Source organism: Candidatus Frankia alpina, assembly GCF_902806485.1.
In the GTDB taxonomy this organism is placed as follows: domain Bacteria; phylum Actinomycetota; class Actinomycetes; order Frankiales; family Frankiaceae; genus Frankia; species Frankia alpina.
This window is the reverse complement of record NZ_CADCWT010000001.1, coordinates 56503-105201: the sequence shown is the minus strand read 5'-3', so window position 1 is coordinate 105201 and position 48699 is coordinate 56503. Positions and strand designations below refer to the sequence as shown.

General features: G+C 72.0%; 40 protein-coding genes, 1 tRNA gene and 2 pseudogenes (1 of these 43 only partly in view). 14 read left to right on the top strand and 29 right to left on the bottom strand.

Annotated features, from left to right (window positions below; all coding sequences use genetic code 11):
• Positions 1–330: 330 nt before the first annotated feature.
• From G6R25_RS00435 to G6R25_RS00425, 3 genes are all read left to right on the top strand, one after another.
• On the top strand, positions 331–561 hold the full coding sequence (locus G6R25_RS00435) for a hypothetical protein (RefSeq protein ID WP_136448368.1): 231 nt from the start codon (positions 331–333) through the stop codon (positions 559–561).
• A gap of 84 nt (positions 562–645) precedes the next feature.
• Positions 646–1629 carry an NAD(P)H-quinone oxidoreductase gene (locus tag G6R25_RS00430; RefSeq protein ID WP_163551210.1) on the top strand — a complete coding sequence of 328 codons (984 nt, stop codon included), beginning with the start codon at positions 646–648 and terminating at the stop codon, positions 1627–1629.
• Between the two features lie 71 nt (positions 1630–1700).
• On the top strand, positions 1701–2252 hold the full coding sequence (locus G6R25_RS00425) for a bacterial proteasome activator family protein (protein ID WP_163551209.1): 552 nt from the start codon (positions 1701–1703) through the stop codon (positions 2250–2252).
• 18 nt (positions 2253–2270) lie between these two features.
• On the opposite strand, the gene G6R25_RS00420 is transcribed toward G6R25_RS00425, so the two are convergent.
• Positions 2271–3797: a metallopeptidase TldD-related protein gene (locus G6R25_RS00420; protein ID WP_163551208.1), complete on the bottom strand. Its 1527-nt coding sequence runs from the start codon at positions 3795–3797 to the stop codon at positions 2271–2273.
• On the bottom strand, positions 3794–5365 hold the full coding sequence (locus G6R25_RS00415) for a TldD/PmbA family protein (protein WP_163551207.1): 1572 nt from the start codon (positions 5363–5365) through the stop codon (positions 3794–3796). The genes G6R25_RS00420 and G6R25_RS00415 overlap by 4 nt, the downstream gene beginning before the upstream one ends.
• A gap of 1491 nt (positions 5366–6856) precedes the next feature.
• Between G6R25_RS00415 and G6R25_RS00410 the strand changes: the two genes are divergently transcribed.
• The 3 genes from G6R25_RS00410 to G6R25_RS00405 are packed head-to-tail and all read left to right on the top strand — an operon-like array spanning position 6857 to position 8090.
• The gene (locus G6R25_RS00410; protein WP_235947019.1) at positions 6857–7009 is read left to right on the top strand and encodes a hypothetical protein; all 153 of its coding nucleotides are present in this window, start codon (positions 6857–6859) and stop codon (positions 7007–7009) included.
• A gap of 26 nt (positions 7010–7035) precedes the next feature.
• The gene (locus G6R25_RS25875) at positions 7036–7392 is read left to right on the top strand and encodes a helix-turn-helix domain-containing protein (RefSeq protein ID WP_235947018.1); all 357 of its coding nucleotides are present in this window, start codon (positions 7036–7038) and stop codon (positions 7390–7392) included.
• Positions 7389–8090 (top strand): DUF5753 domain-containing protein, encoded by a 702-nt coding sequence (locus G6R25_RS00405; protein ID WP_235947017.1) that lies wholly within the window; start codon positions 7389–7391, stop codon positions 8088–8090. The genes G6R25_RS25875 and G6R25_RS00405 overlap by 4 nt, the downstream gene beginning before the upstream one ends.
• Here G6R25_RS00405 and G6R25_RS00400 read toward each other — a convergent pair.
• Entirely contained in the window at positions 8056–8871 is an 816-nt protein-coding gene (locus G6R25_RS00400) for an HAD family hydrolase (protein WP_235947020.1), read from the bottom strand. The two genes, G6R25_RS00405 and G6R25_RS00400, sit on opposite strands and share 35 nt — an antisense overlap.
• Positions 8872–8988: 117 nt before the next feature.
• On the opposite strand from G6R25_RS00400, the gene G6R25_RS25870 reads away from it, so the two are divergent.
• Both G6R25_RS25870 and hisG read left to right on the top strand, forming a co-directional pair.
• A complete protein-coding gene (locus G6R25_RS25870) occupies positions 8989–9459 on the top strand; it encodes a phosphoribosyl-ATP diphosphatase (RefSeq protein WP_235947016.1) in 471 nt (156 codons plus the stop codon).
• A gap of 40 nt (positions 9460–9499) precedes the next feature.
• Complete coding sequence (hisG, locus tag G6R25_RS00390; protein WP_163551206.1) at positions 9500–10348, top strand: ATP phosphoribosyltransferase; 849 nt, start codon at positions 9500–9502, stop codon at positions 10346–10348.
• Positions 10349–10401: 53 nt separating this feature from the next.
• Here hisG and folE read toward each other — a convergent pair whose 3' ends face one another.
• The 5 genes from folE to dacB all read right to left on the bottom strand — a co-directional run bounded on the left by folE (position 10402) and on the right by dacB (position 18091).
• The gene (gene folE / locus G6R25_RS00385; protein WP_163551205.1) at positions 10402–11157 is read right to left on the bottom strand and encodes a GTP cyclohydrolase I FolE; all 756 of its coding nucleotides are present in this window, start codon (positions 11155–11157) and stop codon (positions 10402–10404) included.
• Positions 11154–13358, bottom strand: coding sequence for an ATP-dependent zinc metalloprotease FtsH (gene ftsH, locus G6R25_RS00380; protein WP_163551204.1), 2205 nt, complete (start codon positions 13356–13358; stop codon positions 11154–11156). The genes folE and ftsH overlap by 4 nt, the downstream gene beginning before the upstream one ends.
• A 217-nt stretch (positions 13359–13575) precedes the next feature.
• On the bottom strand, positions 13576–15399 hold the full coding sequence (gene hpt / locus G6R25_RS00375) for a hypoxanthine phosphoribosyltransferase (protein WP_163551203.1): 1824 nt from the start codon (positions 15397–15399) through the stop codon (positions 13576–13578).
• Between the two features lie 52 nt (positions 15400–15451).
• Complete coding sequence (locus G6R25_RS00370; RefSeq protein ID WP_163551202.1) at positions 15452–16564, bottom strand: zinc-dependent metalloprotease; 1113 nt, start codon at positions 16562–16564, stop codon at positions 15452–15454.
• 105 nt (positions 16565–16669) lie between these two features.
• Positions 16670–18091, bottom strand: coding sequence for a D-alanyl-D-alanine carboxypeptidase/D-alanyl-D-alanine endopeptidase (dacB, locus tag G6R25_RS00365; RefSeq protein WP_163551201.1), 1422 nt, complete (start codon positions 18089–18091; stop codon positions 16670–16672).
• A gap of 528 nt (positions 18092–18619) precedes the next feature.
• Here dacB and G6R25_RS00360 point away from each other — a divergent pair.
• Positions 18620–19159, top strand: a complete 540-nt coding sequence (locus G6R25_RS00360; RefSeq protein WP_163551200.1) for an inorganic diphosphatase — start codon at positions 18620–18622, stop codon at positions 19157–19159.
• A 114-nt stretch (positions 19160–19273) separates the two neighbouring features.
• On the opposite strand, the gene G6R25_RS00355 is transcribed toward G6R25_RS00360, so the two are convergent.
• The 3 genes from G6R25_RS00355 to G6R25_RS00345 all read right to left on the bottom strand — a co-directional run bounded on the left by G6R25_RS00355 (position 19274) and on the right by G6R25_RS00345 (position 20045).
• Positions 19274–19525 (bottom strand): hypothetical protein, encoded by a 252-nt coding sequence (locus G6R25_RS00355; protein ID WP_163551199.1) that lies wholly within the window; start codon positions 19523–19525, stop codon positions 19274–19276.
• Positions 19525–19854 carry a DUF6247 family protein gene (locus G6R25_RS00350; RefSeq protein WP_163551198.1) on the bottom strand — a complete coding sequence of 110 codons (330 nt, stop codon included), beginning with the start codon at positions 19852–19854 and terminating at the stop codon, positions 19525–19527. The genes G6R25_RS00355 and G6R25_RS00350 overlap by 1 nt, the downstream gene beginning before the upstream one ends.
• 119 nt (positions 19855–19973) lie before the next feature.
• Positions 19974–20045 (bottom strand) — tRNA-Thr (locus G6R25_RS00345).
• Positions 20046–20461: 416 nt separating this feature from the next.
• Here G6R25_RS00345 and G6R25_RS00340 point away from each other — a divergent pair.
• Entirely contained in the window at positions 20462–21199 is a 738-nt protein-coding gene (locus tag G6R25_RS00340) for a response regulator transcription factor (RefSeq protein WP_009741721.1), read from the top strand.
• Positions 21200–21286: 87 nt separating this feature from the next.
• On the opposite strand, the gene G6R25_RS28565 is transcribed toward G6R25_RS00340, so the two are convergent.
• From G6R25_RS28565 to G6R25_RS00305, 7 genes are all read right to left on the bottom strand, one after another.
• Positions 21287–22135 (bottom strand): PSP1 domain-containing protein, encoded by an 849-nt coding sequence (locus G6R25_RS28565; protein WP_419469284.1) that lies wholly within the window; start codon positions 22133–22135, stop codon positions 21287–21289.
• A 340-nt stretch (positions 22136–22475) separates the two neighbouring features.
• Complete coding sequence (locus G6R25_RS00330) at positions 22476–23729, bottom strand: DNA polymerase III subunit delta' (protein ID WP_163551197.1); 1254 nt, start codon at positions 23727–23729, stop codon at positions 22476–22478.
• A 50-nt stretch (positions 23730–23779) separates the two neighbouring features.
• Positions 23780–26344 (bottom strand): dTMP kinase, encoded by a 2565-nt coding sequence (tmk, locus tag G6R25_RS00325; RefSeq protein ID WP_205446759.1) that lies wholly within the window; start codon positions 26342–26344, stop codon positions 23780–23782.
• On the bottom strand, positions 26344–29538 hold the full coding sequence (gene topA, locus G6R25_RS00320; protein WP_163551196.1) for a type I DNA topoisomerase: 3195 nt from the start codon (positions 29536–29538) through the stop codon (positions 26344–26346). Before topA ends, tmk begins: the two co-directional genes overlap by 1 nt.
• 410 nt (positions 29539–29948) lie before the next feature.
• The gene (locus G6R25_RS00315) at positions 29949–32288 is read right to left on the bottom strand and encodes a sodium-translocating pyrophosphatase (RefSeq protein WP_136446784.1); all 2340 of its coding nucleotides are present in this window, start codon (positions 32286–32288) and stop codon (positions 29949–29951) included.
• Between the two features lie 616 nt (positions 32289–32904).
• Complete coding sequence (locus G6R25_RS00310; protein ID WP_163551195.1) at positions 32905–33435, bottom strand: ATP-binding protein; 531 nt, start codon at positions 33433–33435, stop codon at positions 32905–32907.
• Positions 33436–33477: 42 nt separating this feature from the next.
• Complete coding sequence (locus G6R25_RS00305; RefSeq protein WP_163551194.1) at positions 33478–33819, bottom strand: STAS domain-containing protein; 342 nt, start codon at positions 33817–33819, stop codon at positions 33478–33480.
• Between the two features lie 293 nt (positions 33820–34112).
• On the opposite strand from G6R25_RS00305, the gene G6R25_RS00300 reads away from it, so the two are divergent.
• Together G6R25_RS00300 and G6R25_RS28560 are read left to right on the top strand one after the other, a co-directional pair.
• A complete protein-coding gene (locus G6R25_RS00300) occupies positions 34113–36464 on the top strand; it encodes a DEAD/DEAH box helicase (RefSeq protein ID WP_473246866.1) in 2352 nt (783 codons plus the stop codon).
• 88 nt (positions 36465–36552) lie between these two features.
• Positions 36553–37371 (top strand): hypothetical protein, encoded by an 819-nt coding sequence (locus G6R25_RS28560; RefSeq protein WP_163551192.1) that lies wholly within the window; start codon positions 36553–36555, stop codon positions 37369–37371.
• Positions 37372–37482: 111 nt separating this feature from the next.
• Here the strand turns inward: G6R25_RS28560 and G6R25_RS25855 are convergent.
• The 7 genes and pseudogenes from G6R25_RS25855 to G6R25_RS00265 all read right to left on the bottom strand — a co-directional run.
• Positions 37483–37731, bottom strand: a pseudogene (locus tag G6R25_RS25855) (Rv3654c family TadE-like protein); the annotation flags it as partial.
• 80 nt (positions 37732–37811) lie between these two features.
• Positions 37812–38276 carry a TadE family protein gene (locus G6R25_RS00285; protein ID WP_163551191.1) on the bottom strand — a complete coding sequence of 155 codons (465 nt, stop codon included), beginning with the start codon at positions 38274–38276 and terminating at the stop codon, positions 37812–37814.
• A gap of 9 nt (positions 38277–38285) precedes the next feature.
• Positions 38286–38558, bottom strand: a complete 273-nt coding sequence (locus G6R25_RS00280; protein WP_235947014.1) for a DUF4244 domain-containing protein — start codon at positions 38556–38558, stop codon at positions 38286–38288.
• A gap of 70 nt (positions 38559–38628) precedes the next feature.
• Positions 38629–38868 carry a hypothetical protein gene (locus tag G6R25_RS28555; protein ID WP_268904067.1) on the bottom strand — a complete coding sequence of 80 codons (240 nt, stop codon included), beginning with the start codon at positions 38866–38868 and terminating at the stop codon, positions 38629–38631.
• Positions 38869–38924: 56 nt separating this feature from the next.
• Positions 38925–39860: a type II secretion system F family protein gene (locus G6R25_RS00275; RefSeq protein WP_235947022.1), complete on the bottom strand. Its 936-nt coding sequence runs from the start codon at positions 39858–39860 to the stop codon at positions 38925–38927.
• A 92-nt stretch (positions 39861–39952) separates the two neighbouring features.
• Positions 39953–42358, bottom strand: coding sequence for a TadA family conjugal transfer-associated ATPase (locus G6R25_RS29360; RefSeq protein WP_163551190.1), 2406 nt, complete (start codon positions 42356–42358; stop codon positions 39953–39955).
• 377 nt (positions 42359–42735) lie between these two features.
• Entirely contained in the window at positions 42736–43758 is a 1023-nt protein-coding gene (locus G6R25_RS00265) for a hypothetical protein (RefSeq protein ID WP_163551189.1), read from the bottom strand.
• Positions 43759–44042: 284 nt separating this feature from the next.
• Between G6R25_RS00265 and G6R25_RS00260 the strand changes: the two genes are divergently transcribed.
• Both G6R25_RS00260 and G6R25_RS00255 read left to right on the top strand, forming a co-directional pair.
• Positions 44043–44609, top strand: coding sequence for a phage holin family protein (locus tag G6R25_RS00260; RefSeq protein WP_136448120.1), 567 nt, complete (start codon positions 44043–44045; stop codon positions 44607–44609).
• Between the two features lie 68 nt (positions 44610–44677).
• Positions 44678–45592 (top strand): alpha/beta fold hydrolase, encoded by a 915-nt coding sequence (locus tag G6R25_RS00255; RefSeq protein WP_163551188.1) that lies wholly within the window; start codon positions 44678–44680, stop codon positions 45590–45592.
• A 75-nt stretch (positions 45593–45667) separates the two neighbouring features.
• Here the strand turns inward: G6R25_RS00255 and G6R25_RS00250 are convergent.
• The 4 genes and pseudogenes from G6R25_RS00250 to nth form a co-directional block, all read right to left on the bottom strand.
• Positions 45668–46853 (bottom strand): annotated as a pseudogene (locus G6R25_RS00250) (MarP family serine protease).
• A gap of 18 nt (positions 46854–46871) precedes the next feature.
• Positions 46872–47327, bottom strand: a complete 456-nt coding sequence (locus tag G6R25_RS00245) for a cupredoxin domain-containing protein (protein WP_163551187.1) — start codon at positions 47325–47327, stop codon at positions 46872–46874.
• A 38-nt stretch (positions 47328–47365) separates the two neighbouring features.
• Complete coding sequence (locus G6R25_RS00240) at positions 47366–48226, bottom strand: NUDIX hydrolase (protein ID WP_235947010.1); 861 nt, start codon at positions 48224–48226, stop codon at positions 47366–47368.
• A 5-nt stretch (positions 48227–48231) separates the two neighbouring features.
• Positions 48232–48699 carry the 3' portion of an endonuclease III gene (nth, locus tag G6R25_RS00235; protein ID WP_163551186.1) on the bottom strand. Its footprint extends 267 nt past the window's final position, so the window shows 468 of its 735 coding nt (coding positions 268–735); its start codon lies beyond the right edge, outside the window; its stop codon occupies positions 48232–48234.

Here is a 48699-nt window from a genome sequence, read left to right as displayed (position 1 = left end):
AGCCGCACCTCGTTCGGGCCACCGTCGCCGTTGTGACCTATCCGCCATCCCGTTCGGGGGAGTGAGCGGGTCCGGTTGGGAGTTCCTCGAGACGGCCCGACGCCACCCGAACGAACATCTGTTGTCGATCAGTCGGGTTTTGTTGTTTTCTATATGTGCTATGTGACCATCTCCGTTGTCGCTATGGTTTTTTTGTTGTGTCTGTGGAGATGTTGGCGTGTCGGCCTGCCTGTTCGGCTCGGGAGGTGCGGCCTTGGCTGGGCGATCCGATGGCCGTGCGATGCGGGGGCGATGTTTCCGCGGCCCCGGCCAACGGGTACGGCGGGTCCTATGCCCAGCCCATTCATCTCGACCATCCCGCCGTGTCTGAGCGTGGTGTCCGTAGGCGTCCGCCCGTACCGTCCGGACACGCCGCCGCCGCTCGACCCGGACGCGCCGATCCCGGACGACCCGGGCCCGTTGCTGCCCGACACGCCGGACCTGCCGCCAGCGCCGCACGAACCCTCGCCTTACACCGAGCCGGCGCCGAACTCACCCGAACCCGAGCCCGAACCGGTCTGATCCTCAGACAGGGCGTGCTGCTTCCCGTGACCCCTCCTGGGGCGGCGGGCATCGGCGGCGTCGTAGCGTGTGAGCGTGCATGCGGTGACGGTGTCGGCCCCCGGCGGGCCCGAGGTCATGTCCTGGTCCAGCGTGGCGGACCCGCCCGCTCCCGGGCCGGGGGAGGTGACCCTGGACGTGGTCGCGACGGCGGTCAACCGGGCGGACCTGCTGCAACGGCAGGGTCTCTACCCGCCGCCGCCCGGCGACTCCGAGATTCTCGGGCTGGAGTGCTCCGGCCGGGTGGCCGCCGTCGGGCCCGAGGTGTCGGGGTTCGAGGTCGGCACCGAGGTGTGCGCCCTGCTCGGCGGCGGCGGGTACGCGAGCCGGGTGAACGTACCGGCCGGCCAGCTCCTGCCGATCCCGGCCGGAGTCGATCTGATCGAGGCCGCCGGCCTGCCCGAGGTCGCGGCCACCGTCTACTCGACCGTGTTCGGCATCGCCGACCTGCGTGACCGCGAGGTCTTCTGCGTGCACGGCGGCGCGTCGGGGATCGGCACGTTCGCAATCCAGGCGGTCCGTGCGCTGCTGCCGGGGGCGGTCATCGCCACCACCGCCGGCACCGCGGCGAAGCTGGCCAGGGTCCGCGAGCTCGGCGCCGACGTGGCCGTGTCCTACCGGGATTCCGACTTTGTCGAGGTGATCCGGGGAGCCACAGAGGGCCACGGGGCGGATGTGATCCTCGACAACATGGGCGCGGCCTACCTGCCGCGCAACGTGTCGCTGCTCGCCGTCGGCGGGCGGCTCGTCGTCATCGGCCTGCAGGGCGGGGTGACCGGCGAGCTCAATCTCGGAGCCCTGCTGGCCAAGCGGGCGGCGGTGCATGCCGCGTCCCTGCGTGCCCGGCCGTCGGCGGAGAAGGCCGAGATCATCGCCGGGGTTCGCGCCGAGTTCTGGCCGGCGGTCGAACGCGGCGCGATCAGGCCGGTGATCGACCGCGTGCTACCGATCACCGAGGTGGTGGCGGCGCACCAACATGTGGCCGATCTTGGGCATGTCGGCAAGGTGATCCTCACGATTGCGCCCTGACGGCCGTGGACGGGTCGCAGGTCGGCGCACTGGCGCCGTGTGGCGCCTTCGGACGGGGCAGGATAGGGGTCATGACGGATCAACAGGAACCCCGCGTCGTGATTGTCGGGCCCGATGGAGCCCTGCACGAGACCGCGCCGGACTCACTCGGCCGGTCGGTGTCCCCGAGCCCCGACCAGGATGGGGAATCAAGCGGCGCAAACCCGATAGCCGAGCTGGTCTCCCAGCCCGACAAGGTGATGCGCATCGGTACGATGATCAAGCAGCTGTTGGAGGAGGTGCGCGCCGCGCCGCTGGACGACGCCAGCCGGGTCCGCCTGCGGGAGATCCACCGCAGCTCCATCCGCGAGCTCTCCGATGGGCTGGCCCCGGAGCTGCAGGACGAGCTGGAGCGGCTGTCGCTGCCCTTCGACGAGCACCGCATCCCCTCGGATGGAGAGCTCGGGATCGCCCAGGTGCAGCTCGTCGGCTGGCTGGAGGGCCTGTTCCACGGCCTGCAGACGGCGCTGTTCGCCCAGCAGATGGCGGCCCGGGCGCAGCTCGAGGAGATGCGCCGCCGGGCGCTGCCGAGCGGGCAGCAGCAGCCCGGCGGTGAGACGTTCGGGCGCGGCGCCTACCTGTGACGGCGCCGGCGCCCGCGGTCAGCTCGCCGGGCTGACCGAGCTCATGTTGAAGTCCGGCACCCGCATCGGTGGCATTCGGGTGAACGTGAACCAGTCCGCCCACTCCCGGGCCATGGTGCGGGTGGTCGCGCCGAGCTCGGCCGTGCGGCCCAGCAGATCCACCGGCGACTCGTTGAACCGGAAGTTGTTCACCGCCCCGGTGACTTCGCCGTTCTCGACGAGGTAGACGCCGTCGCGAGTCAGCCCGGTCAGCAGCAGGACCTCCGGATCGACGGTGCGGATGTACCACAGGCTGGTCAGCAACAGGCCGCGCCGAGTCGAGGCGATCATCTCCTCGAGCGACGCGGAGCCCCCCGCGTCCAGGATCAGGTTGTCGATGATCGGAGTGACCGGGCTCTGCGTGGCGCGGGCCGAGGCGCGGGTCTGCACGAGCGCGGCGAGCGCGCCGTCGCGGATCCAGTCGGTCGCTCCGAGCGCCAGCCCGTTGTCGAACACGCTCGACATCGATGACGACGACGCGGCGGTGACGAACGGGGTCGTCGCCAGCTCCGGGTCCGCGGGGTCGCTGAACAGCCGCAGCCCCGCCGGCCCGATCGCCTCGCCGATCCGGGTTGCGCCGCCCGGCCGGCTGAACACCGTGCGGCCCTCGGCGGCGTCCCGGCCGGCGGCAGACCAGTACAGGTCGATCATCAGATCGGCGACCGCGGAGGGCGGCAGCAGCGTCTCGTAGCGGCCCGCGGGCAGCTCCACCGACCGCTCGCACCAGGCCAGCCGGGAGCGCAACGCCGCGTCCGTCGCGGCCACGTCCACGTCGGTGAAATCACGCGTGGACTGTCCGTGCCACACCGAGCCGTCGGGAACGCCGGACTTGGCGTTCCACTCGACGCTGCCCGTCGGCTGGCTGTGCCGCAGCCGCAGGCCGGTGGAGGTGCCCAGCCAGGTGGTGGTGACGTCGTGCTGGGCGAAACCGAACAGCCGTCTGCCCTGCGCCCGGGCGGACCCGAACGCCTCGGCGAGGTCGCGGGCGAAGGTGGCGAAGACAGCAGTGCCCGTGCGGGTTGCCGGGTCGGTGAAGGTCCCGCCGGCCGTGACCGGCCCCCCGCCCGTGCCTGGGCCGCCCGTGCTCAGGCCGGCTGTGGTGGGCCCGAGCAGGTCGGCGTAGTCCTCGGCGTCCTCCGCTTCGCGGGCGGCGTCCTCGGCGGCGCGGACGAGCTCGGCGAGGCCGTCGGCGTCGGTGGGATGCGCCACGTCGCCCGGCCGCGCCCCCCGACCGCCGGCCGGGGTGTCGATCGTGGAGGCGGTGCGCACCCCGAACGAGCGGCCGACGACGCTGACGACGGTGATCGATCGATCCCGGCTCGCCCCGTTGGTGGTCAGGGTGTTGGTGGCCCAGCGCAGGTTCACCGAGCTGGACTCGGTGGCGATCACCACGCAGCCGTCCGCCCGGGACAGCGCCAGGGCGCGCTCGACGATCTCGTGGGCCGCCTCGGGCACCGAGCCCGCCCGGTCGGCCCGGGTGGCGTCCGCTCCGGTCACCTGGCTCATCGGCCGGCCTCCCGCCGGGTGTTGAGGACGTTGACGCCGCGGAACAGCGCGGCCGGGCTGCCGTGGCTGACCGCCGCGACCTGGCCCGGCTGCCCCTTGCCGCAGTTGAACGCGCCGCCGAGCAGATACGTCTGCGGGCCGCCCACCGCCTCCAGCGAGCCCCAGAAGTCCGTCGTTGTCGCCTGGTAGGCGACGTCGCGGAGCTGGCCGACGATGTGCCCGGAGCGGATCTCGTAGAACCGCTGCCCGGTGAACTGGAAGTTGTACCGCTGCATGTCGATCGACCAGCTCTTGTCGCCGACGATGTAGATCCCGCGGTCGATCCGGCTGATCAGCTCCTCGGTCGACGGGCCGCCCGGCGCCGGCAGCAGTGACACGTTCGCCATCCGCTGGATTGGCACGTGGCCGGGGGAGTCGGCGAAGGCGCAGCCGTTGGAGCGCTCCACCCCGAGCACGCTTGCGTTGCGGGCCGCCATCGCCCGATCGAGCTGGTAGCCGACGAGGGTGCCGTCGCGCACGATGTCGAACCGGCGGGTCTGCACGCCCTCGTCGTCGTAGCCGATGGTGGCCAGCCCGTGCAGGGCGGTGCGGTCACCCGTGATCGTCATCGCCGGGGAGCCGTAACGCAGGGCGCCGAGCTGGTCCAGGGTTGCGAACGACGTGCCGGCGTAGGCCGCCTCGTAGCCGAGCGCGCGGTCGAGTTCGGTGGCGTGGCCGACGGACTCGTGGATCGTCAGCCACAGGTTCGACGGGTCGATCACCAGGTCATACCGGCCGGGCTCGACCGAGGACGCCTTGGCCTTCTCCGCCAGCAGGCCGGGGATGACGGCGATCTCGCCCTCCCAGTCCCAGCAGCCCGCCGCGGGTCCCGCCACCATCCACTCCCAGCCTCGGCCGACGGGCGGGGCGATGGTGCGCATGGTCTCGAAGCCGCCGCCCGGGTCGACCCGCGTCGCCTCGATCTGGCAGAGCACCCGCACCCGCTGCTGCGTCGTCGAGGTACCCGCGAGATCCGCGTAGTACTTGTTCTCCAACACGGCGTCGAACCGGCCCTCGACGTGGTCGACGGCCTGCGCCGCGAACAGGGCGCGGCACAGCCCCCCGACCCGTTCGACCCGCTCGCGCGCGTCGATGGCGAAGGGATCGGCGGCATACGCCGACACCCAGACCGCGTCGGTGTGCGCCGGTTCCAGGGCGAGCTCGACGGGCTCGGAGTTCAGCGGGGCCGCCACCCGCGCCATCTCGACGGCCTGGCGGGCCAGCCGGGCAGCCTCGTCCGGGGTGAGGTCGACGCCGGCCGCGAAGCCCCAGGTCCCCCCGTGCACGACCCGTACGGCGAGGCCCAGCGTGGCGCTCTCGTGCCGGCTCTCCAGAGCGGCGTCGCGAAACGACAGCGAGGAGTTTCGCAACCGTTCGATGCGGATGTCGGCATGAGTGGCGCCGAGGTCGCGCGCGGTCTGCAGGGCCGCGTCGGTAAGTGCGGAACGCGGCAGCGCGAGGAACTCTGCGTCGATCTCGTGCGCCGGCAGGCCAGATGAGGCCGGGTCCTGATAGACGGGTGTCGCCATGTTCCTATCCTGGCCCGCGCGGGCGACCGGCGGGGCGCCGGCCCGGGCGGGCGGTGTCGTGGCGGTGCCCACCGCCGGCGCCGTGTGGCCGATCGCCGCCAGGCGGGTTCACATCGGATGTGGGCCGTGATCAGTTACGTCCGGATTGTCTTGATCGCCCGACTTTGCTGGCGGTAGCGGCGGAGGAAGCGGCGGCGGGGGACTTCCGGCGGGTCTGGCCGTCTCGCGGGTCCACGTGTCGACCAGCCCCCACCGCCGTTCGGCCTCCCGCACGGCGGCGGCAAGAGTATCGGGGCGATCGGTCTGGCAGGTGCCGATGAGCAGGTCCGAGGCCGCGGTGAACGCATCGACGAACCAGGTCGTCGAGGGGGCGCGCAGGTCGATTCGGGCCGGCCGGCCCGGCCTGGGGACGGCGGCGGCGAGGACTGCCGGAGTGGCGGCCGGAAGACCGCCGGACGCGAACCCGGGCCGCGGGACCGGCGGCCGGCGGGATGCTCTAGTCCGAATCATGCGAGAGAATTGCTTGAATCTCAAGAGAATTTTTGAATATTCAGGGCGAGGCTGGAATCATTGCGGCTTGCGCGCGTCACCCGCTGCACGTAGAGCGAGCGGCGTGCTCTGCCGACCAGCTCCGACCAGCTCCGCCTGCGGCGGTGCCCCCTCGAGGGCGATGTCCGGGCCGCACTTGCCTGCGGTGGGGTCAGCCCGCCGGGTGGCCGGCCTGCTTGCATGCACGACCGCGGTGCGCTCTGCTCCGTTTCGGGACGTTTTGTTCGCTTTGGTCGAGGTCTGGGCTGAGGGACATCGCAGCAGGCGCCGGCAGAGTATGCCAGCGGTCACGACGGGAGTGGGGCCCGGGCGGGCTCAGGTAGGCCCCTCATGCGGTGGCTCGAAGGGGCGCCCCCGCCGCTGTCCGAGCCAGCCGGCGAGGGCCGGGGGTCGGATTTCGTCACCGGGCGTCGGCGGACGGGATTCGACTCGAGTCTCGCCCGGAGCCGACTATCTGGATCGGGGCTCAAAATATTCGCGGCACTGCACTGCGTGGTCGCGGGCGACTCGCTGTCGCCCTCGTTACCCTCACCTTCCGTTCCTGTGTCTCTCGAGCGGTAGCCTGATGGAGCTGCTAGTTCACGTGCTTCGATACTATTTGCGGTGGTCCAGCACGGCGCCACCTCTCGACGATTGGTGACTTTCGGTACCAATTGGATTGCTTGATGTTGCGGCGGCGTCGCCGCGAGATGGGAACAATCGGCTAGGCGGTAACGCTCGGTAGTCACCTTCGGTGCCGGATCGTCGGCCCAGAGTAACGCTATTCCACTAGCGGCCGGAATATCCGGGTCGTCACCATAGAAATGATGTTATTACTGTGCTACGTCGTGACTCGGGAGTGATCCCTAGGATGAAGCGCAGTGGTGCAGAGAGGTAGGAGCGATGCGACTCGTCCCGGTGGCCGGTGCGTCGTGTGCCAGCGCGAACTGCCCCACGGTGTATGTGAACGATGAGGATCAGGACATCTTCGTCCAGGGGTACGCGGTAGCGGATCAGCGGATCCCGACTGGCGAGGTGCCCCCCGGCGAAATGTTGGTGCGCATCCCCCGCAGCGTGTTCCTGGCGGCCGCGCGCGACCTGCCGGCACAGGCGTAACCGTCGGGGCGCACGCGGTGGCCGGCGTGGACGGACCAACCTCGGAGGTGGTCATGGAGGGCGGGGATGTGCCCCGGGCGGCGGCTGCATCCGACGCCACGCCGCCGGACCGGCTTGGGCTCGAGCTCGCGCAACTGCGCCACTCCCGTGGGATGATCGGCCAGGCGCTCGCCTCATCCGTGGGCATCAGCCAGAGCACGATCTCCAAGATTGAGAATGGCCTGCTGCGACCCAGCCCCGCCGACGTCGACCGGATCGCCCGTACGCTGCAGGCCCCGCCCGACCTCGTCCGCCATCTGGTCGACCTTGCCGAGCGGCTGCAGTCCACCGCCGCGGGCCCCGCCGCCGCGCGGCCGGGGTGGAGACGCGCAGGCAGGGCATGAGCCTCGACCAGGAGGAGATCCTGGACGCCGAGCGGGAGGCGACGCTCATCCGCGAGTTCGAGCCGATCCTGCTGCCCGGGCTGATCCAGATCAGCGAATACGCCCGCCGAGTCGTGAACGGCTACCACCGCATCACCACCGGTGGCGACGAGGGCGCGTGGTACCAGCGGACCGCGGAGAAGGTTAGCCTGCGGATCAAGCGGCAGAATCTGCTGTACGACGCGACCCGTCGGTTCGAGTTCATCCTGATGGAGTCGGTCCTCGGCAACCGTTTCGCGCCACCGGAATACATGATCGCCCAGATTAAGCGGATTGCCACGGTGGCAGAACTGGAGAACGTCACTGTACGGATCGTGCCGAGCTCCGCCGAGCTGGAGTACCCGCACGTGCAGGGCTTCACGATTCTGGATGACAGCCTTGTCGTGGTCGAGACGCTGGAAGCCACCGGATACAGCCATCCGGACCAGGTTCGGATCTACGCGAAGATCTTCGAGGAGTATGCGGAGCTGACCGCGTCCGACCTCCACGAGATTCTTGCGAGGTACACGCGCAACTACGCCGAACTCCTCGCACCCCGCCGCCCCGCCATCGCGGACCCCGCGACCACCCGAACCGCCGCGAACACCGCCCCGGCGGCGGCCGATCCCACCCCGGGCGACGATCTCACCCCACCGCGGGAAACAGCCGCTCCAGGATGACCGCCACCCCGTCCTCGTCGTTGGACGCGGTGACCTCGTCGGCGGCGGCGAGGACGTCCGGGTGGGCGTTCGCGACGGCGACCGAGTACCCGGCCCAGGCGAACATCGGCAGGTCATTCGGCATGTCGCCGAAGGCGATGACGTCGCGGGCGGTCATTCCCCGCTCGGCGGCGAGCTCCGCCAGCGCCACGGCCTTGGACACCCCCGGCCCGGCGATCTCGACGAGGTCTAGGCTCGACGTCGTGACCACGGCGTTCGTCCCGGCAAGATCGACGATCACGTCGTACACCCCGGTGAACGGCTGACCACCGCGGCGGACCAGCAGCTTCGTCGCCGGCAGGGTCAGCAGCAGCTCGGGGAACGCCGCGACCAGCTCCCCGGGATCCGGCCACATCGTCTCGAAGGCCGGTTCCCGGCCGAACCGGACGCCGCTTTCCACGGCGAACGCCGCGTCCGGTACCGCGGCGCGGATGGCGCGGGCCAGCCGCAGCGCGGTGGCCTGCTCCAGGTACCGGTGACTGACCGGCACGCCCGAGTCCAGGTCGAACACGAGCGCTCCGTTTGCGCAGATCGCGAGGCCGGAGGCCGACGTCTGCGCCACGACGCCCGCCATCACCCGGCTCGGCCGCCCGGTGACGAACACGACGGTCGCCCCGCACTGCTCCACCCGCCGCAGGGCCGCGCGGGTACGCGCCGAGACGGTGCCGTCGCTGCGGATCAGCGTCCCGTCCAGATCCGTGGCGACGAGGGCAGGCGGGAACACAATGACCCAGTCAACCAGCAACGCGTCGCGGGCACGGTGGAATCCGCCAGCATCGTCCCCGGCCGCTGGCCGGCGGCGAGGGAACTCCGGTCACGTCCGGTCACGTCCGGTCATGGCTGTCGGTGTCCGCGACCGATGCAGGTGTTCGGCGCGGATGTCGACGACCCGGTGACAGGTAGCATGCCGAGCATGGTTCCTGCCGATCGCCCCGGGTCGTCGCCGTCCGGTGGTCTCTCCCGACCCGGGGCGGACGGGGATCCGCTCAGTCTCGGCGGCGCCGCCGGCGATCCCGGCGCGGCGATCGGCAGCACGCCCACTGCCGCCGAGGCGAATACAGCCAGCGGAAAAACATTCGACGAACTCTTCGCCGAGGTTGCCGACAAATGGCAGCGCCGGGCGTCCGGCTCGGGAACGGTCGCCGCTCTCGACAAGGGCGTTCATCATCTCGGCAAGAAACTAGTCGAGGAGGCCGCCGAGGCTTGGATGGCGGCCGAGTACGAAGGTCGCGAACGGGCCGCAGAGGAGATCTCCCAGCTGCTCTACTGGAGTCAGCTCCTCATGGTTTCGCTGGGTCTTTCCCTCGACGACGTATACTCCCACCTGTGATCACTCCCCTGTCCTTCCCCGTAGACGCCGAGTAGTGACGATGCTTCGTATTGCGGTTCCGAATAAAGGGTCGCTTTCTGCGGCCTCCAGCCAGTTGCTCGCAGACGCCGGCTACAACGCCCGGCGTGAGTCCGCGGAGCTGGTTATCACCGATGTCGAGAACGACATCGAGTTCTTCTTCCTGCGGCCGCGCGACATTGCCGTATATGTCGGTTCGGGGCGTCTCGACCTCGGAATCACCGGTCGCGACCTGCTCCTGGACAGCAACGCCGCCGCGGCGGAGCTGCTGCCGCTCGGGTACGCGCACGCCACCTTCCGCTACGCCGCCCCGGAGGGCACGCTTGCGGAGGTGACGGAGCTGCAGGGCAAGCGGATCGCCACGTCGTTTCCGGCGCTGGTGCGGGCGGATCTCGCCGGCCGCGGCGTCACCCCGGCGAACATCGTGACCCTCGATGGCGCGGTGGAGACGGCGGTGCGGCTCGGGGTCGCGGACGCGGTCGCCGACGTGGTCGAGACCGGCCGCACGCTGCAGGCCGCCGGGCTGGAGCTACTCGGCGAGCCGGTCCTGCGGTCCGAAGCGATCATCATTGCCAAGCGGGGGGCGGAGCTGTCCACGGCGCACGAGCGGTTGCTGCGCCGTGTGCAGGGCGTCCTCGTCGCTCGGCGATACGTGATGATGGACTACGACGTGCCGAGCGCGGTGTTGGATAAGGCGTGTGACATCACGCCTGGCTACGAATCGCCGACGATATCGCCGCTACAGCGGGAGGAGTGGGTCGCCGTGCGGGCGATGGTGCCCCGTGCGGAGGTCAACCGCACTATGGACGACCTGTGGGACCTAGGCGCCCGCGGAATCCTCGTCTCCAGCATTCAGGCCTGCCGGCTGTAACGCCCGCTCCGCCGCCTTCGTTCGCCTCCACTTCCTCCCCGGGGGCGGGGGGATCAGCGGCGGCTGCCCAGGATCAGTGACATGCCCTCACTGCGCGTCGCGGTGCTGAGGAACTGGCCGCGCACCGCGGAGGTCACCGTGGTGGCGCCCGGCTTGCGCACCCCCCGCATCGACATGCACAGGTGCTCCGCCTCGACGACGATCATCACCCCGCGCGGTTCCAACACGTCGACGAGGGCGTCGGCGATCTGGGAGGTCAGCCGCTCCTGGACCTGCGGCCGGCGGGCGTAGAGATCCACCAAGCGGGCCAGCTTGGACAGGCCGGTGATCTGCCCCCTGTTGTTCGGGATGTAGGCGACGTGCGCCCGGCCGGAGAACACCACCAGGTGGTGCTCGCACAGCGACGAGAAGTCGATATCGCGCACCAGCACCATCTCGTCGTGGCCCTCGTCGAAGACGGTGGTCAGGACGTCGGACGGTTCCCGCCCCAGTCCCTCCACCGCCTCGCGGTAGGCCCGTGCGACGCGATCCGGCGTCTTTCGCAGACCCTCACGGTCCGGATCTTCACCGATTCCGATGAGCAGCTCGCGCACGGCGCGGGCCACCCGGTCGTGATCGAATGGGCGCACCTGCTGCGGCCGGCCCCGGTCCCGGATTGGCGAGGCCGGGGAGGCCTCAGCGTTCGCGCCGTTGCCAAGAGTGCTGGAACCGGCGAGGGCGAAGCCGTCCGATTCGGTGCCATTCAGCTCTGGCGACGCGCCGGAGTCCACCCGCTCGTCCGTGAACACCTCGGGGGAATCGGACGTCAACGGCGTCTCCTGTCGTCGTCGTTTGGCCAGCTCGGCGGGGCCCATGGGTTAGCGATCCGCGGGCCCTCGGGTGGACCCTCGCCGCCGGTGGGAGCCGGGGAACCCTGGCCCTGCGGGTAACCCGACCCTTGGGGATAACCATGCCCACCGGGGCCGCCATTCCCATTCCCATTCCCGCCCGGACCAGCCGGATTACCGTGCCCGGCCGGATCCGCCCCGGGCGCACCCGGCGCACCGTTGCCCGTGCGGCCGGTGGCTCCGTTGCCGTGGCCGGGGTCCTTCACCAGGTCGGCGACGTCGGAGGAGACCAGCCCCAGCTCGGCCGGAGTCTGCACCGGCGGGCGGTCCGAGGGGATACGCCGACCGACGCCGGTGTAGGTGCCGCGCACCGGCCGCTTCTGCACGGTTGCGAAGACCTCCGCGACGTCGTCCCTACTCAGCGTCTCGGTGTCCATCAGCCGCAGCACGAGATTGTCGAGCACGTCGCGGTAGGTGACCAGGATTTCCCAGGCCTCGTCGTGCGCGGCCTCGATGAGACGGCGGACTTCGACGTCGATCTCGCTGGCGACCTCCTCGGAGTAGTCGCGCTGGTGCCCGACTTCCTTGCCGAGGAAGACCTCGCTGTTCTCGCTGCCGAACTTGATTGCGCCGAGCTTGTCGCTCATCCCGTACTGGGTGATCATCGCCCGGGAGATCTGCGTCGCCTTCTCGATGTCGTCGCTGGCCCCGGTAGTGGGGTCGTGGAACACCAGCTCCTCGGCAGTGCGGCCGCCGAGGAGCACGGCGAGCCGATCCAGCATCTCCGAGCGGGTCGACAGGTACTTGTCCTCCAGCGGGAGCTGCATCGTGTAGCCGAGCGCACGGCCCCGCGGCAGAATCGTGATCTTGTGCACCGGGTCGGAGTTCGGGAGCGCGTGTGCCACGAGGGCATGCCCGCCCTCGTGATAGGCGATGCGCTTCTTCTCCTTGTCGCTCATCGCCCTGGTCTTGCGCTCCGGGCCGGCCATCACCCGGTCGATCGACTCCTCCAGCAGCGCCGAGGAGATGAACTTCAGGTTGGACCGGGCCGCGAGCAGGGCGGCCTCGTTGAGCACGTTGGCCAGGTCCGCACCGGTGAAGCCCGGGGTGCGCCGGGCGATGACCATCAGGTCGGCATCCGGGCTGATCAGCTTGCCCTTGGCGTGGACCCGCAGGATGGCCTCGCGACCCAGCAGGTCCGGGCGGTCGACGACGATCTGGCGGTCGAACCGGCCGGGCCGAAGCAGCGCCGGGTCGAGGATATCGGGCCGGTTCGTCGCCGCGATGAGAATGACGCCACCCTTGACGTCGAACCCGTCCATCTCGACGAGGAGCTGGTTGAGGGTCTGCTCGCGCTCGTCGTGTCCGCCGCCGAGCCCGGCACCGCGGTGGCGGCCGACGGCGTCGATCTCATCGACAAAAATGATCGCCGGCGCGTTCGCCTTGGCCTGCTCGAACAGGTCCCGGACCCGGCTGGCGCCGACACCGACGAACATCTCGACGAAGTCGGAACCCGAGATCGAGTAGAACGGCACGCCGGCCTCGCCGGCGACGGCCCTGGCCAGCAGGGTCTTACCGGTGCCCGGCGGGCCGTAGAGCAAAACGCCCTTGGGGATCTTTGCGCCGATCGCCTGGAACTTGCTCGGGTTCTCCAGGAACTCCTTGATCTCCTGGAGCTCCTCGATTGCCTCGTCCGCGCCGGCCACGTCCGTGAAGGTCGTCTTCGGCGTGTCCTTGCTCACCAGCTTGGCCTTGGACTTGCCGAAGTTCATCACCCGGTTGCCGCCGCCCTGCATCTGGTTCATGAAGAAGAACAGAAGCAGGACCACCAGCAGCACGGGCAGCAGGTTCAGCAGGAGGGAGACCAGGATGTTTCCGTGATCGACGGAGACGTCGTAGGCGACGCGCTTGTTCCGCAGCTCATTGGCGAGAACGACACCCTGTTCGGTGACATAGGACGACTCGAACTTCCGGCCGTCCTTCGTCTGGATCTGGATGAGCTGCTTCGAGTCCTCGATCTTGGCCTTCGTCACCCGGCCTTCGTCGATCTGTTGCTGGACGAAGTTCAGGTCTCGCTTGCCGTACTCACTGGGACCCGAGAGGACACCGGTCGTGAGAATGATCACGAACAGGACCAGGAGCAGCAGTGGCACCCAGCTGCGGAAGATTCTTCTTGGAGTCATCTGTCTGGAGCGCCGGACACGAGCGCTCCACCCTCCTGACGTGTGTACTGCCCTCGATCGGGATTCCCTTGTGTCGAGGGTACCGCCGGTACGTGCGTCTCACCGCGCGTACATCCGACCAACGGACCGGCGGGCCGCACTGTTCCGGGCTGGACGATCTGGTGGCGCACGGGGGCGCACCTGCGGCCTCGAGGCCGGGCTGCCCCGCCCGGATCGCTCAGGCCGGGGCCCTGCGTTCGATCGCCGCGGGCGTCAGGGTTCCGACGAAGGAGAGCGTTCGATAGTACTCGGAGTAATCAAGCCCGTACCCGACAACGAAGGCGCTGGGAATGTCGAAGCCGACATACCGGACGTCCACGTCGACCGTGATCGCTTCCGGCTTGCGGAACAGAGCCAGCACCTCCAGCGAGGCGGGCCCGCGCGAGCGCAGGTTCTTCAGCAGCCACGACAGGGTCAGGCCCGAGTCGATGATGTCCTCCACGACGAGCACGTCGCGGCCTTCGATCGAGCGGTCCAGGTCCTTGAGGATGCGCACCACCCCGGAGGAGGAGGTCGACGATCCGTAGGACGAGACGGCCATGAACTCCATGGTCAGCGGCACAGTAAGGGCCCGGGAGAGATCGGCCATCACCATCACGGCGCCCTTGAGCACGCCGACCAGGAGGATCTCTCGGCCGGCATAGTCGGCGTCCACCCGGGCCGCGAGCTCGGCGATCTTCGTGGCGATCTCGTCGGCGGTGACGAGGACCTCGTCGATGTCGGGGTGCGTCGCGGCCACCGGCGGGCCGTCCTGGGGGCTGCCGGCGTCGGGCGTCGCCGTCGTGGACTGACTCACCTGATCGTCCTCCTCGAGGTACGCCGCTGCGGCGGAATCCGGCCCACGGCCGGCGGGTCCGGCGGGTGGCCACGGCGGAGTCACTGGTCCGGTGAGTGTGATCCGGTCCGCCCAGCGCCGGGCGAGGACACCGCCCGGCAGGGGCACAGGTTTCTGGCCGCGCCAGCGCGTCACGAGTTCCTCCACCGCCCAGACGTGCTCGGCGCGCAACGCCGACGCCGAGGCGCCGACGTCGAGTGCGGCCCGGCGCAACACGCGTCCGCGGATCGCGGCGGGCAGGGCGGCGAGGGTCGCCACGCCGAAGCCGACCTCCCCGCCGGTCGAATCGGCGGCCGCAGCGGCGATCGGACCGGTTCTCGGGCCCGAGCCCGGGCCGCCTGGTGCGGTGACGGCGGCGGTGACGGCATAGGCATCGGTGGCCGCCGTGTCCAGCGCGTCCGCGTCGGCCCGCAGCAGCTCGGCGCCGCGGGCCAGGGACTCGGCGATGCCCGGTCCGAGCTCGGCCTCCAGCAGGGGCAGGACCCGGTGACGTACCCGTGCCCGGGCGAACACCGGATCGGAGTTGGTCGGATCGTCCCAGACCGGCAGCCGCTCGGCGAGGCAGGCGGCCCGGGTCTGCGCACGACGCAGGCGCAGCAGCGGGCGGCGCAGCAGGCCGTCGCGTGGGCGCATCCCGCCGAGCGAGCGGGCCCCCGAGCCTCGCGCGAGGCGCAGCAGCACCGTCTCGGCCTGATCGTCCAGGGTGTGACCGATCAGCACGGCGCGGGCGCCCAACCGGTCGGCCGCGGCCAGCAGCGCGCCGCGGCGGGCATCGCGGGCGGCGCCCTCCGATCGCGGCGCGTGCGCGGTGAGCACCTCCACGGGGCGCAACCCGAGGACCCGCCCCAGCTCGGCGACGCCGCGTGCGCGCTCGGCCGAGCCGGGATCCCAGCCGTGATCGACCACCAGCAGCCCGGCTCGCAGGGCCCGGCGGGGGGCCACGAAGGCGAGCGCTGCAGCGACAGACAGCGAATCCGGGCCGCCGGAGCAGGCGACCAGCACCAGCTCGCCCGGGTCGAGATCGGCGACCGCGTTGCGGACCGCGAGCCGGACCGCGGCCACCGCGGGATCCGGCGCCCGGCCGGCCCGCGCCGGCTGGGCGGGTGAGGTGCCGGCCGGCCCGGCCGCCGCACCAGGCTGGTCACCGCCGGTGGCGGACCGGGTCACCGAGTCGGCCGGCAGCTGGACGCGCAGGAGGGCATCCCGCGGACCACGGCCGTCACGCCGAAATCGACGGGCGACTGCCCAGGACGCGTTGCATCCATGAGGTGGGATCGGCCAGCTCCGCGCGGGTCGGGAGCGTCGTTGGTGACTCCCAGACCATGTTGAAGCCCGTCACCCCGGACTCGGCGACGACGGCCCGCACGAAGGCGCCGCCCTGGCGGTACTGCTGGAACTTGAGGTCCAGCCCGAGTAGGCGGCGGATGAACCGGTCGAGCGGCGAGCCGCCGTCGCGGCGGCCCTCGAACTTCGACCGGATGTCGGCCACGGTGGGAACGACTCGGGGCCCGACGGCATCCATCACCTGGTCCGCATGGCCCTCCAACAGCGTCATGATCGCCTGGAGGTGGTCGAGCACCGCCCGCTGGGCCGGGGTCTGTAGCGCCTCGACCACGCTCAGGCCGTCGGCGTCGCGGTCGAACACCGCCCCGCGTACCGCGGCGACCGCCGAACGGACCCGGTCCGCCAGGACGTTCGGATCGAGATCGGTGGCCTCGATGAACGCGGTGATCTCGGACTCCAGGTGGGACCGCAGCCACGGCACGGCGGTGAACTGGGTCCGATGGGTCTGCTCATGCAGGCAGACCCACATCCGGAAGTCACGCGGCACGACGCCCAGCGTGGCCTCGGCATGGGCGATGTTGGGCGCAACCAGGCTCAGTCGACCGACCGCGTCCGGGGTGGCCGACCCGCCGGGGCCGGTGAGGTACTCCTCGGGCGGCAGGAACACCTCGTACTGGCCCAGTACTTTGCCGGCGAGATAGGCCAGCGCCGTGCCGAGCTGGATGCCGGTGACCCGCCGACCGACGGCAGTGGAGAAGGTGCCTCGCTGCTGATCGGACAGCTTGCTGAGCAGGGGCGTGGTGAGCACCCGCAGGCCGGCGACGTTGGAACGCACCCATTCGGGCCGGTCGACGACGTTGATGGGGGTGATGGGGCCTGCGGGCGCGAGGCGGGTGTAGTCCTCCACGTGCCGCTCGGCCTCCACCGCGAGGCGGCGGAGCTCGGCGACGACCTCGCCGGCCTGCTCTCGGGTGATCTGCGGGCCGGGGCGGACCAGCCTTCTCGCCGTCGTCACGGCGAGTTCCCAGTCGACCAGCTCGGCGTCCACGAATCCGAGCGTACCGGGCCGGCCGGCGCTCTGCTCCCGCGTCGCCGACCCCGGGGCGCGGCGCGGGCTCCGGCCGGGCCGGTCGGTTCCCGGGATCGCCCCGTTTCAGCGGGCCGGGACGGTCGGCGCGCCACGTGCGGCCGGTGCCGGCGCGGGGCAGCCGCAGTCGGCGAGCGCCGCCGCGACCCGGTCGAGCGCGGCCTTAGTACCGCCCGCCTCCTCTGCCGGGGACAGGATGGCGAACAGCAACAGCCGCCCGTCGGCGTCGACGAGCTGGCCGGCGAGGCTGCTGACATTGCGCAACGTGCCGGTTTTGGCCCGGACGTCGCCCGCGCCGGGCGCCGTGTCCGCGGTGGCGTAGCGGTCGTTCAGGGTGCCGGAGAAGCCGGCGACCGGCAGGCCGGTCAGCACGGTTCGCAGGGCGGGCCGGGTGGGGATGACCGCCGCGCGCAGCAGCGCCACGAGGGTGGCGGGTGCGACGAGATCGGTGGTGGACAGGCCGCTGACGTCGTTGAGGGACATCCCCGCCGTGGGGATGCCGAGTTCGGTGACCGTTTCGGTCACGGCCCGTGCGGCCCCGGCGAATGACGCCGGCAGGCCGCGCCGCAGGGCGACCAGCCGGCCCAGGCACTCCGCCAGGTCGTTGTCGGACGCGGTGAGCATGCGTTCGACGAGAACCCGCACCGGCGGGCTGTCCACCGAGGCGATGCGGGCCGCCCCCACCTCGGCGGACCCGAGGCCGACCGCGCCGACCGGGATCCCGGCGGCCGCCAGCGCCCCGGCGAAGGCCGACGCCGCCGCCGCCGCCGGGGTGGGGCTGCGCGGGCCCTCGGCGCCCGGGGCGGAGCGCCCCGCGTCGAGTTCCAGGGCGGAGACCGGCGTGACGTCACCGTCAGTCACGTAGTTGTCGCGCCATCCCGGTGTCCGGTCCGGGCCGACGAACAACGACCCGTCGCCGACCACCCGGGCCACCGAGGTGATGCCGGCCGCCCGGACCTGGCCGACGAGATCGGCGAGCCGGGCCAGCGCCGGGTAGCCGCCGGTCTCGGTCGACGCAGTCAGCGTCGGGTCGCCGCCGCCAACGAGCCACAGCGTGCCGCCGGGCGCGCGGCCGGTGGCGCCCGGCGGCGGGCTGTAGAGCACCGATGTGCGCAGCCGGGTGTCCGGGAACGTGACGAGCGCCGCAGTGGCGACCGCGGTCTTGAGCGTCGACGCCGGCACGGCCGGGATGCGGGCGCGGTTGTCCAGCAGCACGCGACCGGTCAGCGCGTCGACGACGAAGGCGGCGGGTCCGGCGAGGACGGGGTCGCCGAGCGGACCGGCAAGGCGGGCGGCGACCGCCGCCGGCCGGGGCGTGGGCGCGGCCGAGTCCAGACCTGCGAGGACCGCGGCGCCCGCCCGCGCCGATCCGGCGCCGGGCGGGACGGGTTCGCCGGTGGCGGGACCGGCGGACAGGGAACCGGCGAGCAGGGCGCTGGCGAGTGCGGTGAGCGTCCCTATCCGAGCGACCGGCGCAGCTGACGTCACTCGCCGGACACTACGCAAGGCGGGTGAGCGACATCGCCGCCACCCGCCGCGGCGGGTGTGAGCCGCTGCGAGTGGATGCCTGGCAGTCCGGCGCGGGGCGTCCCCGGTGGCGCATGGCGGGCCACTGTGTCACCGTATGGCGCGAACCGTGAGTCGACCCGCGCCGGTCCTGGTGACCAGCGGTCGGGTCCGGCCGGCCGCGGCGGTCCGGCGCGCTTTCCCGCCCGCCCGGCGGGTCGCCAACGGTCGGCGGGGGAACATCTGCCTGCGAGGCGGGCTCCCGCTCGTCGGCCGCGCGCTTCCGGGACACTGGGAGGGCGGCGGTCGTCGTCCGCGACACTTCGCCGCGTCCGTCGGGTGTCCCGGCGTGTGCCCGCCGTCGGTGGCGCGCGGCATCCGGCCGCGGTGCCCCGGCAGCAGCCGGAGCAGGCGAATCCGGCATTCGCCGGAGGCTGGCGAGCAAGTTCCACGTGGCGGCCGTCCGGCGCGGACCGGGCCGGCCTGAGCATGAAGGAGACAGGGAGCGGAGTGGACCTTGAGTTCGATGTGACCATCGAGATCCCCAAGGGTCAGCGCAACAAGTACGAGATGGATCACCACACCGGGCGCATCCGGCTCGACCGGATGCTGTTCACCTCCACCCACTACCCGTCGGATTACGGGTTCATCGAGGGCACCCTCGGGCGGGACGGGGATCCGCTGGATGCGCTCGTCCTGCTGGAGGAGCCGACCTTCCCGGGCTGCCTGGTGCGGTGCAGGACGATCGGCATGTTCGAGATGACCGACGAGAAGGGCCCGGACGACAAGGTCCTGTGCGTCCCGGTCGCGGACGTGCGGCAGGAGCATCTGCGGGACCTGCGGCACCTGCCGGAGTTCGACCGGCTGGAGATCCAGCACTTCTTCGAGGTCTACAAGGACCTGGAGCCCGGCAAGTCGGTCGAGGGCGCGTCCTGGGTGGACCGCAAGGAGGCCGAGCGGGAGATCCTCGCCTCCATCAAGCGGCTGCACGACTCGGAGGCCGCCGGGGCGGACGGGCATGACCAGGAGGCCGAGCCCAAGTCTGCGTGATCGGCCGACCGGCGCGGCGGCGACGCCTCTGCATGCACGGGCCCGCGGGGTTTCGTGGATGAGGAGGCGTCCCTCGCGCCGGCCTTCCGGCGACCCCCGGCCGGCGGCGGTGGATCAGCCGTTCAGCCAGGTCACGCGGAGCACGGTGATCGTGATCCAGCGATCTTCGATGGTGTAGAGGGCGAGTCCCAAGCCATCACCGAAGGTTGCTGTCCACTGGTCGTCTCGTTTGCTGTACGTGCCGTGGCGGCGCGGATCCTCGACAATCCGTCGCAGTGCGATGTCGAGTGCTGCTCGCACTGCGGCGGGCAGGTCGTTCCTCTGATCGCGGGCGTAGTCGACCCAGCGGACCCCGTGGACGGCCATCAGGCCACGTGTGGCGCTTGGGGATGGCCGGGCGGATACCAGACCTCGGCAATCACGGTCGGATCACCGGCAGCGATGCGGCGCCGGTCCTCGTCGATGCCGACCTGGATCTCCGGGTTGGCGCAGAGCACGGCCTGGGGCCACCAGCGGTCGATGACCCGGTGCAGTGGTGCCAGGTCGAAGGTGTCGTCGGTCTCGACGGCGGCCGCATGGAAGTCGGCCTCGAACTCGGCGCGCTGCTCGGGATCGAGCGCGGCGCGAATCGCCGGGCCGGTGCGCTCAACCCGGTTACGCACCACGTACGAGGGGACCGTGACGTCCATGGTCATGAGATCGATTGTCGCACCCGGCGGCGCCGTATACGCCACGCTGAGCGTGCCCCAGCTGTCGCAGCGCGTGCCGGCCAGGGCCGGCTCTGGAGGGCCAGGAACGTTCTGAAGGGGGAGTGAGCCGGAGGCGGGGATTGAACCCGCGACCTATCGCTTACGAGGCGATTGCTCTGCCACTGAGCTACTCCGGCGATCGGCCAGGATCGCACTGGCCCGGGTCGAGTATGCCAGATGCCTGGGCGGTGCCGACCGGTGGTGCTCGGGTGGCTGCTCGGCGCGGCGGACGAGGAGCCGGCCGGCCGGCCCCGATGTCCGCCCCGTTCCCGTCCGCGGCCTGCGCCCGGCGACGAAGGTCTCCCATCCACGGCGGGCACCCGGCAACGGCGGGCACCGATTCGAGCGAGGTCAGGGGGCAAATTCGGGAACGATCCGACGATCCCACCCCATCAGTGCGTCATCGGAGGTCGAGAAGGAAGCCGCTGACATGACGATCGGTTCTCACTCAATCCAGTATTTGTCATGATTTTCGGCTCCTAGCCATACTGAACGCCCCAAACCGCTACCCCGCTTGCAGTTGTTCCGATGAGGATGCGTAGGGTTTTGCTCCATGACCGGGGCCGGGGACGCTGCACCAGCAGCAGCGGCGACACGAGGAGCCTCGCTCCTCGTCGCTGAGGACGATGAGGCATCGCGCGTGGCACTTGCGCGCAGCCTCGAACGATTCGGCTATCGCGTGTTGGAGGCGGCGGACGGCGAAGCTGCCCTCCGGCTGTTCCAGACGACGGAGATCGATCTGGTCGTGCTGGACGTCGCGATGCCGCGGATGGACGGCTTCGCCGTGCTGAGCCGTCTGCGCCAGACCAGCGAAGTACCGGTGATCATGCTCACCGGGCGGGCCGAGGAGGTCGACCGCGTGGTCGGCTTGGAGCTGGGGGCCGACGACTACGTCGTGAAGCCCTACTCGCTGCGGGAACTGGTCGCTCGGGTGCGGGCCCGGCTACGCCGTCGGCCCGCCGAGCCGCCGCCCCAACGCAGCGGGGACGGCAACGACCCGCTCGTGTACGGCGACGTGTCCATCGACCTGCGCGCCCGTGAGGTCGCCGTCGCTGGCGAGCGGATCGACCTGACCGCGCGCGAGTACGAGCTACTGGCCTTCCTCGCGCGCCACCCACGACGGGTTTTCAGCCGCGAGGAGCTGCTCGAACAGGTCTGGGGTACCCGCTTCCAGGACCCTGCCACCGTGACCGAGCACGTCCGGCGGGTACGCACCAAGGTGGAGGGCCGCCCGCCGCAGCGACGGCTGGTCACCACGCTGCGCGGGATGGGCTACCGGTTCGACCCGTGATCTGCCGGGTGCTCTGACCGGTCAGGGGCGGGGGCGGTGCCGGGAGCGTCGGCGGGAATGTCCCGGGCCGCCGCCTGGCACCCCGTCCTACTCCGCCTCCTCGAGGTCGGCGGCGACGTGGTGCGCGCCTGCGCCACCGGCGCCCTCGTGGGCGCTGGCATGGTCGACGCCGGACGGAGCGGGGCCGGGATCGGAGCGGGGCTCGGCCTTGTGTGGGGCGTAGGCGGCCTCGTGCGCCTGCCGGGACGGGCACACGTCGGCTCGTTCGCAGGAGGTCCGCGTGCCGCCGTCGAGCACGACGACCACCTGCTCGCGTGGCACGTCGTGGCGCACGACTCGGCCCTCGCCCTGGGGCGTGCAGGCCCGTTCTCCGACGGCGGGCACGGCCCCGGCGAACTCCTCGTACAGCGGGTGCTCGTAGCGCAGGCAGCACATCAGCCGGCCGCAGGCCCCGCTGATGCGCATCGGGTTGAGGGCGAGGTTCTGATCCCGGGCCATGCGCAGGCTCACCGGCTCGAAGTCGGTGAGGAACGTGGCGCAGCACAGGTCGCGCCCGCACGAGCCGATCCCGCCCTGCACTCGGGCGCCGTCCCGGGCGGATAGCTGCCGCAGCCGCACCCGCGCGGCCAGCGTCCGGTTCAGGTCGCGGACCAGCTCCCGGAAGTCGATCCGGGTCTCGGCGCTGAAGTAGATCGTGTAGCCGCCGGTGTCCGGCACGTGATCGACTCCGACGATCTTCATCGGCAGGTTGTGCTCCCGGGCCAGCCGGCGGGCGGCGACCCGAGCGCGGGCGCGCCGACGCTGGGACAGCTCGGCGCGCTGCACGTCGGCCGTCTGTGCCATTCCCGCCAGCACGGGCAGGCCGCCGATGTCCTCGGAGACCCACTGCGGTGCCCACATGCAGGTGGCGACCTCGGGACCATCGTCGGTGGGCACGAGGACTCTGGTCGCCGACCCGGGGGGTGTGGGTACCCGGATCTGCGTAGTAGAGCTTGCCGCGCGGGGAGAACGCCACCGCGCACATCATCGGCATCCGGCCCGTCACCTCCCCTGGCCCGCGGGCCGGAACGGTGGCCCGCCTGGGAGGCGGGCCCGATGTGCGGCAGCGCCGGTCGAGCGGGGCATGCCGGAGCCGCTTGTGGGCGTGATATGCGTCGCAGATCAGAGTATGCCGGGACTCGCGAGTTGGCTGCCCATTTGGCCCCGGCGGTCGGCGGTCGGCGAGCGGCGGTCTCTGAGTAAGCGGCGGTCTCTGAGTGAGCGGCGGCGGCCGGCGTCAGCCGTCGCGCAGGGCGAGGGCCAGCGATTCCACCGCGAGGAGCGGGACGAGGCCGGGGTTGTCGGCCAGCGCCGCCCGGGTCGCGAGCACGGCCTCCAGCCGCCGCAGCATCTGCTCCGGTGTCGAGCCCGCCGCGAGGCCCGCGACCTCGGCCGCATGGTCTGCATGGATCGGGTCGACCGGCGCGCCGAGCTGCTCCGCGAGCACATCGCGGTAAAGACCAGCGAGGTCGACCAGGGCGCGGTCGAGAGAGTCGAGGACGGTGCGCCGCCCGCGGCTCTTCTGGGTCCGCTCCAGCTCCTTGAGCGCCCCGGCCGCACCCCGCACGACCATCGACCGGGCCTTCGCGCCGGCCTTCGGTGCCCGAGCCGACCTCGACTTGCCGCCGGTGGCCGTCGCACCGACGCCGAGTGCCGTCTTCAGCGCCTCCGTCTCGACCTCGTCTCGCTCGGTGTTCGCGGCCTCTGCGTCCGCGTTCGCGGCACCCACGAGCTCCGCGGCCGCGGCCAGGCAGTCCCCGACGCGGCCAAGGCGGCTCGGGATGCGTAGCACCGCCGCCCGGTGAGCCCGGGCGGCCTCGTCGGTGGCGAGGCGGCGGGCCAGCGCGAGGTGCCCCTGCGACGCCCGGGCTGCCGTCTGCGCCAGCCGGTCGTCGATCCCCTCCCGCAGCAGCATGCCGCGCACGTCCGCGGCGGAGGGCAGCCGCAGCGCGACCGTCCGGCAGCGGGAGCGGATGGTGGGCAGCACGTCCTCGACCGACGGCGCGCACAGCAGGAACACGGCGCGTTCCGCCGGCTCCTCCAATGCCTTGAGCAGCGCGTTGGCCGCCGCCTCGGTGAGCCGGTCGGCGTCGGTGAGCAGCAGGATCCGCCAGCGGCCGGCGGTCGGGGCGCTGGCGGCGTCCCGGACCAGGGCGCGGACATCCGTCACCCCGAGCGAGAACCCCTCCGGCGTGACGGTGCGTAGGTCGGTGGCGGTGTCGGTGAGCACGGTGTGGCAGCCATTGCACTCCCCGCAGCCGGGCGGCTCCCGTTCACAGGTAAGAGCGGCGGCGAACGCTCGCGCCGCCTCCTGTCGCCCCGCGCCGGCGGGGCCGGTGAACAGCCACGAATGGGTCATCCCGGAGCGCGCGCCGGCCGGGCCGTCACCCCCGCCCGCGGCCGCCCGGATGCCGGCGGACGCCGCCACCGCGGCCGTCCGCAGCGTCGCGACGACCGCCTCCTGGCCGACCAGCGTCTCCCATACGGTCACGGGTCACATCATCCCCCCGCCCGGGGACGGCGGGGTAGCCGCTGGCCGGCTCAGGCCCCCAGGGGAGCGGCCCGGCGCTTGACCCGGCCGGCCACGATCGCGCGGACCTCGGCGTGGATCTCGTCCCGGGGGCGGGTCGCGTCGACGGTGAGGTAACGCGCGGGCTCCTCCTGAGCCAGCCGGCGAAACCCGTCGCGCACCCGGCGGCGATAGGCGAGCATCTCGGCTCCTATCTCCTCGCCCGAGCGGTCGCCGGATCCGCGGCCTGGTTCGACGCCTGGTTTACCGCCGATCCCGTTGATGGCCGCGTCGGTGGCCGTGGCCGGGTCGGCGTCGGCGTGCGCCCGCGCGCCGTCATGCTCGCCCGCGAGGAACTGGGGGGTAACGCCCGTTTCCGGTGGCAACGCGAGCTCGGCGGGCAGGTCCAGCAGGACGGTCAGGTCGGGGATGAGGGCCTGGGTTGCCCACTGGGCCAGCACGGCCAGTTCCGCGGCGTCGACCGACCGGCTCGCGCGCTGGAAGGCGACCCACGAATCGACGTAGCGGTCCGTGATGACGATTGCGCCCCGGGCGAGCGCCGGCTCGATCACCCGGCTTACGTGCTCGGCGCGGTCGGCGGCGGCGAGCAGCGCCTCGGTGCGGGGGTGCAGGTGTGCCGAGGGGTCGAACAGCAGCTCCCGCAGCCTCGCGCCGGTGGCGGTGGCGCCGGAACCGGAGGTCACGACGACCTCGCGCCCGCTGGCGGCCAACCAGGAGCGCAGCAGTTCCACCTGGGTGGATCGGCCGGCCCCCTCGGCCCCCTCCACCGCGACGAACAGACCGGAGTGACGTGGCCGGGTCGGCGCCGGCTTCCGGCCGCGCAGCGCGCTCCACAGCTCCGGCCAGACCGCGACCCCGACCCGCTCGTCCATCTGGCGGTAGGCGAACAGCCCCACCGCGACCGCGAGCAGGCCGCCGCCGAGCAGGACGACGGTGACGCCGTCTGCCCGCACGGTGATGTCGCCCCACAGATGGATGCCATGCGAGCCGATCAGCCCGACGAGAGCGGGCGCGACCGCCAGCACCAGCAGCAGGTCGACGCGTACCAGCGACTGCACCAGGGCGAAGGTCCGTCCCCGCAGCTCGTCGGAGACCTCGGCCTGCAGCAGCGTGTAACCGGTCACCCAGGCCACCCCGGCGAAGGCCCCCACGGCCACCACCAGGATGCAGGCGATGACCAGGTTCGGGATGATCGCGACGATCACCAAGGTGATGCCGGCGCCGGTGACGCAGACGCCGAACAGGCGGGTTCGGCTGTAGTCGCCGAGTAGTTTCGGCCCGGCGGCCATCCCACCGGCCAGCCCGACGAACACTGCTCCGAACAGAATTCCATACGCGGAGTCACCGCCGCCGAGGATCCCGACGTAGAGCCGGCCGAGGGCGATCACGCAACCGGCTCCCGCGAACCCGCCGAGGATGCCCACGACCAGCCCGCGGACCAGCCGGTCCTGCCCGACGAAGCGCCAGCCCTCGGTGATCGATGCCAGGAAGCCGGGCTCGGGACCGGTGTCCGGGCGGGCGGCCCGGCCGATGTTCTTGAGCCCCCAGATCACGATGGCCGAGCCGAGGAAGGTCGCCGCGTTGAAGTAAAGCGCGAGATCGACGGAGGAGTCCCGGAAGAACGACACGCTCGAGCCCAGCGTCCGCGAGATCGTCGCCAGCAGGGTGAAGATGGCGGCGGCTAGCGGGGCCGTGCCGTAGGTCATGATCAGGCTGAGCGTGTTCGCCGCGGCGAGCCGCTCCCGCGGAACCAGGTGTGGGACGCTGGCGTCCTTCGCCGGAGCCCAGACCAAAGTGACCGCCTCGACCAGGAACGACGCGATAAGCAGCCACTCCAGCGTGCCGATGAGCGGGATCGAGACGAACAACCCGAAGCGGATCACGTCCGTGACGACCATGGTCATCCGGCGATCGAGCCGGTCGGCGAGCGCGCCGGCGAGCGGTCCGAGGATCAGGGCCGGCATCAGCCGGACGATCAGTAGCGAGCCGATGGCGTACGCCTGGCCCGAGAAGCTGTTCTGCAGCTGGGCGACCAGCGCGGTCGTGGCCAGCAGGCCCATCCAGTCGCCGAGGCTGGACAGACTGAGCTGGATCCACATCCGGCGGAACTCGGGAATCCGCAGCACAGCGCGGATGTCGCTCTCGTCGCCGGCCGCACTGCTCGCCCTGGAGGGCGGGGAGGGGACGGTCGTGACCGGATGTCGGCTCGGCATGCGCCCGATCCGTGGCCGCCGGCCGCCACCGCCACGGCGGCCCTCGCCGACATCACCGGCGGGCCTTACGGTGCTGAAGACTTCGGATCCCTGTTCGCCGGTGGCCGGCTCGGCGATGGCCGGCTCGGCGGTGGGTGAGTCGGCGCCGTCCGGGATCGTGCCGTCCGGGATCGTGCCGTCCGCGGACGTCGCCGTCGAGCCGCTCGTGTCCGAGGCCCGGTCGGCAGCCGGCTGGCCATCCGTGCCTGCGGGGGACGTGATGGTCGTGGTGAAGCCGGCCGCGGGGGGTCCCACGGTCGTCGCCGCCGAGTCGTCCCCCGCCGCGTCGGCCGGCCCTGGAGCCGGACGGATCGGCGAGGCCATCAGCCCATCCGGCGGGTGCCACCGCCACCGCCACCGCCGTCGTCCGGAGCGGACGACCCGGTGACCGCCGACTCCTCGCCGGCCTTCTTCGCCGCGCTGCCCTTCGCCGCGCCGGCCTTGGTCGAGCCCGACTTCGCCGCCGAGCTCTTGGTGGTGCCGGACTTGGCGGCCGTCTTCGCCGTCGTGGACTTCGCCGCAGCCGGCTTCGTCGTGGTGGACTTGGCCGTCGTGGACTTGGCGGTGCCGCTCTTGGCCGTCGTCGACTTGGCGGTGCCTCGGGCCGCGCGCTTGGGGGTGGCCGGACCACGGGCTCGGCGGTCCGCGAGCAGCTCCGCGGCGCGCTCGTCCGTGATCGATTCGACGGCGTCGCCCTTGCGCAGGCTCGCGTTGGTCTCGCCGTCGGTCACGTAGGGGCCGAAACGTCCCTCGCGGACGACCATCGGTTTGCCGCTGACCGAGTCGTTGCCGAGTTCGCGCAGCGGGGGCGTCTGGACGGCTGCTCGGCGGCCTCGTGCCTTGGGCTGAGCGAGTAGCGCCAGCGCCTCGGCGAGGGTCACCGTGAACAGCTGATCCTCGGACTCCAGCGACCGGTTCTCGGCGCCCTTCTTCACGTAGGGGCCGTACCGCCCGTTCTGCGCGGTCACCTCCTCGCCGTCCGCACCGGCGCCGAGGTTGCGCGGCAGCATCAGCAGTTTCACGGCGTCGTCGAGGGCCAGCGTCTCCAGCGACATCGTCCGCAGCAGGCTGGACGTGCGCGGCGGATCGGTGTCCGTCGTGACGTACGGGCCGAACCGGCCGGCCTTGGCCGTGATCGTCGCGCCCGTCGCCGGGTCCGCCCCGAGCACCCGGTCCCCGCTCGGGGCGGCCAGCAACTCCAGCGCGTGGGCGACGGTGAGCTCGTCCGGGGCCTGGTCGTCGGGCACGCTGGCCCGGCTCTCTCCGTGCTGGACGTAGGGGCCGTACCGCCCGACCCGCACCACGACCGTCGTACCGTCGTCGGCCTCGCCAAGCGGGATCGAGTTCACCTCGCGGGCGTCGATCTCGCCGAGTCGTTCGCTCACGAGGTGCTTGAGCCCGGCCGCGGTGCCGGGGTCGGAGCCGTTCCCCGTGCCGTCTCCCGTGCCGAAGTAGAAGCGGGTCAGCCAGTCGGTGGACGCCGCGGTGCCGGCCGCGATGTCGTCGAGGTCGTCTTCCATCGTCGCGGTGAACCGGTAGTCCACCAGCCGGCCGAAGTGGTCCTCCAGCAGGCCGACGACGGCGAACGCGATGAAGCTCGGCACAAGCGCCGAGCCCTTCTTCCACACATAGCCGCGATCCTGGATCGTGCCGATGATCGAGGCGTATGTGGACGGCCGGCCGATCCCGAGTTCCTCGAGCGTCTTGACCAGGCTGGCTTCGGTGAATCGGGCCGGCGGGCTGGTGGCGTGCCCGCGGGGAGTCAGCGAGCGGACCTCGAGCGGGTCGCCCGCGCGGACGTCGGGCAGGCGCCGTTCGCGGTCCTCCAGCTCCGCGTCGGGGTCGTCCGCGCCCTCGACGTAGGCGCGCAGGAAACCGGGGAAGGTGATGACCTTGCCGGACGCGGAGAACTCCGCGTTCTCTCCGGCCGACGACGTGGCGCCGAGCCGGATCGTGGCGCTGGTGCCCCGGGCGTCCGCCATCTGACTCGCGACCGTGCGCTGCCAGATCAGCTCGTACAGCCGGTAGGAGTCGAGGTCGAGCTCGCCGCGGACCTCCCCGGGGGTGCGGAAGTGATCGCCGGCGGGCCGGATCGCCTCGTGCGCCTCCTGGGCGTTTTTGACCTTCTTGGTGTATGTGCGCGGCCGGGCCGGCACGTACTCCGCGCCGTAGAGGCTCTCGGCCTGGGAACGGGCCGCGGCGAGCGCGGTCTCGGACAGGTTCGTCGAGTCCGTACGCATGTAGGTGATGTAGCCGTTCTCATACAGCCGCTGCGCGATCTGCATGGTGCGCTGGCTGGAGAATCGCAGCTTGCGGCCCGCCTCCTGCTGCAGCGTGGAGGTCATGAACGGCGGGTACGGCGAACGGCGGTACGGCTTGGTTTCCACCGAGCGCACCGCGAACGCCGCATCGGCCAGCCGGTCGCGCAGGGCGCCCGCGCCCGCCTCGTCCAGCCGGGTCACACCGGACGTGGTCAGCTCGCCGGTCGGTGCGAAGTCCCGGCCGGTGGCGATCCGGTTGCGGTCGAGGGCGACGAGTGTCGCCGGCAGCGGAGTGCGTTCCACGCCCGAGCCGGCTCCGCCTGCGTCCGCGCCGTCGGTTCCTGCCGGCCAGTTCTGGCGGGCGACCGTTGCGCCGAACAGACCCTCGATGTTCCAGTACTCCGCCGAGCGGAACCGCATCCGGGCCCGCTCCCGCTCGACCAGGACCCGGGTCGCCACGCTCTGAACGCGGCCCGCCGACAGCTTCGGCATGACCTTCTTCCACAGCACGGGGGAGACCTCGTAGCCGTAGAGGCGGTCCAGGATGCGACGGGTCTCCTGTGCGTTGACCAGGTTCTCGTCGATCTCGCGGGGGTTGTCGACGGCGCGGCGGATCGCCTGCGGAGTGATCTCGTGGAACACCATCCGCTTCACCGGCACCGTCGGCTTCAGCGTCTGGAGCAGGTGCCAGGCGATCGCCTCGCCCTCGCGGTCCTCGTCTGTCGCGAGGTAGAGCTCGGTGGCGTCCTTCACCAACGCCTTGAGCTTGCTGACCTGCAGCCTCTTGTCCGGCGTGACAACGTAAAGCGGTTCGAAGTCGTTGTCGACGTCGACGCCGAGCCGGGCCCACGGCTTGCCCTTGTGCGCGGCTGGGACATCGGCGGCGCTGCGCGGCAGGTCGCGGATGTGGCCGATGCTCGACTCCACCTGCCAGCCCGGGCCGAGGTAGCCGGCGATGGTCTTCGCCTTCGCCGGGGACTCCACGATCACCAGGCGCATGCCCGTACCTGGGGTCGGCTTGGGCGCGGCACCGGCGGAGCCGCTCGATCCGGTCGCCGGCCGGCCGGCCGTCGTGCCTCCCGTCGCAGCTCGGCTCGTAGCGGCCCGGCCGCTCGTACGCCTGGTGGGCACCTCTGCTGAGGCCGCGCTTGCGTCCGGGCTCGGCGTGGGGCCGGTCCTGGTGGGCTCGCCGGGCTCGGCGACCGGGGCGGATGACCGCGCGGTCGTCGGTGTCGTCGTCTTCGTGCGCGGTCGCACTTCTCTCCTCGGTGCAGCGTGCTCGGTGCGATGACCGGTGGGCGAAGCGTAGGTCCCGGATATGGCGGATGTTGCTTGGGTGGTGCCCGGTGCCCGATCTGGCGTGGCCTGGCGAACGTGCGTCCGGCGGGTGCTGATCGGGCAGGCGGCGGCCGCCGGTGTGCAAGCGGTGCCTCGCAGCACCGTACGCCGCTGTTGGATTCCGCGAAGCTTCCCGTCCGGATAGGGCTTCGGTAGCCCGACGCCTACCCACGGCGCACCCGATGACGCCTGGACGGCCCGACCGGGCCCGCACGAGAGTGTGCGGCGGTGGTGTATAGTCACCACCGCAGGCCCCCGAATGTTGCTCTGGGTGACTGATCCCCGGTGTCTGTCCCCGTGCCCGGCTGTGTCGATGGTCGGGATCGCGGTCAGACGTTGATCGTTTCCGAGCTCGGGGCTGCCGCCTGCGCGGCCGGTGGATCTCCAGCGATCATCGAGCTGCGCCGCTTGGACACGACGATCACCGCGACGATGACGACGACCGCGGCGAGGGCGATGCCGATGCGCAGTGGCGTGTTCCGGTCGGTGCCGACCGAGTACTTCACCACCGTCGGTGCGATCAGCAGGCTGACCAGGTTCATCACCTTGAGTAGCGGGTTGATGGACGGCCCGGCGGTGTCCTTGAACGGGTCGCCGACCGTGTCGCCGATCACGGTCGCGGCGTGGACCTCCGAGCCCTTCCCGCCGTAGTTCCCGTCCTCGACGAGCTTCTTCGCGTTGTCCCACGCGCCGCCGGAGTTCGCCAGGAACACGGCCATCAGGACGCCGCCGGCGATGGCACCGCCGAGGAACGCCCCCAGCGGCGGATAACCGAGGCCGAAGCCGACCGCGATCGGGGCCAGGACCGCCAGCGTCCCCGGGGTAATCAGTTCACGGAGCGAATCCCTGGTGCAGATGTCGACAACCGCGCCGTAGTCCGGCTTCTCGCTGCCGGTCATGATTCCGGGCCTGGTGCGGAACTGGTTGCGCACCTCCATCACGACCCGGCCGGCCGCACGGCCCACCGCGTTGATGGCGAGCCCCGAGAACAGGAAGACGACGGCCGCGCCGATGACGAGCCCGACCAGAGCGTCGGGATAGGCGATGTTCAGTCCGCCGACCGTCCCTCGCCCGGTTTCCGGGCGGACGCCGGCGTCGCCGAGAGCATTGGTCACCGTGTCGGTGAACGAGCCGAACAACGCGGTCGCGGCCAGGACTGCGGTGGCGATCGCGATGCCCTTCGTGATGGCCTTCGTGGTGTTGCCCACGGCGTCGAGGGAGGTCAGGATGGCGCTGCCCTGCTCGTCCATCTCGCCAGACATCTCGGCGATGCCCTGGGCGTTGTCGCTCACCGGGCCGAAGGTGTCCATCGAGATGATGACGCCCACCGTGGTCAGTAGTCCGGTGCCCGCCAGCGCGACCGCGAACAACGCGATCGTGACGCTGCCCGAGCCAAGCAGATAGGCGCCGAAGACCGCGGCCCCGATGAGCAGGGAGGAGTAGACCGCGGATTCCAGGCCGACACCGATGCCGGCGAGAATGTTCGTGGCCGGTCCGGTGAGCGATGCCTGGGCCACATCCCGCACCGGCCGGCGGGTCGTCTCGGTGAAGTATCCCGTGAGCAGCTGGATGGCCGCGGCGAGCACGATGCCGATAAGAACGGCGCTGATCGCGATGACCCGCGGATTGCCGGACTGGGTGCTGGACTCGAGTCCGGGGAATCCGGCGAAGTCCGTCGGCAGATAGAGCACCGAGACGATCACCACGCCGATCGCCGACACCACCGCGGAGGTGAAGAAGCCGCGATTGATCGCGGCCATCCCGCTGCGGTCGCCGGCCCGTGGCGATACCGCGAAGATGCCGATGACCGCCGTGACGACCCCGACGGCCGGGATCAGCAGCGGGAACACCAGCCCTCGCTCGCCGAAGGCGCTCACCCCGAGGATCAGCGCTGCGACCAGCGTCACCGCGTAGGACTCGAACAGGTCCGCGGCCATACCGGCGCAGTCGCCGACGTTGTCGCCGACGTTGTCGGCGATCGTCGCCGCGTTGCGCGGGTCGTCCTCCGGGATGCCCTGTTCGACCTTTCCGACCAGGTCGGCTCCGACGTCCGCGGCCTTGGTGAAGATGCCACCCCCGACCCGCATGAACATCGCGAGCAGAGCGGCTCCGAATCCGAACCCCTCCAGTACCTGCGGCGCGGTGTCCCGGAAGACGAGCACGACGACAGCGGCGCCGAGCAGGCCGAGACCGACCGTGAACATGCCCACGACGCCGCCTGTCCGGAAGGCGATGCGCACGGCGGCCCTCTCTCCGTGGGTCATCGCCGCGGCCGCCGTGCGGGTGTTCGCCCTGGTCGCGAGCCACATCCCGACAAAACCGACAAGCGCCGAGAAGAGGGCGCCGACCACGAAGAAGACCGATCTCCCGACCTTGGCCCCGGTATCGTCGGACGGAAGCAGCAACAGGACAAAGGGGATGACGACGACAAATCCTGCCAACGTCTTGAACTGCCGTCTGAGGTAGGCCGCAGCGCCTTCCTGAACCGCCTGCCCGACCTCCACCATCCGCGCGGTTCCGGGGCTGGCGGCCAACACCTCCCGTGCCAGGTAGCCGGCGACGAGCAGCGCGAGGGCTGCAACTATCGCCACACCGGCGACCAGGCCGAGGGCGCTGCCACTAAGGTCGATTCCAGTGCCCTCGGACTGCAGGGCGTGGATCGGGGACATGGTTCCTCCCGGTCTACTCTGTGCCCCCTCCGCGCGTGTCGATGGCTCATGGGTGCCGATTCCGACGGGTCCCACGGCATAGAGACGGTGACGGCCGGGCGCCGCATCCGGCGACACTCGGAGTGAGATCGGCCGGATTCATCCTGATTTCGACGCTTCCGGCAGGTTTCACGGGGAGTACAAGGGGGTCTTCGGGCGGTTGGATCAACCGTCCGCGAGATGCGGCGGAGTCTATCCACACCACTGTGATGTGTGCTGCTTTTTCTGCGATCGCCCGCCGGGTCGGCTGCGATTGGATGCATAATATGAAGCTTCGCGTTGATGACTATTTATCCGATAACGGGCGAAAAGCTTTTATCGGAAAAATGCGACTCGTGGGCGCGGAGGCATTGGGCGTCGCAGGGAGCCAGAGCTCCGCGCGAGCGTCAGGCGACGTCGGCGCCGGCCTGGGCCGGACGCGGCTGGCGCGGTCGGTGTGCGACGCCGGACGGACGCAGGTCGTCGGGGTCCACAACCGGGACGTCAACGCGAAGCGGGAACCCACCCGAAGCCCACGTCCACCACGGCACAGCACACGGGGGAATCCCCGCCCATCAGCTTCAGGGCGGAGAGGAGGTCAACGGGCCGTCTTGTAGGGCGCGGCCTCGACGCCGGTGTGCCAGGTCATCGCCACGACGGTGCCCACCCCGTCGGGCCCGCGGCTGATCTCGACCTCGTCGACGAGGCCCTCGATGAGGGCGAGTCCGAGGCCCGGTGGGAAGCCCGCGCTGTCCTCGGCGGAGTCGTCGTCGGACGTATCGGACCACCAGGGTGGGTCGGCGGCCTCGGGTTCGAGGTCCAGCAGCGTGGAGGCGGTGACGAGGCCGCCGTCGGGACCCGGTGCGACCTCGTCACCGGGGCGCCCGCAGTCGGCAACGGTGATCGTGAAGGTGTCGGGCGTATCGACGAGTGCGACATGCACCGGCGAGTCCGGTGCATGTCGGCGGTTGACGCGCACCGCGCGGGCGCATGCCTCCGTGACCGCCAGCTTGATCTCGTCGGCGGCTCCGGCGGGAATCCCGGCCCGCCGGCTGACCGCCGTGGCGATCATCCGCGCGGTGCGGACGTGTCCGTTCAAGGCGGCGAACCGCAGCTCAACGGTGGGCATACGGCGGTGCCTGCCTTTCCGAAGGCGTGATGTCCGGCTCACTCACTCGCTGGCGGCGAGCGCTTCCTCGATGGAGGAATGGATCGGGAAGACCTTAGTGAGACCGGTGATCCGGAAGATCTTGAGGATGCGTTCCTGGGTGCAGACCAGTCGCAGGGAGCCCTCGTGCGCGCGCACGCGCTTGAGGCCGCCGACCAGGACACCGAGGCCGGTCGAGTCGAGGAACTCGACGCCCTCCATGTCGACGACCAGGTGGTAGGACCCTCCGGAGACAAGCTCAATGAGCTGCTCGCGCAGCTTCGGTGCGGTGTACACGTCGATCTCGCCGCCCACCACGACGACCGTGTGGTTGCCTTCCTGGCGAGTCGTGAGGGACAGGTCCACGGATCCTCCTTGGGTGCCTCAGGCCGTCCCGCACTTCGGGCGACCGACATCACGGCGCCATTACCCTCCCATGAGGGGGATCAACCCGGCGGCCCGCGACACAGATCGCGGTAACCGGTATTGCGGCGGCGTAGTCGATGACGTCTGCTGGAATCTATCCCTGATCTTGTCTGGGCGGGGCTGGTCAGCAGCGCCGATTCGCGGTTGCGTGACGGGTGGTCCATCGGGTGGTGGCCTGTGGATCGCTCATCGTCCTGCCGCTGACGGCGCCGGGGCGCATATCCTCGACGGTCGTGGGCTCGCCGGCGGACATCGGCGGCGCGGACACGGTCCTCGCCGGGCTGCGCCGCGACGCGCGGCGGGCACAGTGCATGACGCATGTCGAGCCGGTTGCGGCCCGGCCGGGGCGGCGGGCGCCCTGGCCGGAGTGGGTCGACCCGGTGCTGCGTGGGCGGTGGGTCGCCGCCGGGATCGACGAGCCGTGGACGCACCAGGCGGCGGCTGCCGAGGCGGCCCACGCCGGCCGCAGCGTCGTGCTGGCGACCGGCACGGCCTCCGGGAAGTCGCTGGGATACCTGATGCCCGTGCTGTCCCGGCTGCTCACGCAGCCCGGCGCCCGCGCGCTCTACCTGTCGCCGACGAAGGCCCTCGCGCATGATCAGCTGCGGGCGGTGCGGTCGCTTCGGCTTACCGGGGTGCGGGCCGCAACCTACGACGGTGACACGCCGGCGGCCGAGCGGGACTGGGTCCGGGCCCATGCCGGCCTCGTCCTGACCAATCCCGACATGATCCATCGCGGGATCCTGCCCCAGCACTGGCGGTGGGCACAGTTCCTGCGCGGGCTGCGGTTCGTCGTGATCGACGAATGCCATGGCTACCGCGGCGTGTTCGGCGCGCATGTCGCCGCGGTGATCCGGCGGCTGCGGCGGGTCTGCGCACGTTACGGGTCGGAGCCGGTGTTCCTGCTGGCGTCCGCCACCGCCGCCGACCCGCAGTTGTCGGCCGGGCGGCTCACCGGCGTCGACGTCGAGGTGATCGATGACGACGGCGCGCCCCGGGGCCCGATGGACTTCGTGCTCTACGAACCCCCGCTGCTGTGGCGGCGGCCGGCCGAGGGAGAGGCGCAGGGTGCCCCGGGCGAGCCGCGCGGCGCCGGTGAGAACGGCGCGCCGGTCCGGCGGTCGGTCACCGCCGAGTCGGCCGACCTGCTCGCCGATCTCGTCGCCGACGGCGTGCGCACCCTGGTGTTCGTCCGGTCCCGCCGGTCCGCGGAGGTTGTGGCGATCACCGCCCGCCGAGAGCTGGGCCACGTGGATTCGGACCTCGCGGACCGAGTGGCGGCCTATCGGGCCGGCTACCTGCCGGAGGAGCGCCGCGAGTTGGAACGCCGGCTGCGCGCGGGGGACCTGCTCGGTGTCGCGGCGACGTCGGCGCTGGAGCTCGGGGTGGACATCAGCGGCCTGGATGCCACGATCACCGCCGGCTTTCCGGGCACCCTCGCCTCGCTGTGGCAGCAGGCCGGCAGGGCCGGCCGGGACGGGCAGCGGTCGCTCGCGGTACTGGTCGCCCGGGACGATCCGCTTGACACGTACCTCGTCCACCATCCGGAGGCGGTGTTCGGTCGATCGGTGGAAGCCTGCGTGTTCGACCCGGACAACCCCTACGTGCTCGGCCCGCAGCTGGAGTGCGCCGCCGCCGAGCTGCCCCTCACCGAGGCGGACCTGGGCCTGTTCGGCCCGGCGGCGCCGCGCGTTGTCGACGACCTGGTCCGCCGCGGGCGGCTGCGCCGCCGGCCCACGAGCTGGTTCTGGACCCAGCGGACTCGGCCGGAGGTGGATATCCGGGGGGCCGGCGGCCCCCCGGTCCGCATCGTCGAGACGGCCACCGGACGCCTGCTGGGCACCGTCGACGCGGCGGCCGCGCACTCCGCGGTGCATCCCGGCGCCGTCTACCTCCATCAGGGCTCGAGCTTCGTCGTGGACGACCTGGATCTGCCCGAGTCGGTGGCGTTCGTCCGCGAGGAGTCCCCGGAGTGGACGACGGTCGCGCGCGAGCACACCGACATCCGGATCGTCGAGTCGTCGCGATCGCGAATCCTGCCCGACGTGGAGGTGCACCTTGGGGTGGTCGAGGTCACCAACCAGGTCGTCGGCTACCAGCGTCGGCTCGTCGCGACCGGGGAGGTGCTCGGCCAGGAGCCGCTGGACCTGCCGCCGAGGCAGCTGCGGACGCGCGCCGTCTGGTACACCGTCACCGACGATCTGCTCGCCGGCGCCGCCGTCGAGGCCGCGGATGTGCCCGGCGCGGTGCACGCCGCCGAGCACGCAGCCATCGGCCTGCTTCCGCTGTTCGCCACCTGCGACCGTTGGGATATCGGTGGCGTGTCGACTGCCCTGCACCCGGACACGGGCCGGACCAGCGTCTTCGTCTACGACGGCCACGCCGGCGGCGCGGGATTCGCCGAACGGGGATTTCTGCGTATCGGAGACTGGCTGGCCGCCACCCGAGACGCCATCGGCGCGTGTGAATGCCCGGCCGGCTGCCCCTCCTGCGTGCAGTCGCCAAAGTGCGGCAATGGAAACGAGCCGCTCGACAAGGCCGCGGCCTGGCGCCTGCTCACCGCGGTGAGCGGCACGGTCGGCTGAACCGCGGATCACACCGCGCCTGTGCGGTTCCGCCGTGACCAAAGGCGGGTAAGCCGAGCCCAGCGGGTCTTCATGGCCGGTTTCGCCCATGTCCATGGTTCTGGAGGTACCGGTGGTAACCGTCGGTGTCGTGTTGTTGCTGGTCGCGGGAGTTTTTACCGCCGATCTGGTGCTGGAGAACAGCGGCCAGACAGACGTGATGATCATGGGGCAATCCCTCTCCTTCGACATCTGGGGCCTTTTCGTGCTAGGTCTCGCCGCCGGGGTGCTGGTGGTCGTGGGAGTGCAGCTGACCCTGCAGGGCCTGGCGCGGGACTGCCACCGTCGGCGGCTCGAGCGGCAGCGGGCACGTGAGCTGGCGGCGATCCGCACGGCGCCGGCGCCTTCCGCGCCGGCGCCGGTTGGTGTTGCGCCGCTCGCTCCCGCGGTGACGCCCCCGGCTCCCGCTGCCGAGGTCGGCAGGCGGTCCGGCGAGCGGACCACCGGTGCACCCACCCGGTCCCGCCCCACCCTCGCCAAGCGCCCCACTCTCGCGAAGCGGCCGGCCGCCGAGGCCCGCCCGGTCTCTGAGGCCCGCCCGGTCCTCGCGACCCGGCCGGACGCCGAGGCCGTCTCGCCCCATGGTGCCGACACCTCGCCCACCTCGCCCACCTTGTCCGGCGAGGTCCGGCAGACCACGCCGGTGCGGTCCGCCGTGCGCGTCCCCACCCCGCCGGCCTCGGACAACCCGGCCACCGAGCCGCCGCCCGCCGGTTCCAGCGCGCCGCTGCGGACGAACACGCATCCGCGACGCGGCGACCGGATCGTGGCCCGCGTGGCGGACCTGGGCCGACGGGAGACCCGCGACCACGACCAGGCCGACCAGGCCGACCAGGCCGCTCAGGACGGGGCGGGGGCCCGCTCCTGACCGGCCCCCTTCCTGGGACGCCGGCCGGTAGGCGCCCGCCGCGCCGCCCCATGGGCCGGCCCGGGCGTGGACGGTCAGGTCGGCCAGCACGCCGACCACCGCCGGTAGGCGCACGCTGACGGCGATCTCCACCGCGTCGGCGGCAACTCGACAGCCCAGCAGGCGGGCGCCGTTGGCGGCAGTGATCTCTCCGGCTCGCGCGCACACGGACTGCTCGTCGACCGCGGGTAGGGCGGCGGCAGCGAGAGCCGCGAGATCGGCGGCCGCCGCAGCCTGTTGCCGCGACGCGCCGATCACCGTCACGGTGAAGGCGAGTCCGGCCAGCGACAGCAGCGCGAACAGGACGGCGAGCAGCCACACCGTCGCCGATCCGGCGTCCCGCCCCTCCCCGGCCGCCGCGCAGGGGGTCGAGGCGGTCGGAGGGTAGTGGCCATCAGCGGTCACGGCGGTGAGCAGTCCGGTGTAGCGCAGGCGGCCGGCTCCACGGGAGTGATGGCGTGCGCCGTCACGACGAGTGCCGGCACCAGCCGGCCGAGGCCGGCGGCCCCTACCGGCGCCGAAACCTCGACGTCGACCAGGCCCGCCTGGTGGTGCAGCTGCAGGGCTGCGCCGCGGGGCGCCGCCCGGGTCACCGCGGCGGAGACCGTCGCCGGCGCCTCCCCCCTGGCCGCGAGCCGGGCGCCGATCCGCGCTGCGTCGGCGCACCGGGCCTGGGCACCGACCGCTGAGAGCATCCAGGCTGCGAGGAAGAAGACGACGAACAGCGAGGGCAGGCCGGCCGCGAGTTCCGCGGTCGCCTGACCGCCGTCTGCCCTGCGGGTTGCGTCCCGCCGGGGCCGGGAGACTGCCGGCGGGCGGGGTGTGGGGTGCGCATGCCCCCGCGGCACTGTGCTGGACCAGCGCATCGCGGCCGCTCAGAACGAGGCGGTCAGCGCGCGCTGCACGACCGACGAGACCAGCGAGCGAGTCGCGGAACTCGACACGACCGCGTAGAGGACACCGGCGAACGCGACCGCGGCGAGCGTGCCGACCGCGTATTCGGCGGTGGACATCCCCAGGTCACGGCCGCCCGTGCCGCGGCGGCCGGCGAGGGCGCGGCGGAAGACGGCCCAGATGAACGGGCTGCGGGACAGGCGGCTGGACGACGGGAACATCCTGGACGAGGGGAACATCCTGGACGGGAACATCAGGGATACCTCCGGGAGCGGGGCAGAGCTGGATCGGGTGGTGCGTGCGGGTCACGCCGGCAGTGGATGGCTACGCCGGCAGCAGATTTGGTAGGGACCCGAGTACGACCGGGACGACGCCGATCAGCAGGAAGGCCGGCAGGAAGCAGAGGCCGAGCGGAGCGACGGCCAGCACGCCGGCTCGGCGGGCCGCAGCGATGCTTTCCGCGTGGGCCTCGTCGCGGGCCCGCTGGGCGAGCCGGACGAGGGCGGCGGCCGGTTTCGCACCGGACGTCTGAGCCCGGTCGAAGGCTGAGACAGCCGCCCGCATCATCGCGGTCCAGCGCGATCCCGGCGACGCGCGCGAATTGCTGCGCAGCAATCGCGTCAGCCGCGCAGCGCGGCCGCGCGTGACGGTGGCAGCGACCAGCCGCTGGCAGGCGGTGTGAGCGTCGGCCCCCGTCGCCATCGTGTCGGCGGCCCGGTGCAGCTCCCTGCCCAGCACGCCGCGATCAGGTCGAGGGCCAACGGTAGATCGGCGATCAGGTGCTCGCGCCCGGTGCCGGTGCCAGTGCCGGCCGGTCCGCCGGTCCGGGCGGCATCCATGGCCACCGGGCCCGCTCGCCGCTCGACCCGGTCCGCGAAGGACCGCAGCCAGCGCAGTCCCACCAGGTCAGCCACGCCCCCGACCGCCAGGCAGGCGTTGCCGGCGGGGGTGGCAAGCAGCGTGTGCAGCGGGTGGCCGCCGGCCAGCGGTCCCAGCGCGATCCCGGCCAGCGGGAGCGCGGCCACCAGCCGGCCGGAGGACCGAGGGCCGGCCAGTGCCGCCGCCAGTTCCCCGGCCCGCACGGCGTCGGCCCGGGCCAGTGAGGCCAGCATCGTGGCGACGGGCGCGAGCCGGGCGCCGATCATTGTGCAGACCTGGTAAGCGATGCCGAGCTGGCGCACGGCGTTGGCCTCGTTTCGGCACAGGGTGACCCCGGGGTCGTCCGTTCCTGCGAGCGTCGCCGCCAGCTGGTCGAGCGGGATCCAGCCAGGGGCACGGCCCGGGGCGGTACCGAGCTCGTCGATGCCGCCTGCGGCGGCGCGCAGGGCGTGCCCGTGGGGACCCCCTGCGTCGAGTTCCGCGGCGAAGGCTGCGAGAAAGTCCTCCGCGCACGCGCGCACCATGGCCTGCCGCCGCAGCGCCCGCTCCCGCCGAACGGCGCGTGCGAGACAGCCGAGCGCCACGCTTACAGTCACCGCGGCGATGGGTCCGGCGCTCACCGTGAGTACTGCGGCAGTGCCCAGCACGGCAATACCCAGCATGGCGGTGGGCGCCACCGCGACCGCAGCGGTCCGGTTTGTCCGCGCGGTCCCGTTCGGGCCGCGACGGCGGGCGCGGGTGGCCGAGCCCGCTACCCTCATCGGGGCGATCAAGATCGCTGCCCTGGTGGCGCGGCAGCGCCGACGAATGCTGGCAGGCGCACCCCGCGGACGTCGAGCAGGCTTCGCAGCAGCGGCAGCCCCTCCGCGGCCACGGGGCCGTCGCCGCGCCGCGGGTCTGCCCGCCGGAAGGCGGCCGGGGGTGCGATCAACGCGGGGACGACCTGCACCAGCCCGTCGGGCGCCCGGCGGAACACGCCGACCGCCCGGACCTTGCGCTGGCCGTCCGCATCCCGGTGCAGGTGGACGGCCGCGTGCAGGGCCGCGGCGACGTGGCTGTGCACCGCCGCCCGGGACAGCCCGGCGAGGGAGGTCAACGCCTCCAGCCGGGTGGGTAGGGCACCTGTGTCGTTCGCGTGCACGGTGCTCAGACCTCCCTCGTGCCCGGTGTTGAGGGCTACGAGCAGATCGAGCACCTCGGGTCCGCGGACCTTGCCGACGACGAGGCGGTCCGGTCGCATCCGCATCGCCTGCCGAACCAGCTCGCGCTGGGTCACTTCGCCGGCGCCCTCGATGTTGGGCGGCCGGGCCTCCAACCGGACCAGGCCGGGCCGGCTCACCGCGAGCTCGGCGGTGTCCTCGACGAGAACGATTCGCTCGCCCGGACGCACCGCGCCCAGCAGGGCGGCGAGCAGTGTGCTCTTGCCCGTGCCGGTGCCACCCGTCACGACGACCGCGAGCCGTGCGTGCAGCAGCGCGTGGAGCACCGCGGCCACCGCGGGGCTCAGCGTGCCGGCAAGCACGAGTTCGTCGAAGGTGAACGGCCGGCGCCGGGGGCGCCGCAGGGACAGGCAGGTGCCGCGCACGGTGGTGGGCGCGAGGACGGCGTGCATCCGGGTGCCGTCGCCCAGCAGGACGTCGGCGAAGGGCACGGCGGAGTCCAGCCGGCGGCCGGCGGCCGCCGCGAGTCGGACGGCGAGGCGGCGCACCGCATCCTCGTCGGCGAAGGTGACCCCCGTCCTCGTCAGCCGGCCCTGCCGCTCCACCCAGACCTCGTCGGGGGCGTTCACCAGCACGTCGGTGACGTGCGGATCGGCGAGGAAGGGATCAAGCGGCCCTGCGCCGAGGGGGCCGGTGCTGGGCGTTTCGGTGCTGAGGGACTCGGTGGTCGCCGACGCCGACCCGCGCAGGCCCGCCGCATCCCGGCTCGGGCGCGTATCCCAGGCTGCCACCGGCCGCTGCCCGGTCGGCGGCGGCGCGCCGCCGCGGCGGCCCTTCACGCCCATGTCCGGGGCTCCGTGCTCGGGCCTTCCGGTGCCTCTTGGCTGTTCGGCCACGGCAGGAGCCCCAGCCGGGCCAGCAGCCGGTCGCCGAGCGGCGGCATCCCGCGGCGCGCCGGTGCCGGCCGTGGCCGCCGGCTGGCGGGCGTCGGCGATGACCCCGGCCAGCGGCACTCCGAGCATCTCGCTGATCGCCGCGGGGGCGATCCCGGCCGACGGGCGTCGCCGCACAACCGCCTGCACGTCCGGGCAGCGTCGCCCGACTACCGTGCAGACACGCTCGGCAGCCATCACGGACGCCAGATCTGCCCGCAGCACCACCAGCGCCGTCCGGCAGGAGTCGAGTGCGAGGGTAGCGGCCGGGTCCTGCTGCCGGGGCAGGTCGATGACCACCAGGTCCGACGTGGACCGGGCGGTCGAGAGCAGCGTGGCCATCGGCCCAACCGGGACGTCGGGCCCGAGGCCAAGATCCCAGGACACCACCGTCAGGTCGCCGCCCCGTGTCAGCAGCTCCGGTCGGAAGGTGGATACGTTTCCGCGCAGCTGGCCCGGGGGCGCTCCGTCCGGCGGCGGGAAGGGTTTCGTCGGCCGCGGGTCGGAGCCGCCCGGCGGGGGATCACCCACGGCCGGCAGGAGCCGCGCGAATCCGGGCGCCACCCCGCCGCCCCGTGGGTTGGCGTCGATCAGCATTGTGCGCAGGCCGTGGCGCAGGCCCGACAGCGCCAGCGAGACGGCCAGCGTCGACGCGCCGCTGCCGCGCCGGCCGGCGACCACCCCGATCGTCACCGATCCGCGCCTGAGGCTGTCGAGATCGCTGAAGACGTCGATCAGCCAGGGCTCCGCCTCCGGCAGGAAGATCGCGTGATCGGCGCCAATGCGGGGGCCCGCGGACCACACTCGGCCGTCCTCGACGTGGCCGCCGACCAGGACCACGTGCGGGCGCAGCGGTAGGCCTGCGGCGATGCATGCCTCGGCGCGGTCCATGCCGACGACGACCAGCGGCGCCACCGCCCAGGCGCGGCGTAGCGCGCCCAGTTCGGTGGCGACGGTTGTGGTGACGTCGGCGGCTGCGGCCAGGCGCAGAAGATCGTCGAGCAGGTCCGGGGCGCTGGTCACGAGGAGTGGCCGCGCTCCGCGGCCGTCCGCGGAGGTGAGCAGAGGCATGGCGGGAGGCATGGCGGGCTCGATTCCCGGTCGGTCTGGGGAGGACGTGGCCCACCATGCGCCGAAGCGGGCTCTGTGGATGAGCGCTCTCCACAGGGCCTCGCTGGGCTGTCATGGAGGCTTTGGCCCGCGGCCGGGGAACTCGCGCCGACGACAGAGAGGGGGCGGCCCACGCAAGGGGGGAGTGCGCGGGCCGCCTCGGGACATGGCCCACATGGAGGTTGCCCGTCTTGGACCGGGTCGGATGGCACTGCGGCTACTGGATCCGACATGTCAGGGCTTACCCCGAGAGCGGACGGGCTCAAACCGCGCGTTACGCGGGTTCTGGGCCTGCCCTCGCTCGTGGGACGCATCCCCTGCGCGGGGGCGCGGCGAAACCGCGGGATTGATCAGGCGGCGGCGCGGCCGAGCGCCTCGCAGACGGCCAGCGACTCCCGGGCGGCCAGTTCGAGGGCCCTCGCGCAGTGCAGCACCCAGGCCGTGACCCCCTGCGCCCCACCGTTCACGTAGGCCGCGGCGGCGTCGCGGTATCCGAGGACCGGCGTTCCGGAGCCATCGACCTGGTCGATTTCCAGATGTCCGACATCGGTGGCGGTCAGCGCCTTGGGGTCCAGACCGCGGCTGATGAGGACCAGCCGGGCGGCAGCTCGGGCGATGACGCCGTCCAGCGCGCCGAAGGGCCGTAGCGCCAGCAGCTCCCCGTGTACCACTGCGGCCACCACGACGGCCGGCGCCGTGGTCGGGGCGACGAGTAGCCCGGTCAGGCCATCCAGTCGCACCGAGGTCTCGACCGAATGAGGCGGCGGGCCGAGCCGCAGCGGGTCGAGCAGCTCGCGGGTGCCCGCGTCGGCACGCGGCCGGCCGAGCTCATCGTCGGGCAGGTATCCGCGTCCCAACAGGACGTGCATTCGCGCGAGGGCCTGGCGGGGCGCCCGCTCCCAGGCCGGCGCGAGCATCCCGAGCTCGGCACAGAGCCGGACTGTTCCCAGCACGACGGGGGAGGGCTGGTCGAGGGCAGGCGTGGCGAGGGAGGGCAGGCTGGTAGAGAGCAGGCCGGCCGGAACCTCACCGCCGGCCGGCGGGGCCGACTGCGCGGCCGGGTTCCCGCCCGCCGGGGTGAGCGGCGCGTCAGTGCCAGCGCCCGAGAGGTAGCCGCGTAGCCCGTCCAGGCTGATCTCGTGCCCCTCCAAAGCGGCCGAGGCGCGAGCCACCCGAAGAGACGCCTCCGCGGTCACCTCGGCGCTCTGCCGGCGCAGGACGCGGTGCCGCAGCAGTGTGTCGACTGCCGCGCGGGCCCTGTCCGCAGCCTCGCGCACCCCAGGCAGGGCAGCGACTCGGGCGAGCGGGTCGGCGGCGAGGACTGATCCGGACGGGCGGGGATTCACGGTTGGCAGGCTACCCGTCCGCGCCATCCGAAGTCGCTACGAAGCCGGCCGTCGAAGGCGTCACACGGGCGCAGCCGCGTCGTTCTCTCTCCGGAGACGTCCGTCCGGGGGAGACTGCGCATCAGGACAGGGAGCGGCGGGCCGCGTAGGGTCCGCCGGGAGGTGCGTCGGCGGTGTGACGGGCGAGGGGTCCGCGCCGGGCATCTCCGGTCGGGTCTCCCGGTCCGCCGTCGGCGCGGATCACCTGGGCGGGGCGATGGGCCTCGCGTCCCGACCACACCGGTCAGGTCGCGAGCCAGAGGAGGACGAAAGTGTCGACTACTGCCGGAAAGGCCCGCAACGGCCGGGAGCCCTCGCTGGGCGAGCTGGTGGCGCTGGCCACCCGCGATGTCTCGCTGCTCGTCCGTCAAGAGATCAACCTCGCCAAGGCCGAGCTGGCCCGGCAGGCCGTCTCGGCCGCGCTCGGGGTGGCCTTCCTCGCGGTGGCGGCCGGGCTTGGGCTCTGCGCCTTGATCGCGGTCACGATCTTCCTCGGTGAGCTGATCACCTGGGCCGGCGTCGAACGGTTCTGGTCGTACCTGCTCACCGCGGCGGCGTACCTGGTGGTCGCAGGTCTGCTGGCGTTGTTCGCGATCCGCAGGTTCCGCCGACTTTCCCCGCCTGAACGGACTATCCAGACCGTCCGGGACGACATCTCCTGGCTGCGCAATCCAACTGCGGCACCGGCGTCATCGGCAGCACCGGCGTCATCGGCGGGCACCGCGTCGCCGGCGGGCACCGCATCCGGGGCGAGCACGGCCGTGCCGATCGGCGTGGGGGGTACTGCCCCGTCGGGGCCTGGTGGAGCGGTGCTGACCCCGCAGCACACCCAGCCCTGACCGCCCGTCGCGGACCGCCGGCCCACCGCCGGTCCGCGACGGATTGCGGTCTGCCATTCTGGCAGGCGATGGAGGACACCGTTTCCGAGCCCGCCAGCGTCCTGATTGACGGGCTATGGCGGCATCGGGACGTGTCCGCCAACGGCACCCGGCTGCACATCGCGGAGCTCGGCCGCGGTCCGCTGGTCCTGCTGCTGCACGGCTTCCCGCAGTTCTGGTGGGCCTGGCGCCACCAGCTCATCGCGCTGTCCGCCGCGGGCTACCGCGCCGTCGCCGCGGACCTGCGCGGATACGGGGCGAGCGACAAACCGCCGCGGGGTTATGACGCGTTCACCCTGTCCGACGACATCGCCGGCCTCATCCGGGCGCTCGGCGAGCAGGATGCGGTCATCGTCGGCCACGACTGGGGCGGGCTGCTCGGCTGGACGACGGCGACCCGCCATCCGATGGTCATCCGTCGCCTCGCGGTCCTGGCGATGCCACACCCGCTGCGGCTGCGGCACCAGATCGTGGTGGACCCACGGGGCCAGGGCGCCGCGAGCCGTTACATGGCGGGCTTTCAGCTGCCCTGGCGACCCGAACGGGCTCTGGTCGCCAGGGACGCCGGTCGGGTCGCTGCCCTCTTACGCGGGTGGGGAGGTCCCGGGTATCCCGACGCCGAGGCGGAGCGGCGTTACCGCTCGGCGATGCGCATCCCCGGTGTGGCGCACAGCTCCCTGGAATACCACCGGTGGATGTTCCGGTCGATGTTCCGGCCGGACGGGGCGCGGTTCGCCGGCGAGCTGCGGCGGTTGCTGCACGTTGACACGTTGCAGATCCACGGCGCGGCGGATCGCTGCTTCCTGCCGTCCACCGCCCAGGGGTCCGGTCGCTACGTCAGCGGTCCCTATACGTGGAAGCTGCTCGGCGAGGTCGGGCACTTTCCCCACGAGGAGGCTCCGGACCTCGTCAACGCCGAGCTGCTCGCCTGGCTCGGCTCCTGAGGCGTCGACGTGGCCCCGCGCGGGACCGGGTTTTCCCGTCGGCTCCCGTCGGTCGGCGGCTACCTGGGACGGCGGTCAGTCGCATCCCTGCGTGCTGACCGGCGTCACGGCGACGCTGCCGACCGCGGCGGGCTGCGCGACCTCGGCGGCGCTGAGCACGTATCCGGTGTCGTCGTCGCCGATGGCCGCGGCGAACACCACGCCGAGCACGGTCCCGTCCGGGGCGAGCAGCGGCCCGCCCGAGTTCCCGGGCAGCACCTGGCCGCGAACCGCGTAGATGTCGCGCACCACGGTGCCGTGCTCGTAGATGTTCGCCGCGCGGGGCCCGCTGATGGTTGCGGACGCGGGCGGCCACGGTGGTGTAGGGCCCGTCCTGGGGATACCCGGCGATGACCGCCGGCTCCTCGGCCGCGGCCGGCGGGCTGGTCCGTATCCGCAGCGGCGGGCGCTGCAGGTCCGGCACCCGCAGCACGGCGATGTCCTTGTCCGGGTCGAACACCACGACCTGGGCCGCCACGGTGCCGGTGGACAGTACGACCGTGGGATGGCGGACCCCGGCGACGACGTGCGCATTGGTCATGACTCGCTGGGGGGCGATGACGAAGCCGGATCCCTCGACCCGCTGGTCGCAGGCCTGAGCGACGCCGCGGATCTTCACGATGCTCGCCGCCGCGGCCTGCACCCCGGCGGTCTGGGCGGTGGCCGGGTCCGGCGGCCCGGCTGCGATGATCCGCTCGTCCCCAAGGCGGGCAAAGACCTCGGGGAATGCCTTGTCGTCGGCGAGCTGGCGCAGGTCGGCGAAGGTCTCGCGGACGCCGTCCGGCATACCGGCGTCCACCGTCGCGAGCACGCGGGAGTCGTGGACCGATCGGGCGAGTGACTCGAAGGGGGAGCGGTCGGCGACGTTCGCGAGCAGCCAGGCGATGAGCAGCACCGACACCCCGGAGAGCACCGCCCCGGCGGCGGCATCGACGGCCCGCCCCGGCCGCCAGGTCATCCGGTCACGCAGCGCGACGCCGACCGCCGTGCCGGCGACCTGGCCGGCCAGAGCGAGCCCAAGCACGACAAGCAGGCCGACCAGCGCGCCGTGACCTTCCTGACCGATCAGCCCGGTGAACGGTTTTGCGATCTTTGCGCCGAGCACGCCGCCGCCCAGGAAACCGATGAACGACAGGGCGCCCACCAGAAAGCCCTGTCGGTAGCCGGAGACCGCGAACAGGACGACGAGCAGCAGCAGGATGACGTCGAGCACATTGGGCACGGCGGAGTCAGCTCGGACTCAGATGATCTTCAGTGTGGCCGTCATGTTGGGATGCAGGGTACAGACCACCGGGTAGTCGCCCGGCTGTGTCACCGTGAAAGTGACGCTCTGCGACTCACCGGCGGAGACGATGCTGGTGTGGGCGGCCGGGATGCGCGGGACGACGAAGTTGTGCGGCGGCGAGCCCTGCGCGACGGAGAAGTCGACGCGGATCTTCCCGGCCTTCGCCACCAGCTGCGTGGCGGAGAACTTCATGCTCGGCAGGCCGGTGACGGCGAACACCTGGACGCCGTCCGCACCCCGGGTGGCGCTCAGCGTGGGGCCGGTCGACGGGCTGTCGCCGCCGCAGCCCGCCACGCTCAGCAGCACGGCGAGGACGAGTCCGAGCAGCGCGGCCGCACGGGACGCTCGCCGGTGGGGCGAGCTCTTCTCCGCTGGGCGGGCCGCCTGGTCGCGGTCCGCGGTGCAGGTCATGGCGGTACCTCTCGGTGTCAGGGCGTGCTCGGCGAGCGTCACCGCGGGGGCGGCGGGGACGTCGCGGGAACCGCCCGCGTGGGCGGGTGGTCGACCACCGCCGAGTGGTTCCATGGGCGCTCCCATCCACCCAGCCGCAGCAGGATGTCGAGGATGCCGGCGGTGAAGCCCCAGACCAGCATGCCGTGCACCTGGAACGCCGGGCTGAGCAGGTCACTCTGGGCGTAGCGCAGTATGACCCGGTTGGCCGGGTCGGCGAGTTCGGTCAGTGGCACCCGGGAGACGAACGACGTCTCGGCGAGGTCGACGGGAGCGACCGCGCACGGGGTATGCCACCAGGCGAGCACCGGGGTCACGAGGTAGTGGCTGGCCTGGAGGTGCAGCGGCGGGGCGACGGCGAGCACCTCGACGCCGGCAGGGTCGAGGCCGACCTCCTCCGCGGCCTCCCGCAGTGCGGTGTCGACCCGATCGATGTCGGTGGCGTCGGCCGCGCCGCCGGGGAACGCGGGCTGGCTCGCGTGGCTGCGCAGCTCGGCCGCCCGTTCGAGTAGCAGGACGTCCGGCCCGTCCGGGCCCGCGCCGAACAGGATCAGCACGGCCGCCCGCCGGGCATCGACGGCACGCGGGCCGGGGCGGGTATGGCCGGTCACCAGGGTGTCCCCAAGCTGGCTGGCGAGCGTGCGCAGCCACGGCGGCGGGGACGCGCCGCCGACCGCGACCGCGGCCGCATCGGCGGGGCCCGATGGGCGTGGCACCGCGGGTGGGCGGGTGATCTCCGTCGGGCGGGTGACCTCGTTGGGGCTGGCGATCCTGAGGTTCGGAGCGTCACCCGGCGGGGCCGTCGCGTCCGGGGGAACGGGGGACGGTGAGTCGGGGGAAGCGGAGGAATGCGTGGACATCTCCTTCACCGCAAGGTTTCGACGTCGGCGAGTGTTCCCCGCACGAGCTTGGCGGCCTCGCCCTGCTCCGTGGGACCGAGCCCGAACGACGGGCACAGCCGAGCCAGGGCGCAGGCGCCGCACGCAGGCCGCCGGGAATGGCAGAAGCGGCGTCCATGGAAGATCATGCGATCGGAGGTGATGGTCCAGTCCCGGCGCTCGATGAGCGCGGCGAGGTCGCTCTCGACCCGGACCGGATCGGTCTGGGTGGTCAGCCCGAAGCGGCGCGACAGCCGCCCTACATGGGTGTCCACGGTGATGCCCGGGGTGTCGAACGCGTGACCCAGGACGACGTTCGCCGTCTTGCGGCCCACGCCGGGCAGGGTGGTCAGCTCGTCGAGCCTGCTGGGGACCTGGCCACCGAATCGCTCGGTGAGCGCCGCGCCGATGCCGATCAGCGAGTTCGCCTTGGCGCGGAAGAACCCGGTCGGCCG

What these genes read in the sequence shown, in the direction of transcription:
- G6R25_RS00280 (WP_235947014.1), bottom strand. Translation starts at nt 38,558, where the DNA reads ATGTTCCCGTCCAGGATGTTCCCCTCGTCCAGGATGTTCCCGTCGTCC.
- G6R25_RS00420 (WP_163551208.1), bottom strand. Translation starts at nt 3,797, where the DNA reads ATGAGCCAGGTGACCGGAGCGGACGCCACCCGGGCCGACCGGGCGGGC.
- G6R25_RS00310 (WP_163551195.1), bottom strand. Translation starts at nt 33,435, where the DNA reads ATGCCCACCGTTGAGCTGCGGTTCGCCGCCTTGAACGGACACGTCCGC.
- G6R25_RS29360 (WP_163551190.1), bottom strand. Translation starts at nt 42,358, where the DNA reads ATGCCTCCCGCCATGCCTCTGCTCACCTCCGCGGACGGCCGCGGAGCG.
- G6R25_RS00350 (WP_163551198.1), bottom strand. Translation starts at nt 19,854, where the DNA reads ATGACCATGGACGTCACGGTCCCCTCGTACGTGGTGCGTAACCGGGTT.
- ftsH (WP_163551204.1), bottom strand. Translation starts at nt 13,358, where the DNA reads ATGACTCCAAGAAGAATCTTCCGCAGCTGGGTGCCACTGCTGCTCCTG.
- G6R25_RS00255 (WP_163551188.1), top strand. Translation starts at nt 44,678, where the DNA reads ATGGAGGACACCGTTTCCGAGCCCGCCAGCGTCCTGATTGACGGGCTA.
- G6R25_RS00355 (WP_163551199.1), bottom strand. Translation starts at nt 19,525, where the DNA reads ATGGCCGTCCACGGGGTCCGCTGGGTCGACTACGCCCGCGATCAGAGG.
- G6R25_RS28560 (WP_163551192.1), top strand. Translation starts at nt 36,553, where the DNA reads ATGTCCATGGTTCTGGAGGTACCGGTGGTAACCGTCGGTGTCGTGTTG.
- G6R25_RS00425 (WP_163551209.1), top strand. Translation starts at nt 1,701, where the DNA reads ATGACGGATCAACAGGAACCCCGCGTCGTGATTGTCGGGCCCGATGGA.
- G6R25_RS00415 (WP_163551207.1), bottom strand. Translation starts at nt 5,365, where the DNA reads ATGGCGACACCCGTCTATCAGGACCCGGCCTCATCTGGCCTGCCGGCG.
- G6R25_RS00405 (WP_235947017.1), top strand. Translation starts at nt 7,389, where the DNA reads ATGAGCCTCGACCAGGAGGAGATCCTGGACGCCGAGCGGGAGGCGACG.
- G6R25_RS25870 (WP_235947016.1), top strand. Translation starts at nt 8,989, where the DNA reads ATGCAGGTGTTCGGCGCGGATGTCGACGACCCGGTGACAGGTAGCATG.
- G6R25_RS00285 (WP_163551191.1), bottom strand. Translation starts at nt 38,276, where the DNA reads ATGCGCTGGTCCAGCACAGTGCCGCGGGGGCATGCGCACCCCACACCC.
- G6R25_RS00265 (WP_163551189.1), bottom strand. Translation starts at nt 43,758, where the DNA reads ATGGCGCGGACGGGTAGCCTGCCAACCGTGAATCCCCGCCCGTCCGGA.
- G6R25_RS00240 (WP_235947010.1), bottom strand. Translation starts at nt 48,226, where the DNA reads ATGTCCACGCATTCCTCCGCTTCCCCCGACTCACCGTCCCCCGTTCCC.
- tmk (WP_205446759.1), bottom strand. Translation starts at nt 26,344, where the DNA reads ATGGCCTCGCCGATCCGTCCGGCTCCAGGGCCGGCCGACGCGGCGGGG.
- G6R25_RS00340 (WP_009741721.1), top strand. Translation starts at nt 20,462, where the DNA reads ATGACCGGGGCCGGGGACGCTGCACCAGCAGCAGCGGCGACACGAGGA.
- hisG (WP_163551206.1), top strand. Translation starts at nt 9,500, where the DNA reads ATGCTTCGTATTGCGGTTCCGAATAAAGGGTCGCTTTCTGCGGCCTCC.
- G6R25_RS00315 (WP_136446784.1), bottom strand. Translation starts at nt 32,288, where the DNA reads ATGTCCCCGATCCACGCCCTGCAGTCCGAGGGCACTGGAATCGACCTT.
- G6R25_RS28555 (WP_268904067.1), bottom strand. Translation starts at nt 38,868, where the DNA reads ATGCGGGCGGCTGTCTCAGCCTTCGACCGGGCTCAGACGTCCGGTGCG.
- G6R25_RS00245 (WP_163551187.1), bottom strand. Translation starts at nt 47,327, where the DNA reads ATGACCTGCACCGCGGACCGCGACCAGGCGGCCCGCCCAGCGGAGAAG.
- G6R25_RS00435 (WP_136448368.1), top strand. Translation starts at nt 331, where the DNA reads ATGCCCAGCCCATTCATCTCGACCATCCCGCCGTGTCTGAGCGTGGTG.